A 57,671-nucleotide genomic window follows, 5' to 3' on the forward strand; every position below is an offset into this window, starting at 1 on the left:
AGCACCGTGGCCGCCGACAAGATCGACACCATCGTCAGCCTGAGCAAGCGCCGTGGCTTCGTATTCCCTTGCAGTGAGATCTACGGCGGCCAGAAGGCCGCCTGGGACTACGGGCCGCTGGGTGTCGAGCTCAAGGAGAACATCAAGCGCCAGTGGTGGCGCTACATGGTCACCTCCCGCGAGGACGTCGTCGGCATCGACTCGTCGGTGATCCTGGCCACCGAGGTCTGGGTCGCCTCCGGTCACGTCGCCACGTTCAGCGACCCGCTCACCGAGTGCACCTCCTGTCACAAGCGCTACCGCGCCGACCACCTGGAGGAGGCCTACGAGGCGAAGCACAACCGCCTCCCGGAGAACGGCCTCGCGGACATCAACTGCCCCAACTGCGGCAACAAGGGCCAGTTCACCGAGCCCAAGCAGTTCTCGGGCCTGCTCTCCACGCACCTCGGCCCCACGCAGGACAGCGGCTCGGTCGCCTACCTGCGTCCCGAGACCGCGCAGGGCATCTTCACCAACTTCGCCCAGGTGCAGCAGACTTCGCGCCGCAAGCCGCCGTTCGGCATCGCGCAGATGGGCAAGTCCTTCCGCAACGAGATCACGCCCGGCAACTTCATCTTCCGCACCCGCGAGTTCGAGCAGATGGAGATGGAGTTCTTCGTCAAGCCGGGCGAGGACGAGAAGTGGCAGGAGTTCTGGATGCAGGAGCGCTGGAACTGGTACACCGGCCTCGGTATGCGCGAGGAGAACATGCGCTGGTACGAGCACCCGGCCGAGAAGCTCTCGCACTACTCCAAGCGCACCGCCGACATCGAGTACCGCTTCCAGTTCGGCGGCAACGAGTGGGGTGAGCTGGAGGGCGTCGCCAACCGCACGGACTACGACCTGTCCGCGCACTCCAAGGCCTCCGGCCAGGACCTGTCGTACTTCGACCAGGAGGCCGGCGAGCGCTGGACCCCCTACGTCATCGAGCCCGCCGCCGGTGTCGGCCGCGCGATGCTGGCCTTCCTCCTCGACGCCTACGTCGAGGACGAGGCCCCCAACGCCAAGGGCAAGATGGAGAAGCGCACGGTGCTGCGGCTCGACCCGCGCCTGTCGCCGGTCAAGGTCGCCGTCCTGCCGCTGTCCCGCAACCCGGAGCTGTCCCCGAAGGCCAAGGGGCTCGCCACCGCGCTGCGCCAGCACTGGAACATCGACTTCGACGACGCCGGTGCCATCGGCCGCCGCTACCGCCGCCAGGACGAGATCGGTACGCCGTTCTGCGTCACCGTCGACTTCGACACCCTCGACGACAACGCCGTCACGGTGCGCGAGCGCGACTCCATGAAGCAGGAGCGGGTCTCCCTCGACCAGATCGAGGGCTACCTGGCCGCCCGCCTCATCGGCTGCTGACGCCCCGGCCTCCGGCCCCCGGCTCCGCGACGCGGAGCCGGGGGCTTCGTCGTGCCCGGGACCGTCCGGCGTCCGGCGCAACGCGCGGTCGGTGGCCGGCGGCGAGGCGGCCGGCGACGGCCCGCCACTCCACCGGTTGCCGCAGCCGCGGGCGGATTGGTCCTCCTGCCGCGGTGCCGATCGGACCTGTCCGCTGGCCCGGCGGCGCCCCAGGGTGTGAGCCGTGAGCCGACGCTCTTCTTCTTCGCGTTCCTGCCGCAGTTCGTGGCCCCCGGCGAGCCCGGCGCCCTGCCGCGGATGCCGGCCCCCGGCGGGGTCTTCATGCGCGCGACGTTCACCGCCTTCGCGGGGCACGGCATCCTGGCGGCCTCCGTCCGCGACCGGATCGCGGCGCGCCCGCGTGTGACGGCCCGGCTGCGCCGGGGCTTCGCGGGCTCCTCCTGGCACTGGGTGCGAAGCCGGCGTTCACCGCCCGCCAGGCGGTGTCCGTCGCCGCGCGCCCCGGACGGACGCGGGGCGCGCGGCGGCTCAACGGCCCTGCAGCGCCTTCACGTTGTCGCCGAAGGTCCAGTTCTTCGAGCCGTCCCAGTTGACCGACCAGGTCATCAGCCCCTTGAGGGCGGTGCCGTAGTGCCGCCACGCCTGGGCGACGAGGCTCGGGGACAGGTGGCCGCCGCCCGCGCCCGGCTGGGCCGGCAGCCCCGGGACCTGCTTGTCGTAGGGGACCCTGACGGTGGTGCCCTGGACGACGAGCCCCTGGTTCAGGCAGTCGGTCTGGGCGATGAAGCCCTGGACGGTGCCGGCCGAGTAGGAGTCGCCGGAGCAGCCGTACATGCTGCCGTTGTAGTACTGCATGTTCAGCCACCACAGCCGGCCGTTGTCCGCGTACTTCTTCACGATCGGCAGGTACGCGCCCCAGATGGAGCCGTACGCCACGCTGCCACCGGTGACGTAGGCGGTCTCCGGGGCCATGGTCAGGCCGAAGCCGGCCGGCATCCGGGACAGCACGCCGTCGATGATGCGGACCAGGTTCGCCTGCGAGGTGGACAGCTGCCCGATGCTGCCGCTGCCCACCAGGCCCGTCTCGATGTCGATGTCGATGCCGTCGAAGTTGTACTTCTGCAGGATCGGCACGACGGTCGCGACGAACCGGTCGGCGACCGCGCTCGAACTCAGGTCGATGCCGGCCGCGGCGCCGCCGATGGACAGCAGGATCGTCTGCCCGGCCGCTTTGGCCTGGCACATCTCGGCCGGCGTGGCGACCTTCACGCCGGAGTCCATCCCGTCCTCCCACAGCACGGTGCCGTCGGAGCGGATGACGGGGAAGGCGGCGTTGATCACGTTGTAGCCGTGGGCGGGGATGCGTGAGTCGGTGATCGGGGTCCATCCGAAGGGCGGGTGTACGCCGTTGGAGGAGCCGTCCCAGTTCTCCCAGTAGCCCTGGAGCACTTTGCCGGAGGGCCGCGGTTTCAGGGCGCAGGTGTCGGCGGCGGCCGCGCCGGGAGCGGCGGCGAGCGACAGGGGGACGAGGCAGGCCGTGGCGAGGGCGGCGGCCATCAGGCGCAGGGTACGGCGGATCATGCGGGGCCTCCTGGGTGGGGGACGCGGAGGTGGCACGGATGTCGCAGGCATGACAGTGCTGCGGTCCAGACCTTTCGTCAAGAGGTCTGGACCAAACTGCCGCGGTGTGAGCGGCGGCGAACATCGCGGACACATGACAGCTGACAGATGTTGAAATCTGTCAGCTGTCATGCCAAGGTGGAGGCACCTCACCCTCCGGGCACCCCGCCCGGGAACCCAAGGAGTCCTTCATGCACACGCGCCCTCTCGGTTCCACCGGCCCCCGGGTCTCCGTCCTCGGCCTCGGCTGCATGGGCATGTCCGCCCTGTACGGCGACGCGGACCGCGCCGAGTCCGTCGCCACGATCCACGCCGCCCTCGAAGCGGGCGTCACCCTGCTGGACACCGGTGACTTCTACGGCATGGGCCACAACGAGATGCTGATCGGCGAGGCCCTGCGCACGGCTCCGCAGGCGCGCCGCGAACAGGCGCTCACCAGCGTCAAGTTCGGTGCGCTGCGCGACCCGGACGGCGCCTGGTCCGGCTACGACGGCCGCCCGGCCGCGGTGAAGAACTTCGCCGCGTACTCGCTCCAGCGGCTCGGCGTGGACCACATCGACGTCTACCGGATCGCCCGGGTCGACCCCGAGGTGCCGATCGAGGAGACCGTCGGGGCGATCGCGGAGCTGGTGGAGGCCGGGCACGTCCGCCACATCGGGCTCAGCGAGGTCGGCGCGGACACCGTCCGCCGGGCCGCCGCCACGGCGCCGATCTCGGACCTGCAGATCGAGTACTCGCTCATCTCGCGCGGCATCGAGGCCGAGATCCTGCCGACCCTGCGCGAGCTGGGCATCGGCGTCACCGCCTACGGCGTCCTGTCCCGCGGTCTCATCTCCGGCCACTTCACCCCGGACCGGGAGCTGGCCCCGAACGACTTCCGGTCGTTCAGCCCCCGCTTCCAGGGCGACAACCTCCGCCACAACCTGTCCCTGGTCGAGGCCCTGCGGAAGATCGCCGAGCAGAAGGGCGTCAGCGTCGCGCAGATCGCGATCGCCTGGGTCCTCGCCCAGGCCTCGCGGCAGGGTGCGGACATCGTCCCGCTGGTGGGCGCGCGCCGCCGGGACCGGCTGAGCGAGGCGCTCGGCGCCCTGGACGTCACGCTGGACGCCGCCGACCTGGCCGCCGTCGAGGAGGCCGTCCCGGCGGACGCGGCGGCGGGCGAGCGCTACCCCGCGGCGCAGATGGCACACCTCGACAGCGAGCGCTGACCGGGCCGCCGGTACGGTTTCGTCATGTCGCCGACCGAGACCCTGACCGCCGAACGCATCCTCGAAGCCACCGAGGAGGTGCTGCGCCGGCACGGCCCGGCCAAGGCCACCGTGGTGGACGTGGCGCGGGCGCTCGGCGTCAGCCACGGCAGCGTGTACCGCCACTTCCGCACCAAGGCGGCGCTGCGCGAGGCGGTGACGGAGCGCTGGCTGGAGCGGACGTCCGGGGCGCTGGCGGACATCACCGCCGAGGACCGGGACCCCGAGAGCCGCCTGCGGGACTGGCTGTCGGCCCTGTTCGCGGCCAAGCGGCACAAGGCGGGCGACGATCCTGAGCTGTTCGCCACGTACATGGTGCTGATCGGCGAGACCAGCGAGGTCGTCGGCCGTCACGTCGTGGAGCTGACCGGTCAGCTCGCCCGCATCGTCGGCGACGGCGTGGCCCGCGGCACCTTCACGGCCGCCGACCCCGCGTCCGCGGCCCGTGCCGTCTTCGACGCCACGAACCGCTTCCACGACCCCTGCTACGCCCGCGACTGGCAGCAGCCCGGCATCGACGGCGAGTTCGAGGCGGTCGTGGACCTGGTGGCGCGCGGGCTGCGGGCCTGACGGCCGCCTGCCGGCGGCCCCGCCGGGCGGCCGCCCGCCCCGGGAGACGGCCGCCCGAACGCGCCTACGTCGCGCAGAACTCGTTGCCCTCCGGGTCCCGCATGATCCACCAGTGGCCCGCCGGGCCCTTGTCCAGTTCGCGGACGCGGGTGGCGCCCAGGCTCTCCAGGCGGACCACGAGCGCGTCGAGGCCGCCCGGTTCGCTGTGGATGTCGATGTGCAGACGGTTCTTCACCGACTTGGGTTCCGGGACGTCCTGGAACAGGAGGCGGCGGCCGCGGCCGATCCCGCTCACCTCGTCGTAGGGGTCCTCGGGGTGCCGGATCGCCGCGAAGCCGCGGAAGACGCGGCGGCCGCCGTGCTCGGTGACCGCGTCCTCGGTGAGCTGTCCCGCGTCCAGCAGGCGGCCGATGAGGACACCGGGATCCTCCACCTCGTACTCCAGCGCCGCCGCCCAGAAGTCCGCGAGGGCGGGGGCGTCCTGTGTGTCGATGACGAGCTTCCAGTTCAGTGCTGTCATGTAACCAGTTATATTGGTTACATGGCGGCCGAGTCCATCACCCGGGGCATGGTGCTCACCTCTCCCGCGGGGGCGACCTACCGGTTCGACCCGGGCGCGCTCTGTCTGGAGCTGCTGACGACGGGCGGCCCGGGAGCCTTCGCCCGGTACGAGACGCTGCACGCCCCCGCCGACCTGCTCGCCTGGGCCGCCCGCTCACGGCTCACCCCGACGCCCGCCCTGGACGTCACCGCGGAGGCTCTCGCCGAGGTCCGCCGGACGCGCGACGCGCTGTGGCGCACGGTGATCGAGCGCAGCCACGGCCGGCCGGCCGCCCCCGGCGACCTGGCCGTCCTGAACGGAGCCGCCGCGCCGCCCCCGCTCATACCCGCCGTCGGGCCGGACGGTGCCCGCCGCTGGGCGGGCCCGGCGGACGGCCGCCGGCTGCTCTCCACGGTGGCCCGCGACGCCGTCGACCTGCTCACCGGGCCCTGGGCCCACCGCATCCGGACGTGCGCCGCCGACGACTGCCACCTCGTCTATGTCGACACCTCACGGCCGGGCCGGCGCCGCTGGTGCTCGATGGAGCACTGCGGCAACCGCCACAAGGTGCGGTCCCTGCGCGCGCGCCGCGGCGACGGGCCCGCGCCCGAGGACTGAGCCCCGGCCCCGGCGGCCCGTCCCCTCCCGCCACCCTCGGCGCGGCCACGCCTAGGCCGTCGTGGGGTCCACCGTCGCCTGGTGCGCCTCCGTGAGGTGCTCCTCCGCCTTCAGCCAGGGCAGGAACTGTGCCGCCTTCCGCCAGCCGCACGTGTCGCATCTGATCGAGCGCTGCACGCCCGTGCGCTGGACTCTGACGACGTGTTCGCGCCCGTGCTGGTCCCAGCGGCTCACCTTGCTCGTGTTGATCTCAAGCATGGACACACCTCCACCTCGACCGCTCCGCTCGCGCAGCTAGGAGTGTGCAGCATGACCAACATCAACGGGGCTTCCCGCACGGCGAGTTGGCCACGAGGCCGGTCACGGTCACGGTCCGTCGCGATGGTTCGGGCCGATCTGACGCTCCGTGTCCGCCGGGCCGCCCGGGACGCCCTCTAGCCGACCGTGCGCGGCAGGCGCAGGCTCAGTGCCGTCGTCAGCGCCACCCCCGCCAACTGGACCAGGAGCGTGACGATCAGGGCGTCCCGCATCCCCGCACCCGGCACCAGGGTGAGGAAGAGCGAGCCGAGGGTCGCGATGCCCAGGGCCAGCGCCGCCTGCTGAGTGGTGATCATGACGCCGCCGCCGACACCCGCCCGCCGGGCCGGGACCTCGGAGAGGATGACCCGGAACAGGACGGGGAGCTGCAGCGCCTGCCCCGCACCGGCCACCGCCGCACCCGGCAGCAGCTCCAGCGGCCCGAGGCCGGGCCACGACCGCCAGGCCGCGAGGACGATCAACGCCACCCCGGCCGCCTGGACCAGACCGCCGGCCGTCACCACCCGCGTGCCGTACCGGGCGACCAGCCGCGGCCCGCACAGCGAGACGGCGAAGAACGCGGCCGCCATCGGGGCGAGCGTCAGCCCCGCGGCCACCGGGCCGAGGCCGGCGCCCTGCTGGAGCGCCACCGCGATCACGAACATGAAGCCGCTGAAGCCGATGGAGAACGGCACCACCATGACCAGGCCGCGCCGCAGCGACCGCAGCGCGAGCAGGCCCGGCGGCACGAGCGGTGTGCGGCCCAGCCGGTCCGCCCGGCGCTCCACCAGGCAGAAGGCCAGCGCCGCGAACGGGAACAGGATCAGCGACACCCAGGTCCACAGCGGCCACCCCGCGGCCCGGCCCTCGGTCAGCGGTGCCAGCAGGGCGAGCAGCGCGACCGCGAGCAGGACGGTGCCGGGGCCGTCCACCGGCTCCGGGTGCTGCGAGCGGGTCTCGGGGACGGCACGCGCGGCCAGTACCAGGCCCACGACCACCACCGGCACGTTCACAAGGAACACCGACCGCCAGCCGGTGCCCGCGACGTCCGCAGCGACCAGGACGCCGCCGAGGATCTGCCCCGCCACCATGGAGAGCCCGGCCGTCGCGCCGTACAGGCTCATCGCCCGGGCGCGCCGGGGCCCGGCGGTCGCCGACTGGATGGTGGCGAGCACCTGCGGCAGCATCGCCGCCGACGCGGCGCCCTGCGCGACGCGCGCCGCCACCAGCGTCCAGGCGGTGGGCGCCAGTCCGCAGGCGAGGGAGGTCACGCCGAAGGCGGCCATGCCGCCGAGGAACAGCCGGCGCCGCCCGAACAGGTCGCCGAGCCGCCCGCCGAGCACCAGCAGAACGGCGTACGAGACGCCGTACCCGGCGACCACGAGTTCCAGAAGGGCCTCGTCCGCGCCCAGGTCCCGGCCCATCGAGGGCAGGGCCACGTTGACGATGAAGAAGTCCACGAGGGGGAGTGCCGCGCCCAGCAGCACGGTGAACAGCCCGAGGCCGCCGAGCACGGGCGGAACGGCGGAGGAGCGGGCGGCGGCGCGGTCGAGAGTTCCGGTTTCGGTCACGCCCCCGAGCCTGGTCCGGTCGCGAGGCTGGTACCAGAGTCTGCTCATCCTGGTAGCGGCAGTACCTGGAAACAGGCTGGGAAGTGCGTCAGGCTGGGCCCATGACGACCTCGGCGCAGGAGCGGACCACGACAGGGACCCGGGCCCGGGGCCGCGTGTCCGACATCCGGCGGCACGAGCTGGCCGCCTTCCTCCGCCACCGCCGCGAGCACGTCGCCCCCGAACAGGTCGGTCTGCCCCGCGGCCCCCGGCGGCGGACCCCGGGACTGCGCCGCGAGGAGGTCGCGCAGCTCGCCGCCGTCGGCGTCACCTGGTACACGTGGCTCGAACAGGCGCGGGACATCCAGGTCTCCGTGCAGGTCCTCGACGCGCTCGCCCGGACGCTGCTGCTGGACCCCAGTGAGCGCGTGCACCTGTTCCAGCTGGCCGGCGCCGTCGATCCGGCGCCCACCTCGGCCTGCCCCTCGGTCACGCCCGCCCTGCGCGGCGTCCTGGAACAGCTGGAGCCGGTCCCCGCCTGCATCCAGAACAGCAGGTACGACATCCTCGCCCACAACCGCACGTACGGCCTGCTGCTCTGCGACCTGGACGCGGTGCCGCCCGAGGACCGCAACTGCCTGATCCTCGCCTACACGCACGAGGAGTGGCGCGCGTCGATCGTGCACCTGGAGGAGGCGACCCGGCTGATGGCCGCCAGGTTCCGCGCGGCGATGGCCGGTCATCTCGCCGAGCCCGCCTGGAAGGCCCTGCTGCAGCGGCTGCGGACGGAGTCACCGGACTTCCGCGAGGTGTGGGACCGGCACGAGGTGGTCGGTGCGCGCACGAAGCGCAAGGAGTTCCGCAACAAGTACGTCGGCCGCCTCACCGTGGACCACACCGACCTGTGGCTGGGCCCGGAGACCGGCCCGCGGATGGTGACGTACGTGCCCGCCGACGCGGAGTCCCGCGAGCGGCTGGAGAAGCTGCAGGCGATCGCCGAGGAGCGCGCCGCGCCGGGGAACTGAGCGGAGGAGTCCCTCTGCGGCCGTCCCCGGCAGCCCGCGCGGCCCGGACGCGGGGCGCCCGCCGGTGCGATCCGCTTGCCGGGCGATGTCCGACCCGGCGGCAGCGACGCCCTCGCCGGAGCGCCGCGGCTACGCCCGGACGCCCGGCGTCTGCCCGGTCTGCGCCGTGCGGAGCTGCTCAGCGGTCCGTTCCGCGGTGCGGCGGGCCCACTGCCCGCTGGTGAGGGCGCCGAGCACCAGCACCAGGAAGCCGCAGCCCGCGATGATCCACCAGCCCGGCCGGGCGGCCGCCACGAAGGTGTCCCGGTACGACGACGCGCTGACGCCCGACGCCAGGACCGCCCCGATCACGGCGACTCCGAGGGTCTGGCCGACCTGCCGGCTGGTGGAGGCCACGGCGGCGGCGACGCCGGCCTGGGCGCGGGGCATGCCGGAGACGGCGGTGTTGGTGATGGGGGCGTTGACGAAGCCGAACCCCAGCCCGAACAGGACGTAGCCGATGACGAGCGTGACGTTCGACGTCTCCGCCTCGAAGGCGGCGAAAAGCACCCCGCTCGCGGTCATCGCGACCCCGGCGACGAGCAGCGACAGGCGCGGGCCCCGGCTGCCCACCAGCCGCCCCGAGACCGGCGCGGTCAGGAAGCACACGGCGGCCATGGGCAGCATCCACAGGCCCGCGTGCAGGGCGTCCAGACCGCGTACGTTCTGGAGGTAGAGCGTGGAGAGGAAGAGGAAGCCGCTGAGCGCGGAGAAGGCGCTGACCGCGACCACCGTGGCCCCGCTGAACGGCGCCGAGCGGAAGAAGCGCAGGTCGATGAGCGGCTCGGCCCGGCGCGGCTCGTACCGCAGCAGCCCGACCAGCGCGGCGAGGGCGAGGGCGCCGAAGGCGCAGGTCCTGGCGGCGCCGGTGTGGGGCGCCTCGATGATCGCGTAGGTCAGCGAGCCGAGCAGCACGATCACCAGGAGCTGGCCCACCGGGTCCGGGCGTCGCGCCCTGGGCGCCCGCGACTCGGGCACGAAACGCAGGGTCAGCAGCAGTGCGGCCAGCCCGACCGGGAGGTTGACCCAGAAGATCGACCGCCAGCCGACCGAGTCCACGAGCAGCCCGCCGACCACCGGCCCCGCGGCCAGCGCGATGCCGACGACGCCGCTCCACACGCCGATCGCGCGGGCGCGTTCCCGGGGATCCGTGAAGGTGTTGGTGATGATCGACATCGCCACCGGGTTCAGCATCGAGCCGCCGACCGCCTGGACCATCCGGAAGACGACCAGGGAGGCGAGGTTCGGGGCGAGGGAGCACAGCAGCGAGCCGAGCGTGAAGACGACCAGACCGGCGACGAAGACCCGGCGGCGGCCGACGCGGTCGGCGGTCGACCCCGCGAGCATCAGCAGCGAGGCGAGGACGAGCGTGTACGCGTCGATCGCCCACTGCAGCCCCGCGACGTCGGCGTGCAGTTCCCGTTGCATGGAGGGGAGCGCGACGTTCAGCGCGGTGTTGTCGAGGCTCACGATCAGCAGGCTCATGCAGCAGATTGCGAGCACCAGCATGCGGCGGCGATGGCTCGGCTCGGGCATCCCCACAGCCTACGCCGTCTTCAGTAGTGCGCCTAACTAATGACCGCTACATGATCTGTCCTCCGCCGGGCCGCTCCCTCCGTACGAGCACGCGCCGCCGTGCGCGACAATGGGGGAATGTCCGCGCCCACCCTCGCCTCCGCCGCCCCGCTGTCGATCGGCCCCCACACGGTGCAGCCGCCCGTCGTCCTCGCCCCCATGGCCGGGATCACGAACGCGCCCTTCCGCACGCTCTGCCGGGAGTTCTCCGGCGGCAAGGGCCTGTTCGTCAGCGAGATGATCACCACGCGAGCGCTGGTCGAGCGCAACGAGAAGACCATGCAGCTGATCCACTTCGACGCGAGCGAGCAGCCGCGCTCGATCCAGCTGTACGGCGTGGACCCGGCGACCGTCGGCAAGGCCGTCCGCATGATCGCGGAGGAGGACCTCGCCGACCACATCGACCTGAACTTCGGCTGCCCGGTGCCCAAGGTGACCCGCAAGGGCGGCGGCTCGGCGCTCCCGTTCAAGCGGAACCTGCTGCGCGCGATCCTGCGCGAGGCCGTCGCCGGCGCCGGGGACCTGCCGGTGACGATGAAGATGCGCAAGGGCATCGACGACGACCACATCACCTATCTCGACGCCGGACGGATCGCCGTCGAGGAGGGCGTGACGGCCATCGCCCTGCACGGCAGGACCGCCGCGCAGCACTACGGCGGCACCGCGGACTGGGACGCGATCGCCCGCCTCAAGGAGCACGTGCCGGAGATCCCGGTCCTCGGCAACGGTGACATCTGGTCGGCCCCGGACGCGGTCCGCATGGTGCGGGAGACCGGGTGCGACGGGGTCGTCGTCGGCCGCGGCTGCCTGGGCCGGCCCTGGCTCTTCGGCGACCTGGTCGCCGCCTTCGAGGGACGCCCGGAGTACGCGGCCCCGACGCTGCGCGAGGTCGCGGCCGTCATGGTCCGGCACGCCACCCTGCTCGGCGAGTGGATCGGCGACGAGGCACGCGGCGTCATCGACTTCCGCAAGCACGTGGCCTGGTACCTGAAGGGTTTCGCGGTCGGCTCGGAGATGCGCAAGCGTCTCGCGATCACCTCGTCCCTGGCCGAACTGCGCGCCGGACTGGACGAGTTGGACCTCGACCAGTCCTGGCCCAGCGGAGCCGACGGCCCTCGCGGGCGCACCTCGGGCAACAACCGGGTGGTCCTGCCGGACGGCTGGCTCAAGGACCCGTACGACTGCGCGGGCCTCACCGAGGACGCGGAACTGGACACCTCCGGCGGCTGACCCCGCCGCACCGACCCCACCCGGATCACCTCCCGGGGACGAGCCCGCCCAGACCGGCGCCCCGCCGCCCCTCCCACGGCGGATCCGGCCCGCGAGACCGCGCGCCGGCACGCGCCGGCGCCCCACGACGGCCAGGCCCGCGATGCCCGGCCGGCGCGCCCACTCGCGGTGCCTGGCCGTGCGGCCCCGGTGAAGCGGCGCCGACCCGCGGCCCGGACGGCGGCGCGACCCGGGGGCCCGCTCGCCGTGCCGCCGCAGGTGGCCGGCGCGGTGGTGCACGCGGCGTCCGGCCGGCGGCGCTCCGGGGCCGCCGCCTCGCCGTGTTCTCCGTACGCGCCGGGCGGCTTCGCCGTGTCGCCCCCGGTCGGGCGCGGGTACGCCGCCCCCGGCGCCACGCCTCGGCCGGACGGCGGTGCCCGGTCCCCACCGGGGGCTCCCGTCGGCCGGGCGGCCGACGCACCGCGGCCCCGTCGGGCGGCCCGCTCACCGCGGGCGCGGCCTACGCGCCGCCCACCGCCGTGAGGAGGGCCAGCGGCGCTGCCGCCGAGCGGGATTCGCGGATGCAGGCATGCGGGTAGGGGACCGGCTCCGCGTGGGTGTCGCGGCCGTAGCCCGCGATGACCTCCGGGAGCCGGTGGCCGGCCACCGTGGCCGCGTCGACCAGGGCGTGGGCGACGGTACGGGCCTCGTCGTGCAGGCCGTACCGGGCCAGGCCCAGGCAGATCAGGGCGTTGTCGTGCGGCCAGACCGACCCGCGGTGGTACGAGAGCGGGTGGTACGCCGACTGGCCCGCGGCGAGGGTGCGCACGCCCCAGCCGGAGAAGAAGTCCGGCGCGAGCAGGCGGCGGCCCACCAGCTCGCCGTACTCCTTGTCCAGCAGCCCCGACCAGAGCAGATGGCCCGCGTCGGAGGCGAGCGCGTCGACCTGGCGGCCGTCGCCGTCCAGCGCCAGCGCGGGGAAGGAGTGCTCCGGCATCCAGAAGTCCCGCTGGAATCGGTCCCGCAGATCGCCCGCCGCCTGCTCCAGCAGCGCCGCGTACACCGCGTCGTCCCACACCGTCCGCGCCAGGTGCGCGGTCCGGCGCAGCGCGTCGTAGGCGTACCCCTGCGCGCCCGCCGCCATCACCGGACCCGTGGCCCGGTTGCCCTCGGCCGAGCAGATGGCGCCGGGGGAGTCCTTCCAGTTCTGGTTGGCGAGACCGCCCTCGTCCGCCCGGTAGACGAGGTAGCCGCGCGAGGTGAGCCCGCCGTGGTCCAGCATCCAGCCGATCGCCGCCCGCGCATGGGACTCCAGCCGCCGGGCCGGCTCGACGTCCCCGGTCTGTTCCACATAGGAGCCGAGCAGGACGAGGAAGAGCGGTGTCGCGTCCACCGAGCCGTAGTAGCGGCCGTACGGCACCTGCCCGAAGTGCGCCAGCTCCCCGTGCCGCACCTCGTGCACGATCTTGCCGGGCTGGGCGACCGGGCCCGTCCCGGTCTCGGTCGCCTGCGTGGCGGCCAGCGCCGGCAGCGTGGCGGCGGCCAGCCGAGGCCGGTACGGGAGCGCGAAGAGCGAGGTGAGGAGGGCGTCGCGGCCCAGCAGGGTGAGGAACCAGGGGACCCCGCCCGCCGGGACCCGCAGCTCCTCGCCGTCCGGGCCCCGCGCCGGCACCTGGAGCGCCGCGAGGTCGGACAGCCCCCGCGCGCAGGCCGCCGCCAGCTCGGGCCAGCCGGTCGGGAAGGGCACACCTTGGGCGAACTCGCCCTCCAGGGCGAGGAGTTGCTCGTTGGCCGCCGCGGGGGTGGGCGGGACGTCCGGCATCCGGGGGACCCCGTGCGGGCGGGCCGCGACCCGCAGCGCCAGCTCGGCCGAGCCGTGCGGTGCGAGGTCCAGCGACCACACGAGGCGCCGCGCGCCCGTGCCGGTCTCCTCCACGCCGTCCGGCGCGGGCTCCGAGGTGACGGTCGTACAGGACCGCCACTCGCCGCGCCGGTAGCCGAACTCCACGCCGTCGTCCAGGATCTCGCGGGAGCGGACGGCGCCCCGCTTGGCGTAGGTGCGGTAGTCGGAGCGCAGCTCGAACTGGTCCGCGAAGTCGGCGTCCGCGGTGACCGCGATGCGGACCGTCGTCGGCGTCGGCCGATTGCTGGTGACCCGCAGCGACTCCACGAACGCACCGTCGGCGACCGCCTGTTCACGGAAGAGCGTGTACGCGGGCGGCTCCTGGCGGCCACCGCGCGGTACGAGCACGCAGCGCGCCGTGTCCCCGTCCGCGACCGGCGTGAGCGCCTCGGGCACCGCGCCGTCGACGGTCAGCTGCCAGCGGCTCAGATGCCGTGCGTCGCGCACGAACAGACCGTCGGGCGAACTGCCGCCCCGCACCCCGCTGATGTCCCCGCCGTCGCCCACGGCGGCGAACGTGCCGCCCCGCACGAGCAGATGATGCCGCTCCGTCATCCCCGGTCCCCTCCCTGGTCGCTCATGTCGGACGTGCCGCCCCCCGCGCGGATGCCGCCCCGCGCGCCGTGCCCCGGGGGCTCGTGCAGCAGATCGAGGGTGAGCGCGGCCGTCCAGCTGAAGCCGCGCGCCCCGCAGCCGTCGCCGGTGCGGGGGTCCACGTACTCGGCGAACCCCGACTCCCCGGCCGTGTCGAGCAGCGCGGCCCGCAGACCGTCCGCCCGTCCGTGCTCCCCGTGCAGCCGGAGCCCGCGCTCCAGCAGCCAGTTGGTGTTGAACCAGGCGGGTCCCCGCCAGTACCGGTGCGGGTCGAATGCCTCGCCGGTCAGGTCGTAACTCGGCACGAGCCGGGCGGCGGTGCCGAGCCCGAAGTGGGGACCGGCCAGAGTGGAGACGAGCCCCGCGACGACCTCGCGGGGGAGACCGGGCAGCACCAGCGGCAGCAGCCCGGCGACTCCGCGCTCCGGGATCGCCTCCCCGTGCACGTCCCGGCAGAAGAACATCCCCTCGGCCGGGTCCCACAGCCGCTCCACCAGGGCCGCCGTGAGGCGCTCCGCGCGTCCGCGCCGGGCCGTCCCCGGCGCGCCCAGTTCGCGTGCGATCGAGGCCAGCGCGTACTCGGAGGCGATCAGCAGGGCATTGAAGGCGGGGTCCTCGACGGCGAACTCGCCCCTCCCGTCCGCGTATCCGCGGTCGCGGTAGTCCGCGGCGAGGCGCACGTACCGTCCGTAGTCGAGATCCGTGGGCCGGTCCTCCGCGGCGCCGTGGTCGAGGTCCGCGCGGCGGAACGACCGGGACGGCGCGGGAGTGACCCGGCTCAGCGGGGCGTCCCAGCAGGGGCTGTTGTCCATGCCCTGCTCCCAGGGGTGGACCACCGAGGCCAGGCCGCCGCCGCCGAGGTCGCGGCGGTGCAGGAGGTAGCGGTGCCAGGCGGCGAGGCGCGGGTAGACCCGGGAGAGGAAGCCGCGGGCCCCGGACAGCACCGGGTCGGCGCAGTGCACCAGCCAGGCGGCGAGGGCGTGCACCGGTGGCTGCACGATGCCCGACGTCTGTACGGTGCGCGGGGCGCCCGCAGCGCGCCCCGCGGTCGAGGAGCGCCAGAAGTCGGGGCTCGGGAAGTACGCGTCGAGCGGGACGGAGGGGTTGAAGACGATGTGGGGCACCCGCCCGTCGGCCCACTGGGCGCCGAGCAGCGTCTCCAGCTCGGTCTGCGCCCGTAACGGGGAGAGATGGCGCAGGCCGATCGCGACGAACGCGGAGTCCCAGGACCACTGGTGCGGATACAGACCGCGCGAGGGCACCGTCGACGTCCCCGTCCAGTTGCCCGCCAGCACACGCTCGGCGGCGCGGTGCAGCGCGCCCGCCGGACCCCCCGGGTCGTATACGGCCGGTCCGGAGACGGCGGTCCCGCCCGGGCCGGCCGGGGGAGGCGGCTCCGCGACGCGCACGGGAGAGGCGATCTCCGTGCGGTGGGCGGCGAGTTGCGCAGTGCGGTCCACTCAGGTCTCCCCGAAGACGTCCGGCCGACCAGTTCGGCAGTACCTACCGTAGGGTTACGTCTATTTAACACGCAAAACTCAATATGTAATGCAGAGTTGGTGAACGCAAGAGGGTGGGCATGACGGGAAGGGCGGCGAAGGCCATGAGAGCCGGGAGCCAGGCGAGCGCCGGACAACTGCTCCAGCTGGTGCGCAGCGGCCGGGCGACGACCCGCGGAGCGCTGCAACAGGCCACCGGTCTGTCCCGGGCCACGGTCGGGCAGCGCCTGGACCGGCTGTTCCGGGCGGGCTGGCTGCGCGAGGGCTCGGGCGGTCCGGTCGACTCGCCGCTGGGCGGCCGGCCGTCCATCACGCTGGAGTTCGACGACGCCCACGCGGTCGTCCTCGCGGCGGACCTCGACACCCGGCACGCCCGGGTGGCCGTCCTCACCCTGGGCGGCGAGATCCTCTCCGAGCACGCCGGCGTCCTGGTCGTCGAGGACGGACCGGACGTGGTCCTCGACGAACTCGGGCGCCGGTTCGCCGAGTTGCTGGACAAGGCAGGACAGCGCGCCGACGCGGTGTGCGGGATCGGGCTGGCCGTCCCGGGCCCCGTCGACAGCGAGACCGGCCGGGTGGTGCAGCCGCCGATCATGCCGGGCTGGGACGGCTACGACATACGCGGCAGGCTCGGCCGCGCCTTCGCCGAGCACGCGGGCACCGACGGCGGTGCCCGCGTGCCGGTCCTGGTCGACAACGACGCCAACCTGATGGCGTACGGCGAACAGCGCACCGGCTACCCGGACTGCTCCGCCTTCGCCCTGGTCAAGGTCTCCACGGGCATCGGCGCCGCGGTGGTGGTGGGCGGCGCGATCTACCGGGGCATCGACGGGGGTGCCGGAGACATCGGGCACATCCGCGTCCCGCAGGGTGCCGACGCGCTGTGCACATGCGGTTCGTACGGCTGCCTGGCCGCCCTGGCGAGCGGGGGCGCGGTGGCGCGGCGGCTGACCGAGACGGGGGTGCCGGCCGCGTCGGGCTCGGACGTACGGGATCTGCTCGCGGCGGGTCATCCCGAGGCGGTCACCCTCGCCCGGGAGGCGGGGCGGCACGTCGGCGACGTTCTGGCCACCGTGGTGACGCTGCTCAATCCGGGCGTCCTGATGATCGCCGGCGATTTGGCCGGAACCCACTTCCTGACCGGGGTCCGCGAGCTGCTGTACCAGCGTGCGCTGGTCCGCTCCACCGCTCATCTGGACGTGGTGACCTCCCGGCTCGGTGACCGGGCCGGGCTGGTCGGGGCGGGGGCACTGGTCGTGGAGCACCTGTACGCACCCGAGCGGGCCGAGGAGCGGCTGGCCGCGATGGGCCTGTGAGGGCTCGGCGGCCCGGCGTGTGTCGTCCGTGTGACGCGTCCGCGACGTCGTCCGCATGATGAAATTCCGGCCCGGTCGGCGGCGTGATTCTCGCCACCCCTGATAGGGGTAGCGCTCAGATGAGCGATTTACGGCCGGATGCATTTTCCAAAGGGGTGGCACTGAGTGCCACCTCTTGATTGTTCACGGCATGAACTCAGGCGTGCCAGATGGTGCTCACTTGAGCGCCCTGGGCCGCCTATGGCGTTTGCTCCGTTCAAGAGATGAAAGCAACCTGGTCCGCTCCTTACCCACCGGCGACTTTCGATCTGCTGGCGGACGAGTGGTTACGGGCGCATGACGCGCAAGTGGACGTACCCAGGTGCCTTCGATCTGGGTATGTTCCTCGCCGTCAGGGCAGCCACCGTCACGTCGAGGAGTCGAGACCCGTGTCGGAAAACAAAGATCCCCACGTAGCTCAGAGCGGTGCCGAGGACGTGAAGTTCGTTTACGACTTCACGGAAGGCAACAAGGACCTCAAGGACCTGCTGGGCGGCAAGGGCGCGAACCTCGCCGAGATGACCAACCTGGGTCTTCCGGTCCCGCCGGGCTTCACCATCACGACCGAGGCCTGCAAGACCTACCTCGACAGCGGCGAGGAGCCGGCGGCACTGCGTGACGAGGTGAGTGCACACCTCGACGCCCTCGAGCAGAAGATGGGCAAGAAGCTCGGGCAGGCCGACAACCCCCTCCTCGTCTCCGTCCGTTCCGGCGCGAAGTTCTCCATGCCCGGCATGATGGACACCGTCCTGAACATCGGGCTCTCCGACAAGTCGGTGCAGGGCCTGGCCAAGCAGGCCGGCGACGACCGCTTCGCGTGGGACTCCTACCGCCGCCTCATCCAGATGTTCGGCAAGACGGTCCTCGGTGTCGACGGCGACCTCTTCGAGGACGCGCTGGAGGCCGCCAAGGAGGCGAAGAAGGTCGCGGTCGACACGGACCTCGAGGCCGCCGACCTGAAGAAGCTCGTCACCAAGTTCAAGAAGATCGTCAAGACCGAGGCCGGCCGGGACTTCCCGCAGGACCCGCGCGAGCAGATGGACCTCGCCATCCACGCGGTCTTCGACTCCTGGAACACCGACCGCGCCAAGCTGTACCGCCGTCAGGAGCGCATCCCGCACGACCTCGGCACGGCCGTCAACGTCTGTTCCATGGTCTTCGGCAACCTCGGCCCCGACTCCGGCACCGGCGTCGCCTTCACCCGCGACCCCGCCTCCGGCCACCAGGGCGTCTACGGCGACTACCTGCAGAACGCCCAGGGCGAGGACGTCGTCGCGGGCATCCGCAACACGGTCCCGCTCGCGGAGCTGGAGCAGATCGACAAGAAGTCGTACGACCAGCTCATGCAGATCATGGAGACCCTGGAGAACCACTACAAGGATCTCTGCGACATCGAGTTCACCATCGAGCGCGGCCAGCTCTGGATGCTCCAGACCCGCGTCGGCAAGCGGACCGCCGGTGCGGCCTTCCGCATCGCCACGCAGCTGGTCGACCAGGGCCTGATCGACGAGGCCGAGGCGCTCCAGCGCGTCACCGGCGCGCAGCTCGCCCAGCTGATGTTCCCGCGCTTCGACGACGGCGCGAAGGTCCAGCAGGTCGGCCGCGGCATCGCGGCCTCGCCGGGCGCGGCGGTCGGCAAGGCCGTCTTCGACTCGTACACCGCGGTGAAGTGGTCCCGCTCGGGCGAGAAGGTCATCCTGGTCCGCCGCGAGACCAACCCCGACGACCTGGACGGCATGATCGCGGCGGAGGGCATCCTCACCTCGCGCGGCGGCAAGACCTCGCACGCGGCCGTGGTCGCGCGCGGCATGGGCAAGACCTGTGTGTGCGGCGCCGAGGAGCTGGAGGTCGACACCAAGCGGCGCCGGATGACGGTGCCGGGCGGACACGTCGTCGAGGAGGGCGACGTCATCTCCATCGACGGCTCGACCGGCAAGGTCTACCTGGGCGAGGTCCCGGTCGTCCCGTCCCCGGTCGTGGAGTACTTCGAGGGCCGGATGCACGCCGGCGCCAACGACGCCGACGAGCTGGTCGAGGCCGTGCACCGGATCATGGCGTTCGCCGACCGCAAGCGGCGCCTGCGGGTGCGCGCGAACGCGGACAACGCCGAGGACGCGATGCGCGCGCGGCGCTTCGGCGCGCAGGGCATCGGCCTGTGCCGCACCGAGCACATGTTCCTGGGCGACCGCCGCGAACTGGTCGAGCGGCTGATCCTGGCCGACACGGAGGCCGAGCGCGAGGAGTCCCTCAAGGAGCTCCTCCCGCTCCAGAAGCAGGACTTCGTGGAGCTGTTCTCGGCGATGGACGGCCTGCCGGTGACGATCCGGCTGCTGGACCCGCCGCTGCACGAGTTCCTGCCCGACATCACCGAGCTGTCGGTCCGGGTGGCCCTCGCGGAGTCCCGCAAGGACTCGAACGAGAACGACCTGCGCCTGCTCCAGGCCGTCCACCGCCTGCACGAGCAGAACCCGATGCTGGGCCTGCGCGGCGTCCGCCTCGGCCTGGTCATCCCCGGCCTGTTCACGATGCAGGTGCGGGCGATCGCGGAGGCCGCGGCCGAACGCCGCAACGCCAAGGGCGACCCGCGCGCCGAGATCATGATCCCCCTGGTGGGCACGGTCCAGGAGCTGGAGATCGTCCGCGACGAGGCCGACCAGGTCATCGCCGAGGTCCAAGAGGCCACCGGGGTCCAGCTGAACCTGGCCATCGGCACGATGATCGAGCTGCCCCGGGCCGCGCTGACCGCCGGTCAGATCGCCGAGGCCGCCGAGTTCTTCTCCTTCGGCACGAACGACCTCACCCAGACGGTGTGGGGCTTCTCCCGCGACGACGTGGAGGCGAGCTTCTTCACCGCGTACCTGGAGAAGGGCATCTTCGGGGTCTCCCCCTTCGAGACCATCGACCGGGACGGCGTCGGCTCGCTCGTGCGCAGCGCGGTCGAGGCCGGCCGGGCCACCCGCCCCGACCTCAAGCTCGGCGTCTGCGGCGAGCACGGCGGCGACCCCGAGTCGGTGCACTTCTTCCACGAGGTCGGACTCGACTACGTCTCCTGCTCGCCGTTCCGGATCCCGGTGGCGCGGCTTGAGGCGGGACGCGCGGCGTCCTCGTCGGCGGGAAGCGACCACCGCTAGGGGGCCGAACGACACCCCGAGACCCCCGGGCCCGCCACCGGTCACTTCCTGACCCTCACCGACGCGGCGGCGGTCCCGGTGCACCAGGAGAGGGCGGTACCCCTGTGCGGGGGGTGCCGCCCTCTCGGGCGTCCGGGCCCCGGCGCGTCCGGCGGACGCGTCCCCCGCCCCCCGCCCGAAAGCCCGGTCCCGTCGAGGAGCGGGCGTACGGTGAGGGTCCACTTCGGGCGAGAGGGAACATCCGTCATGACGGGCTGGAACGCGAGCGACATCCCCGACCAGAGCGGCCGCACCGCCGTCGTCACCGGCGCCAACAGCGGCCTCGGATACGTCACCGCACGGGAGCTGGCCCGCCGTGGCGCCCGCGTGCTGCTCGCCTGCCGCAGCGAGGAGCGCGGCCACGAGGCGGGGGACCGGCTCGTCGCCGAAGTGCCGGGCGCCGACGTGCGGTTCGTCCGGCTCGACCTCGGCGACCTCTCCTCCGTGCGGAAGTTCGCCGCGGCGTATCCCGACGAGAGGCTGGACCTGCTCGTCAACAACGCCGGCGTGATGGCGCTGCCGCAGGGCCGCACCGCCGACGGATTCGAGACCCAGTTCGGGGTCAACCACCTCGGGCACTTCGCGCTCACCGGGCTGCTGCTGCCCGCACTGCTGCGGACCCCCGGCGCCCGGGTCGTCACCCTGTCCAGCATGGTGCACGCCCTGGCCAACATCGACATCGACGACCTCAACAGCGAGCGCGGGTACCGGCGCTGGATCGCCTACGCGCGGTCCAAGACCGCCAACCTGCTCTTCACCCACGAGCTGGCCCGGCGCCTCGCGGCCACCGGCTCCGGGCTGGTGCCCGCGGCGGCGCACCCGGGCTACGCCTCCACGAACCTGCAGGCCGCCGGGCCGCGGATGGAGGGCCGCAGGGGAGCCGAGCGGTTCGTGGAGATCGGCAACCGGGTCTTCGCGCAGAGCGCCGAGGCCGGTGCCCTGCCCACGCTGTACGCGGCCACCGCCGACGGGGTCCTGCCGGACTCCTTCACCGGGCCCTCGTTCGCGATGTGGCGCGGTGCGCCCGCGAGGTCGTGGCGGGCGTCCTGGACCCGCGACGACCGGGTGAGCGAGCGCCTGTGGGCCGCCTCCGAGGAGCTGACCGGCGTCACGTACGACGCGCTGACGTCCTGAGCGCCGGCGCCGCCCGGCGGCCGCCTCGTCGCAGGGCGCCCACCGGACGGCGGAGGCCGCTTCCTCAGAAGGCGCGTACCTCGTAGGCGGGCACGCTGACCGACTCGTCGTCCAGGCACTGCCCGGAGGCCAGGTCGAAGCGCTGCTTGAGCAGCGGCGAGGCGACGAACGCCCGCCCCCGGTGGCTGCCGGTCAGCCCGCGGGAGAGGACCGCCGCCCCGCTGAACGGGTCCCGGTTGCCGATGGCGTACGTCCGGCCCGCCCGGTCGCGGAAGAGGGCGACCTGGCGGCCGTCGGGCAGCAGGGCCGCGACCCCCCGGCCCGGCGTCAGCAGGGACAGGTCGCAGACGGTGAACCAGTCGTCCTCCAGGCGGAGCTGAACCTTCAGGTCGGTGGTCTCGGGGGCGATCGTCATCGCTGGGCGCTTCCTTCCAGGGCTTCGGCGGGCCGCGTGCCGATCGTGAGCAGCGGCAGGTCGGGCTTGATCTGGTCGCGCTCCGGCACGAAGCCGACGACCGGGTCGGGAGTGTCGGGCGCGTTCACGAAGGACACGAACCGGGCCAGCTTCTCGGGGTCGTTGATGGTCTCCGCCCACTCGTCGCGGTAGCCCGCGACGTGGGCCTGCATCAGGCCCTCCAGCTCCTCGCAGATGCCGAGCGAGTCGTGCACGACCACGTCGCGTACGTGGTCGAGGCCGCCCTCGATCCGCTCCAGCCAGGTGGACGTGCGCTCCAGGCGGTCGGCCGTACGGATGTAGAACATCAGGAACCGGTCGATCAGGCGCACCAGTTCGGCGTCCGACAGGTCCTGCGCGAGCAGGTCGGCGTGGCGCGGGGTGGCGCCGCCGTTGCCGCCGACGTACAGGTTCCAGCCGTTGGAGGTGGCGATGATGCCGAAGTCCTTGGACTGGGCCTCGGCGCACTCGCGGGCGCAGCCGGAGACGGCCGACTTCAGCTTGTGCGGGGAGCGCAGGCCCCGGTAGCGCAGCTCCAGGTCGATCGCCATGCGGACCGAGTCCTGCACGCCGTAGCGGCACCAGGTCTGCCCCACGCAGGACTTGACCGTCCGCAGCGACTTCCCGTACGCGTGTCCCGACTCGAAGCCGGCGTCCACCAGCCGGGCCCAGATCAGCGGGAGCTGCTCCACCCGGGCGCCGAACATGTCGATCCGCTGACCGCCGGTGATCTTCGTGTAGAGGCCGAAGTCCCGGGCCACCTCGCCGATCACGATGAGCCGCTCCGGGGTGATCTCACCGCCGGGGATGCGCGGCACGATCGAGTACGAGCCGTTCTTCTGCAGGTTGGCGAGGAAGTGGTCGTTGGTGTCCTGGAGCGCGGCCTGCTCGCCGTCCAGGACGTAGCCGTCGGCGCCGATGGCGGGGGCCAGCGAGGCGATGATCGAGCCGATGGCGGGCTTGCAGGTCTCGCAGCCCTCGCCGCCCCGGGCGTCCTCGCGGCCGTAGCGGTCCAGCAGTGCCTGGTAGGAGTGGATGCGCAGGGCGAGGACGATCTCGTACAGCTCCTCGCGGGTCTGCGCGAAGCAGCCGCACAGGCCCTTGTCGACCTCGACGCCGCTCGCCTCCAGCTCGGCGGTGACCAGCTGTCCCAGTACCTTGACGCAACTGCCGCAGCCCGTACCCGCCTTGGTGCACTTCTTGACCTCGGGCACGGTCGTGCAGGAGTGCTCGGTGACCGCGCCGCGGATCGTGCCCTTGGTGACGTTGTGGCAGGAGCAGATGACGGCCTCGTCCGGCAGGGCCGAGGGGCCGAGGGCGACCGGGCCGCCGGAACCGGCCGGCAGGACGAGCTGCTCGGGCGCGATCGGCGGCACGGACCCGGTGAGGGCGCGCAGCGTGCCGTAGGCGTCCGCGTCGCCGACCAGAATCCCGCCGAGCAGCCGCCCGTCGCGGCCGATGACCAGCTTCTTGTAGGTGCCCGACCGCGAGTCCGCGTAGACGACGTCGAGGCAGTCGGCGGCGGTGCCGTGCGCGTCCCCGAAGGAGGCGACGTCCACGCCGAGGAGCTTGAGCTTGGTGGAGAGGTCGGCGCCCGTGAAGCTCGCCTCGTCCGCGGCGATGGTGGCGGCGGCCGTCTCGGCCATCTCGTAGCCGGGCGCGACCAGGCCGTAGACCCGGCCGTCCGCCGCGAGGGCGCACTCGCCGATGGCGAACACGTACGGGTCCGAGGTGCGGCACTGCTCGTCGACCGTGATGCCGCCGCGCTCGCCGACGGTGAGGCCGGTGTCGCGGGCGAGCTGGTCGCGGGGCCGGACGCCCGCGGAGAACACCACCAGATCCGTGGCGAGTTCGGAGCCGTCGGAGAGCTTCATGCCGGTCACCGCGCCGTCGTCGCCGACGACGATCTCCTGCGTGCCCGTGCCGGTGTGCACGGTCAGGCCCATCTCCTCGATGGTCCGCAGGAGCGCGGCGCCACCGCCCTCGTCGACCTGCACGGGCATGAGGCGCGGCGCGAACTCCACGATGTGCGAGGTCAGTCCGAGCCCCTTGAGGGCGCCGGCGGCCTCGAGCCCGAGCAGCCCGCCACCCACCACGGCCCCGGTCGTCGCCCGCGACTTCGCGTACTCCTCGATGGCGAGGAGGTCCTCGATCGTGCGGTAGACGAAGCAGCCCTCGGCGTCCTTGCCGGGCACCGGCGGCACGAAGGGGTACGAACCGGTGGCGAGGACGAGGGTGTCGTAGGCGAAGACCCGGCCGGAGCGGGCGGTGACCTTCCGGGCCTCGCGGTCGATCGTCTCGGCCGGGTCGCCGAGGTGCAGTTCGATGCCGTGCTCCTTGACGAACTCCTCGTCGGTGAGCGAGAGGTCCTCGGGGCTGCGACCCGAGAAGTACGAGGTGAGCTGCACCCGGTCGTAGGCGGGCCGGGGCTCCTCGCACAGCACGACCACGCGGTGCGTGGCGGTCAGGCCGCGCTCGGCCAGCGCTTCGAGGAAGCGCTGGCCGACCATGCCGTGGCCGACGAGCACGATCGTGGGGGTGCCCCCCAGGGTGGCGGTCATCAGGAGCCTCCGTCGTTGGTGAGCAGGTGGAGCAGTGGTGCGCCGTCCGTGGGGAGCGGCTCTGCTCCCTCCCAGGCGCGCGCGAGCGCGCCCACGGTGCCGAGTTCGCCGACGAGTACGCCGCCGACCAGGCGGTCGTCGCGGACGACGACCTTGCGGTAGGTGCCGCGGGTGGCGTCGGTCAGCTGGATGACGTCGTCGCCGGGGCGCGGGTCGGTCTCGCCGAAGGCGGCGAGGTCGAAGGGCGCGAGCCCGGTCAGGGTGAGCCGGGTCAGGGAGCGGGTGCCGCGATAGCGCGCGGTGCCGTCCCCCGGGTCGCCGGCGAGCAGTTCGGCCAGCACGTCGGCCTGTTCGAGGGCGGGCGTCGCCAGGCCGTAGACCGTGCCCTCGTGCTGGGTGCAGTCGCCGATCGCCCGGATGTCCGGGTCGGAGGTACGCAGCTGGTCGTCGACGAGGATGCCCTTGTGGACGGCCAGGCCCGCGTCCTGGGCGAGCCCCACCCGGGGGTGGACCCCGCAGGCCAGGACGACGAGTTCGGCGTCCAGGGCGTATCCGTCGGCCATCTCGACCGAGCGGACCGCGCCGCCGACGCAGCGCACGTCGCGCACCCGGGTCTCCGTGTGCACCTCGACACCCAGGTCCGTGAGGTGCCGGTGCACCAGCCGGGACGCGGACGGGTCGAGCTGGCGCTCCATGAGCCGCTCGGCCTGCTGGGCGAGGACCACCTGGGCGCCGCGCACGGCGAGCGCTCGGGCGGCCGAGACGCCCAGCAGACCGCCGCCGATGACGACGGCCCGGGTGCCCTGCCGTACGGCCTTGGACAGGCCGAGGCAGTCGTCCATCGTCCGGAACGCGTGGACCCCCTCGGGCAGTTCGTGCCGCTCGTGCGCGAACAGGCCGCGCAGCGGCGGCAGCACCGGGTTGGAGCCGGTCGCGAGGACCAGGGTGTCGTACGCGATCACCGAACCGTCCGCGCAGCGCAGCGTGCGCGCGGCCCGGTCGATGCCGGTCACCCGGGTCCGGATCAGGCCGGCCGGTGCCGGGAGGGCGATCACCTCGGGGGCGTACCGCCCGGCCAGGACCTCGGCGAGCAGCACCCGGTTGTAGGGCCGGTGCTCCTCCTCGCCGATGAGCACGACGGACATGCCGAGCTCGTCGAGCCGCCGGGCGAGCCGGGCGCCCGCGATCCCGGCGCCGATCACCACCACACGCGTTTTCGAGGTCATGCGAGCAGCCTGCGGGGCCGGTGTTACCCGGTCGCATCACTCCCGTTTCCCGCGGGGAACGCTGCGCTCAGCGTCGGCGGAAGGGGAGTGTGAGGGTTGTGGAGGCGGGCCCGCGGGGCACTGTGAGCCCTCTCCCGCGGGCGCGCCGCTCGCCGCGGCCCACCGGGCCGACTCCTTCCGGTGGGCGCGCCGGCCGCGCGCGGACCACCGTGCGCCCAGCGGGCCGAGTGGTCTCCGGCGGGCGGGCCGACCCGGCGGCGGACGATCGGACGCCCAGCGGGCCGAGTCCTCTCCGGGGATGCGCCGGCCCGGTGCCTTCTCCGGGGATGCGCCGGCCCGACGCCCGCTCCGGGGCCCCGGCCCCCGGCGGACCGTCGCGCGCGGTCCGGCCAACCTCAGAAGACGCTCAGGTCCGTGGACGGCACATCCATCTCCTCCATAGGGTCCCGATCATGCCCGACATATCGCTGACCATGGTCGTCGTCCTCTGCCTCGCCTCCCTCGCGGCCGGCTGGGTCGACGCCGTGGTGGGCGGCGGCGGGCTGCTCCTCCTGCCCGCCCTGCTGCTCGGCCTGCCGAACTCCGTGTCCGCCGCCCAGTACGCGCTGGGCACCAACAAGGCGGTGGCGATCGTGGGCACCACCGGCGCCGCGGTGACGTACGCGCGCAAGGCGCCCGTGGACGTCGGCACGGCCGTGCGCATCGGCCTGGCGGCGCTGGCCGGGTCCACGGCGGGCGCGTTCGTCGCCGCCGGGCTGAGCACCGAGCTGCTGAAGCCGGTCGTCATGGTCGTCCTGCTCGGCGTCGGGGCCTTCGTGATCCTGCGGCCCGCCTTCGGCACGGCGCCGGCGACGGGACCCGTCCCGCCCCGCCGGATCCTCGCGGCGATCGGCCTGGCCGGCCTGGGCATCGGCTTCTACGACGGGCTGATCGGCCCCGGCACCGGTACGTTCCTCGTCCTCGCCCTCACCGCACTGCTCCACCTCGACCTGGTGACCGCCTCCGCCACCGCGAAGATCGTCAACTGCTGCACCAACGCGGGCGCGCTGGCGATGTTCGCCTGGAAGGGCACCGTCTTCTGGCAGCTGGCCGCGCTGATGGCCCTCTTCAACCTGGTCGGCGGCATGGTGGGGGCGCAGACCGCGCTCAAGAGGGGCAGCGGATTCGTGCGGGTGGTCCTGCTGACGGTGGTCTTCGCCCTGGTCGCGAACCTGGCCTACCAGCAGTGGGTGGCCTGACCCGGTCACGCCCCGCGCACGCGCTCACCGGCTCCCGGTCAGATGGGCGAAGACGACGACGTTGCCCTGGTAGCCGGTCGCCTCCGAGTAACCGCCGCCGCACGTGATGACGCGCAGCTCGGGCCGCCGCGCGGCGCCGTACACCTTCTCGTCGGGGAAGTCGCGGGCGTCGTAGACCTCGACCGCGTCCACGGTGAAGAGGGCGACCGACCCGTCCCGGCGCGCCACCTCGACCGAGCTGCCCTTCGCCAGGCCGCCGAGGTCGTAGAAGACCGCGGGACCCTCGGTGTTGTCGACGTGACCGGCGACGATGGCGGTGCCCGTCTCGCCCGGCGTGGTGCCGGCCTCGTACCAGCCGGCGAGGTTCTTCTTGGCGGCCGGCGGGACGTCCAGGCTGCCCTGCGGGGTGAGGCCGAGCCCCATCAGGGGGGCGTCCACGTCGATGGCGGGGATGCGGATGCGGTCGGGCGGGGAGGGTGGCAGCGCCGGTGCCGCGGACTGCCGCTCACCGGTGCCGGGCGTGGAGGCCTGCGCGGCCGAGGGCTGCGGCGGCGCGTGCCGTTCGGCCCCGCTGCGCAGCAGCCACGCGCCGGAGCAGAGCGCGGCCACGGTGACGGCGGATATGGCGAGGTTGCTCAGTCTGCGCACGTGAGCCTCCAGTCTCGGTGCCACGGGTCCCGCGCCTTCACCTCGGGGCCGCGGGGCCGCGTCTCTTCCCGGTGACGCGGGAGCCCGCGCCCGTGGAGCCGGCCGGGTCCGCCGCCCCCTCCGGGCCGCGAGGGGCGTCGGACCCGGAGGGGGAGGACGGCGGTACCTGTGGACGGACAGCGGAGGGTGTCCGTCAGAACCCGTCGCCTCTCGCCCGGCGATGCAGGAGCCAGGTACCGCCCGCGGCGGCGACGGCCAGCGCCGCCACTCCCGCCGCGGTCTGCACGGGGTCGGGGCCGAGTGCGCCGCCGACCCCCGTCTTGACGCTTCCTCGCGGGTGCACCCGCTCCTCGGTGGAGGTCACCGTGACCACCAGGTCACCCGCCACCCGCCGGCCGCCGGAGCACTTCGCGACGATCTCGTACGTGCCGGGCTGCGCGCTCGCCGGCACGTGGAAGCGGCCGATCGCGTCCCGCCCGTGCGTGCCGGGGGCCAGTGCGAACGTGCCCGCGCCCACCGCGCTGGCGTCGCCCGTCGCCGTGCCGTCCGCGCCGCAGGCCGCCGTGTTCACCGAGACGTCGGCGCCGGGGGCGACGGTGGCCGGGTACACCTCCAGGGTGCCGGTGTCCCCGCCGTACGCGGGCGCGGCGGCGAGGCCCGCGGCGGCGACGGCGAGCGCGGTACCGGTCAGCAGACGGGTTGGGCGCATCGTGTTGCTCCTCCGAGGGGGCGCGGCCCGCGGCACCCCCATGTGCCGCTGCGTCGGTCGCACCCCTGCCCTACCGAGGTAAGTGGCACCGGGCGCGGTCCGCTCCCTGATGGAACGTCAGAATTGAGGTGAACGGGTGTCAGACGGCGTGCCGGGCACGCCGGTCCGGTGGCGTTCCAGCAGGTCACCGGCGTGGCGCCGAGCCGCCGCCGAAAAGAACCCGAAGGGCGCGGAGCGCGGGTGTGAACGGGTGACCGGGTCGCGGCGGCGAACGCTTGACCTCAAGGAAGCTTGAGGTATCAGGCTGTGCCCATGAAGACCGACACAGCCACACCCGCGGACGCCCGGACCGCCGACCCCGCCGTCGCCACCCCGGCCGAACCGACCCTCGCCGCCCCCGCCGGACCCGTGGGCGAACCGGCGCTCGCCGGACCGCCGGCCGCCGCCCCCGCCGCCCCGGCCCCTTTGCCGAACCGGCCCTCGCCGCCCCCGCGGAGCCCGCCGTCGCCCCGGCGCCCGCCGAGGGGCCGGCCGGCGACCGCCTGCCCGACACACCGGTGCGCGTCGCCGTGGTCGTCGGCAGCAATCGTGAGGGCCGGTTCGGGCCCGTCGTCGCCGAGTGGCTGCTCGGCCGCGTCCGTGAACGCGACGACCTGCTCCCGGAGGTCGTCGACGTCGCCGAGGTCGCCCTGCCCACCACGCTGACCCACGCGCCGTCCGCCGAGGTGGCCGCGGAACTCGCCCGGGTCTCCGCGGCGCTCGACGCCGCCGACGCCTACGTCGTCCTGACCCCCGAGTACAACCACAGCTTCCCCGCGGGCCTGAAGAACCTCGTCGACTGGCACTACACGCAGTGGCGCGCCAAGCCCGTCGCCCTCGTCTCCTACGGAGGGCTGTCCGGCGGCCTGCGCGCGAGCGAGCACCTGCGCCAGGTCTTCGCCGAACTGCACGCCGTGACGGTCCGCGACACGGTGTCCTTCCACCAGGCGAGTGCGGCGTTCGACGCCGACGGCCGTCTCCACGACCCCGGCCCCCCGGCCGCCGCGGCGCAGCTGATGCTCGACCGGCTGGTGTGGTGGGCGCGGGCGCTGCGCGAGGCCAAGGAGCGTCGTCCGTACGGGGGTTGACCGCACGAGCGGTGTGCACGGGGGGCGCGGTCACCGGCCGGTGCCGTAGGGCGGGCGGCCGTCCCGGCGCGGGACGGCCGCCCATCGCTCACCGCGGGCTCAGCCCACGGCCACGGCGCTCCAGGCGGCCGCCACCGCGTTGTACTCCGCGCTGCCCGCGCCGTACAGGTCCTTCGCCGCGTTCAGCGTCGCCGTCCGCGCCCCGGCGTAGTTCGTCGAGGACGTCATGTGGACGGTGAGGGCGCGGTACCAGATGGCGCCGAGCTTCTCCCGGCCGATGCCCTCCAGGGACGCGCCGTTGCACGTGGTGCCGTTGTGCTGGACCCCGCCGATCACCTTGGCCCCGCTGCCCTCGGCGAGCAGGTAGGCGAAGTGGTTGGCGATCCCGGACGAGTAGTGGACGTCGAGGTCGCCCACCGAGGAGCTCCAGCAGTCCGCGGACTTGCCGTCCTTGGAGGGCTGGTCCATGTAGCGCAGGGCCGGCTTGCCGAAGCCGGGGCGGACGACCTCCTCGCCGATCAGCCAGTCACCGGGGTCGGAGGTGTTGCCGGCGTGGAACTCCACCAGTGTGCCGAAGATGTCGGAAGTCGCCTCGTTGAGGCCGCCGGACTCACCGGAGTACGCCAGTTTCGCGGTCTTCGACGTCACGCCGTGCGACATCTCGTGCCCCGCGACGTCGAGGGACACGAGCGGGCCGAAGGTCGTCCCGTCGCCGTCGCCGTACGTCATGCAGAAGCAACTGTCGTCCCAGAAGGCGTTGTTGTACTTGTTGCCGTAGTGCACCCGGTTGTACGAGCCCTTGCCGTCCCCCGCGATGCCGCTGCGGCCGTGGACGCCCTTGTAGTAGTCCCAGGTCTCGTCCGTGCCGTACTGCGCGTCGACGGCGACCGTCGCGCGGTCCGCCGTGGTGCCGGTGCCCCAGTGGTTGTCGGCGTCGGTGAAGAGCGTCGCGGGCGCCCGGCTGAAACAGATCCCGAGGATGCACAGGTCCGTCTTGTTGGCGGCGTCACCGGTGTACGTGTTCCCGCGCGTCGGGTCCTTCAGCTGGTACGCGGACCCGGACGCCGTGGTCTCCAGCGGGACCGTCCCGCCGTAGAGCGACTGTCCGTCGCCGGTCGCCGTCTCGATGCTGTCCCACGCGTCGATCCGGCCCCCGGTGCGGGCGTCGGTCAGTACCGTGCGGGCGACCGGGTTGCCGAGCGAGTCCTGGCCCACCACGTCGGTGCGCCAGGCCAGCCGGGGAGTCCCGTGCAGGGCGTCGACGACCAGCCGCGGCTTGGCCGTCACCTTCCTGAGGGTCTCGCCCACGTGTGCGGCGCGCAGTGCGGCGGTGGCGAGGTCGGCGGCCCGGGGCGCGGAGAGCTTCGGCGTGACGCCGGGCAGGGAGATGGCGCGCGTGGTGGCGCGGTCGGCGCCCCGGTAGGCGCCGTCCGGGGCCAGGTGGACCACGAAGTCGCCGCCCAGGACCGGGAGTTCGCGGTATGTGCGGTCGTAGCGCACATGCTGGTCGCCGTCCGCGTCGACGACGACGTCCCGGACCGTGGTGCCCTGGGCGGAGGTCAGCCCGAGCCGTGCCGCCTCGTCCAGCAGGGCCGAGGCCGCGTTGCCGATCGCGGTGGCCCGGTCCGGCCGGTCGCCCGCGTCGGCGGCGTCGGCGGCCGGGGTCACCGCGGTGGCCAGCAGGCCGGTGGTGGCCGCGGCGATGCCGAGGCCGGCGAGACGGGAACCTCGGGCGTGCCGTATCCGACTCATCTGTCTCCTTGAGGCGCGTGGGGGCGCGCGAAGGCGCGTGGGGGGTGGCGCTGAGTGCCCTCAGATTTAAGGGGCCATGACATGTCATGTCCATAGCGTCGACAGGGGGATGTGTGTGGGTGTGTGTGGAGCGAGAATCGTTTCTGCGAAGGCTTGCGCGAGGGCTCGAACGAGGAGAGCGATCATGGCCACGGCCGACTGGCTGACCGTCCTGACCACGACCGACGCCGCGGAGAAGGCGCAGTCGCTCGCTGCGGGGGCGGTGCGGGCCCGGCTCGCGGCCTGTGCGCAGATCTCCGGCCCGGTGACCTCCGTCTACCGCTGGGAAGGCGCCGTGGAGACGGCCACCGAGTGGCAGCTGCTCCTGAAGACGACGGGCGCCCGGTACGACGCGCTGGAGGCGTATCTGCGCGAGGCGCACGACTACGACACCCCCGAGATCATCGCCACGCCCGTCGTGCGGGGGAGCGCGGACTACCTGCGCTGGGTCGAGCAGGAGACGGGGACGGACGCGTGACCGGGACGCGGCTGCCCTTCTTCGTCTACGGCACCCTGCGCCCCGGCGGCCGTAACCACGACCGCTTCCTGCGCGGCCGCACCCGCTCCGAGGAACCCGCCCGGATGCGGGGGGCGGCGCTGTACGACGGGCCCGGCTATCCGTACGCGGTCCCGGCACCGGGCGGCTCGGTGAGCGGCGAACTGGTCACCGCGCGGCCCGAGGCGTACGGGGCGCTGCTCCTGGAACTCGACCGGCTCGAGGAGTACGCCTACACCCCCGGCGACCCCCGCAACCTGTACGAGCGCGTCGCACGGGACGTGGCGAGGGCGGACGGGACGCCGGTGCGGGCCTGGGTGTACGTGGCCGCGCCCGCGGTCGCCGCCCGGCTGCGGGCCCGCGGCAGCCTGGTCGAGGGCGGCGACTGGCACACCCGCCACCCGCCGCCTGGCCGCACCCGGGCCGCCGGGCCCGGTCGTCTCCCGGCCCCGGAGGGCCCGTAGGCGTGGGCGATATGAGGCCGGCTCAGGCCTGGTCGAGGGCCTCCAGCCGTACCGCGCACGCCTTGAACTCCGGCATGCGCGAGGTCGGGTCCAGAGCCGGGTTGGTGAGGGTGTTGGCGCGGCCCTCGCCGGCCCAGTGGAAGGGCATGAAGACGGTGTCGGGGCGGATGGAGGTGGTCACGCGGGCCGGCGCGACGGCCCGTCCCCGCCGGGACACGACCGCCACCGGGTCCCCGTCCGCCGCCCCGAGCCGCTCGGCGAGCCGCGGATGCATCTCCACGAACGGCCCGGGCGCGGCGGCGTTGAGCTCGTCGACCCGCCGGGTCTGGGCGCCCGACTGGTACTGCGCGACCACCCGCCCGGTGGTGAGCAGCACCGGGTACTCGGCGTCCGGTTCCTCGGCGATCGCCCGGTGCGACACCGGGACGAACCGCGCCCGCCCGTCCTCGGTCGCGAACCGGTCGAGGAAGAGGCGCGGCGTGCCGGGGTGGACCCCGCCCGCGGACTCCCCGGCCGGGTCGTCCGGCGGGGTGTCGAACCCCGCGTCCTCACCGTCCCCGACGGTCTCCGGCGCCGGACAGGGCCAGAACACCCCGTTCTCCTCGGCCAGCCGGCGGTAGGTGATCCCCGAGTAGTCCGCGGGACCGCCCGCGCTCGCCCGGCGCAGCTCCTCGAAGACCTCCTCCGGGTCCGTCGGGAAGCCCTTCTCGACGCCCAGCCGGTCGGCCAGTCCGTTCAGGACGTCGAGGTCGCTGCGCACCCCGTCGGGAGGCGGGAGGGCCCGGCGGCGCAGCAGGACCCGGCCCTCCAGGTTCGTCGTCGTGCCCGACTCCTCCGCCCACTGGGTGACCGGCAGCACCACGTCGGCCAGCGCGGCCGTCTCGGACAGGACGACGTCCGCGACCGCCAGGAACCGCAGCGACCTCAGCCGTCCCTCGATGTGCGCGGCGCGCGGCGCGGACACCACCGGGTTGGAGCCCATCAGCAGCAGCGCGTGGATGTCGGTCCCCAGCGCGTCGAGCAGCTCGTACGCGCTGCGCCCGGGCCCGGGCAGCGAGTCCGGGTCCACGCCCCACACCTCCGCCACGTGCCGCCGGGCCGCCGGATCCGTCAGCTTCCGGTAGCCGGGCAACTGGTCCGCCTTCTGGCCGTGTTCACGCCCGCCCTGCCCGTTGCCCTGCCCGGTGAGGCAGCCGTAGCCGGACAGCGGGCGCCCCGCACGGCCGGTCGCCAGGCAGAGGTTGATCCAGGCGCTCACGGTGTCGGTGCCCTTGGACTGCTGCTCGGGCCCGCGGGCGGTGAGCACCATCGCCGACGCGGGCTCGCAGAACAGCCGCACCGTCTCGCGGAGTTGAGGAACGGACACCCCCGTGATCCGTTCCACGTACTCCGGCCAGTGCGCCATCGCCGCGGCCCGCGTCTCCTCCCAGCCGCTCGTGCGGTCCTGGATGTACGCCTCGTCCGTGCGCCCCTCGGCCACCACCAGGTGCAGCAGACCGAGGGCCAGCGCCAGATCGGTGCCCGGGCGCGGCGCGAGGTGCAGATCCGCCTGCTCCGCCGTGCGCGTCCGGCGCGGGTCGATCACGATCAGCGTGCCGCCGTTCTCCTTCAGCTCCGTGAGGTAGCGCAGCGCGGGCGGCATCGTCTCGGCGAGGTTCGAACCGACGAGGATCACACAGCCGGTCCGCGGGATGTCCTCCAGCGGGAACGGCAGTCCCCGGTCCAGGCCGAACGCCTGGAGTCCGCCCGCCGCCGCGGACGACATGCAGAAGCGCCCGTTGTAGTCGATCTGCGAGGTGCCGAGGACGACGCGGGCGAACTTGCCGAGCGCGTAGGCCTTCTCGTTCGTCAGACCGCCCCCGCCGAAGACCCCGCACGCGTCCGGGCCATGCTCCGTCCGCGTGCGGGACAGCTCCCCGGCGATCCGGTCGAGGGCCTCGTCCCAGCCGGCGGGTTCCAGGACGCCGTCCCTGCGGACCAGCGGGGAGGTCAGCCGCACCCGCGAGGACAGCAGGGCCGGTGCCGTACGGCCCTTGCCGCACAGGGCGCCCCGGTTCACCGGGAAGTCCGCGCGCTCCGTCAGATCGACGCCACCGTCGGACGTGGGCGTCAGATTCATCCCGCACTGCAGGGCGCAGTACGGGCAGTGGGTGGGCGTCGCGGAGATCTGCATGCCACCCAGCGTGCGTCGGCCGTGTTACACACCGGGGCGCACCCCGTTACGCCCCCGGCACGGGGACCTCCCGGTGGGGTGGACGTCGCCGTGAGGGGCGCCGTCCCGACCCGGGGGCGAGCCCCCGGCCCCCCGGCAGCGCTGCGCGCTCGCCCTCAATCGCCGGGCGGGCTGGAATTCGTCGCGCCGAGCGTTCGTCCGTGCGCGCCGGACGGGCAGGAATTCTTCGCGCCGAGGGTGGGGCTGGTGGCGTTGGTCGCCTGAAGTGGCGGCGCCGGGGAAGGTCCAGCCTCTCCGGCGTTCGAGGAGCGGGGTCCGGGGCGGAGCCCCGTGGGAGTCGGGGAGGAGCATCGGCCGGGGAGCCCCGGGGGGAGAGAGTCGCGCGGAGTCACCGGGACGGTGTTCGCAGCGCCCGGTCCACTCCCGGTTCGCGGGGGCCCAGGAACCGGGGATCGGGTTCGAACGCCGCGTCCAGCGCGGCCTTGCCCGCCGCGAGGACCTCGCGCGCACCCCCGTAGTACCAGGTGACGTCGTGCTTGGCGTCGACCCCGACGCCGTACGACCGGACCCCCGCCGCCTCGCACAGCGCGACCGCCCGCCGGATGTGGAAGCCCTGACTGATGAGCACGGCCCGGTCGACCCCGAAGATCTTCCTCGCCCGCACGCACGAGTCCCAGGTGTCGAATCCGGCGTAGTCGCTGACGATGCGCCCGTCGGGCACCCCCCGCTCGGTGAGGTAGGCCCGCATCGCGTCGGGCTCGTCGTAGTCCTCGCGGCTGTTGTCGCCGGTGACGAGCACGACCTCCACCCGGCCCGCCCGGTACAGCTTCGCCGCCGCGTCCAGGCGGTGTGCGAGGTACGGCGACGGCTCGCCGTCCCACAGCCCCGCCCCGAACACCACCGCCACCCCGGTCCGCGGCACGTCGGCGGTCGTCCGCAGCCGGTCGTCCGTCGTCACGTACATCCAGGTCGCGGGCAGCAGCGCCAGCACGCACAGCAGCATCACGGCCTGCACGGCCCGCCGCTGCCCCGTGCGGGTGCGCGGCAGGGACGGCCGGCGCAGCCGCGGCCTCGGCAGCCGCAGCGACGGTCTGTGCAGGCTCGGGCGCGGCAGGCGCATGATCGGTGTCCCCCAGGTGACGTCGGCACTCGACAGACAGACGCCGGGCAGGGGAGTACGGTTCATCGAGGGACCGTGACCGGACTCACTCCGCCGGCCGGACCGCGGGCGGGAGCGGCGCACCCACCCCTCACACGCCCCCGGATCCCACGGTGAACCGCCGGAAAACACCCGTGACGCCGGCGCAACGGCACGGCAATCTCCTGCCGCCAGGATCGGTCCATGACGGCGTCGAAACCTCCTCGCGACGAGTCCCAGACCCGCCCCGGCGGCCGACCGCTCCGCGGCGTCCACCTCGACAGTACGGCGCAGCTCATGAACCGGATCACCAGCCAGCTCGGCAGCCAGCTCAGCCTCGTCTCCCGCAACGGCGTCCGCCGCCCGGCGCCCCCCGCGCTCGTCATGGTGGCCCACGGCAGCCGCGACCCGCGGGCCCTCGCGACCGTCCAGGCGCTGGCCGAGCGGATCCGCGAGCTGCGCCCCCACCTGGCGGTGCGCCTCGGCCACATCGAGCTGAACGAGCCGCTGCTGCCCGACACCCTCGCGTCCGTGGACACGGGCGAGGCCGTCCTCGTACCGCTGCTCCTGAGCCGCGGCTACCACGTCAAGCAGGACATCCCCGAGGCCGCGGCCGCCGTCCCCGAGCTGGCCACCCGCGTCGCCGCGCCGCTCGGCCCGCACCCGCTGCTCGTCGAGACGCTGTACGCACGGCTCGTCGAGGCGGGGTGGCGGACGAGCGAGGCCACCCGCCGCACCGGCGGTGTCGTGCTCGCCGCGGCCGGCTCCCGCGACCCCGACGCGGCCGTCGACACCCGCCGCACCGCCCGGCTGCTGGCCGAGCGGCTCGGCGTCCCGGTGCTCCCCGCGTACGCCTCCGCCGCCACCCCCACCGTGCCCGCCGCGGTACGCGCCCTCGCCGCCCGGGGCCGCCACCGGGTCGCCGTCGCCTCCTACTTCACCGCGCCCGGCCGCTTCGCCACCGAGTGCGCCGCGGCCGCACCCTGGATCGCCGCCGCCCCGCTCGGCGCCCACCCGGCGATGGCCCGCCTCGTCCTGCACCGCTACGACCAGGCCGTCGCCACCCCCGGTTCGGCGTCCGAGCGCACCCTGGCCTCGGCCTGATCCGACGGCCGCACCTCCCGCGCGGCCGCCCGCCGCGTCCCGATCGTCAGCGCCTGCGTCTACTGTCGGGGCATGGAAGGCACCGCATCGAAGACCTCGCCCGGGACGACCTCGTCCGAGACCGGCGGCATCCCCCGCCGGGCCCCCGAAGCCCACACCGGCCGCGGGGAGTACGACGAGCGGGCCGTCGAGCGGTTCGCGGTCGAGCCCGACAAGCGTCCCGGCCGCACCGCCTTCCAGCGCGACCGCGCCCGCGTGCTGCACTCCGCGGCGCTGCGCCGGCTCGCGGGCAAGACCCAGGTCGTCACGCCCGGCACCCGTACCCATGCCTGGGACGCCAGCCCCCGCACCCGGCTGACGCACTCCCTGGAATGCGCCCAGGTCGGCCGCGAGCTGGGCGCCGCCCTGGGCTGCGACCCCGACCTGGTCGAGGCGGCCTGCCTCTCGCACGACCTGGGCCACCCGCCCTTCGGGCACAACGGCGAACAGGCGCTGAACGAGTTCGCGGAGGACTGCGGCGGTTTCGAGGGCAACGCGCAGTCGCTGCGGCTGCTCACCCGGATCGAGCCGAAGCGCTTCGTCCGCAGCGAGCACAGCGGCGAGCTGGTCAGCGTCGGTCTCAACCTCACCCGCGCCGCCCTGGACGCCGCCACCAAGTACCCCTGGTCCCGCGGCGGCCACCCGACCGACCCCGAGTCCGCCAAGTTCGGGGTCTACGAGGACGACCGGCCGGTCTTCGACTGGGTCCGCAAGGGCGCCCCCGGCACCCGGACCTGCTTCGAGGCCCAGGTCATGGACTGGTCGGACGACGTGGCGTACTCGGTGCACGACGTCGAGGACGGGCTGCACGCCGGCCACCTCGACCCCAACTGCCTGCACGCCGAACCGGAACGGGAGGCGGTGTTCGCCGTCGCCGTCGGGCGGTACGTGCCCGCCGGCACCGACCCCGCCGAGCTCGCCGCGGCCCTCGACCGCCTCCTGGACCAGGAGTGGTGGCCGCACGGGTACGACGGCTCGGCCGTCGCCCAGGCCAGGCTGAAGGACGCCACCAGCCAGCTCATCGGCCGGTTCTGCCTCGCCGCCGAGGCCGCCACGCGCGCGGCGTACGGCTCCGGCCGGCTCACCCGGTACGCGGCCGAGCTCGTGGTCCCCCGCGAGACGCGCCTGGAGTGCGCCGTCCTCAAGGCCGTCGCCGACCGGTACGTCATGCAGCGCGCCGAGCAGGAGCTGCTCCGCGCCGACCAGCGGGTGGTCGTCGCCGAACTGGCGGAGGCGCTCACCGCCCGCGCCCCCGACGGCCTGGAACCGCAGTTCCGCGCCCAGTTCGACGAGGCCCCGGACGACCGGGCCCGCAAGCGGGTGATCGTCGACCAGATCGCTTCGCTCACGGACGCCTCGGCACGCTCCCTGCACCACAGGCTCACCACCCGCCCCGGCGGCAGCGGCATGGGGTGACCCTGCGTGGCCTGATCGGGCCACTCCCTCTTCCCGCACCACGCCGCGTGCGGGACGCTCGCATGTGGCGACATCCTTACGAGGAGGCATCAAGTGGTCGACGCGGATCAGACATTCGTCATCGTCGGAGGAGGTCTGGCCGGCGCGAAGGCGGCCGAGACGCTCCGCGCGGAGGGGTTCACCGGCCGGGTGATACTGATCTGTGACGAGCGCGACCACCCCTACGAGCGGCCGCCCCTGTCCAAGGGCTACCTGCTCGGCAAGGAGGAGCGCGACAGCGTCTTCGTCCACGAGCCCGGCTGGTACGCGCAGAACGACATCGAGCTGCACCTCGGCCAGACCGTCGACGCCATCGACCGGATCGCGAAAACGGTCCGCTTCGGCGACGACGGCACGCTCGTGCACTACGACAAGCTGCTGATCGCCACCGGCGCGGAGCCGCGCCGGCTGGACATCCCGGGGACCGATCTGGCGGGCGTCCACCACCTGCGCCGCCTCGCCCACGCCGAGCGCCTCAGGGGCGTCCTGGCCGCTCTCGGCCGCGACAACGGGCACATCGTCATCGCGGGCGCCGGCTGGATCGGTCTGGAGGTCGCGGCGGCAGCCCGCGAGTACGGCGCCGAGGTCACCGTCGTCGAACCCGAGCCGACCCCGCTGCACGGCGTCCTCGGCCCCGAGCTGGGCCAGCTCTTCGCCGAGCTGCACCGCGAGCACGGCGTCCGCTTCCACTTCGGCGCCCGGCTCACCGAGATCGTCGGACAGGACGGCATGGTGCTCGCCGCCCGCACCGACGACGGCGAGGAGCACCCCGCGCACGACGTGCTCGCCGCGATCGGGGCCGCCCCCCGCACCGGCCTCGCCGAGCTGGCCGGCCTCACCCTGGCCGACCGCGCGCACGGCGGCGGCATCGCGGTCGACGAGCGGTTGCGCACCTCCGACCCCGACATCTACGCGGCCGGCGACGTGGCCTCCTTCCACCACACGCTCTTCGACGCCCGGCTGCGCGTCGAGCACTGGGCCAACGCCCTCAACGGCGGACCCGCCGCCGCCCACGCGATGCTGGGCCGCGACACGGCGTACGACCGGGTGCCCTACTTCTTCTCCGACCAGTACGACGTCGGGCTGGAGTACTCCGGCTGGGCGCCGCCGGGGACGTACGACCAGGTGGTGATCCGCGGCGACGCGGGCAAGCGGCAGTTCGTGGCCTTCTGGGTGAAGGACGAGCGGGTACTGGCCGGGATGAACGTGAACGTGTGGGATGTCACGGATCCGATCCAGTCACTGATCCGATCCCGGGCCCGGGTGGACACCGAGGCGCTCGCCGACCCGCACGTCCCCCTGGAGAGCCTCGTACCGTGACCTGCCGCGGCTCCCGGCTGTCACACCGTCCCCGTAGAATTCACGCGTGGCAGGACGGATCAACGACGAGGACGTGAAGGCTGTTCGGGACGCGGTCTCGATCGACGCCGTGGTGTCCGAGTACCTCCAGCTGCGCAACGCGGGCGGCGGCAACCTGAAGGGCCTCTGCCCGTTCCACGACGAGAAGTCACCGTCCTTCCAGGTCAGCCCCAGCAAGGGGCTCTTCCACTGCTTCGGCTGCCAGGAAGGCGGCGACACCATCACGTTCGTGATGAAGGTCGACCACCTCACCTTCTCGGAGGCCGTCGAGCGCCTGGCCGGCCAGGCGGGCATCACCCTGCGGTACGAGGAGGGCGGGTACAACCCCTCCCACCAGCGGGGCGAGCGCATCCGCCTGGTCGAGGCGCACAAGGCGGCCGCCCAGTTCTACGTCGAGCAGCTCGACACCGCCCCCGAGGCGGACGCCGGCCGGAAGTTCCTCGCCGAGCGCGGCTTCGACCAGGCCGCCGCCGAGCACTTCGGCGTCGGCTACAGCCCCCAGGGCTGGGACCACCTCACCCGCCATCTGCGCGGCAAGGGGTTCAGCGACAAGGAGCTCGTCCTCTCCGGTCTCTCCCAGGACGGCCGCCGCGGCCCCATCGACCGCTTCCGCGGCCGGCTGATGTGGCCCATCCGCGACATCGGCGGCGACGTCGTCGGCTTCGGCGCCCGCAAGCTCTACGAGTCCGACAACGGCCCGAAGTACCTGAACACGCCCGACACCGCCATCTACCGCAAGTCGCAGGTCCTCTACGGCATCGACCTCGCCAAGAAGGAGATCGCCAAGACCAGCCGCGCGGTCGTGGTCGAGGGCTACACGGACGTCATGGCCTGCCACCTGGCCGGCATCACCACCGCCATCGCCACCTGCGGCACCGCCTTCGGCACCGACCACATCAAGATCCTCCGCCGCCTCCTGATGGACAACGGCTCCGCCCGCGTGATCTTCACCTTCGACGGCGACGCCGCGGGCCAGAAGGCGGCCCTGCGCGCCTTCGAGGACGACCAGAAGTTCGCCGCAGAGACGTACATCGCGGTCGCCCCCGACGGCATGGACCCCTGCGACCTGCGGCTCGCCAAGGGGGACGAGGCGGTCGCCGACCTCGTCGAACCCCGCACGCCGCTGTTCGAGTTCGCCCTCCGCCAGATCGTCCTGCGCTACGACCTGGAGACCCCCGCCGGCCGCGCCGCCGCCCTGGACGAGGCGGCACCCGTCGTCGCCCGGATCAAGAACAGCGGCGCCCAGCACGAGGTCGCAGTCCAGCTCGCGGGCATGCTCGGCATCCTGGACACCCAGTTCGTCGTCAAGCGGGTCGCCCAGCTGGCCCGTTGGGCCCGGGACCGCGGCGGCAAGGGCCCGGCCCCCCAGCAGCAGCGCCCCCAGCAGACCTACGCCCCGCAGGCGGCGGCCGGCGGACCCGCCCTCACCCTCCGCAACCCGGTGTTCGCCACCGAACGGGAGCTCCTGAAACTCGCCCTCCAGCGGCCCGAGTTGGTCTCCCCGGCCTTCGACGCCTACGGCGTCGACGAGTTCACCGCCCCGCCCTACGCGGCGGTCCGCCAGGCGATCATGGACGCGGGCGGCGCGGAGTACGGCGTCCAGGACCCGCAGGAGTACCTGGTCCGGGTCCGCGACGCCGCCCCGGACGACACGGTGCGCGCCATGGTCACGGAGCTGGCCGTGGAGGCCATCATGCGCAGGACCGTGGACGAGGCCTACGCGGGCGACCAGCTCGTCATGGTCCGCAGGCGGGCCGTGGACCGGCGCATCCAGCAGGTCCAGGGCTCGCTGGCGCGGGCGAGCGCCCAGGGCGACCCGGCCCGGCTGGCCGCGGTGCAGAACGAGTTGTGGGTGCTCCAGCAGTACGGGCAGGCGCTGCGCGAACGGGGCGCCGCGGCGCTCTGACCTCCTGGGCCGCGCGCCCGACGGCCCGGCGCTCCGGCGCACTCCGGCACCACCATCCGGCACGTACGACTTTCAACCTGTTTCGGACCCGCCGGGCTGCGCACTCGTGCAGCAGGGTAACCATGCGGTCACGGACCGGACGCAAAAAGTCACCGCACGCCCCTCGTGGCGGTGATGTGTCGTACTCCACACTGGGTTCCGGTGCCTGAGTCCTCGGAGCGCGGCAGACCCGTACGCGACGGGTCCCCCATCCCCGCGGTTCCGCCAAACGACTACGGGATGGACAGCGGCGAGGCCGTCGACCCCATCCCCGACGTACCGCTGCCGCATGCCTCAGCAGCGACATTCCTGGAGGTCGCCCCCGTGCAGACCCAGACCCTCACACAGACCGACGACACCTCGGTCACGGACGCGGAGAGCGGCGGCACCGCGGCGGTCCCCCCGCAGAGCCGTGCCGCGCACCACCCCGAGACGCAGCCGGCCGGCCCGCCCGAAGCGGACGACCCGGCCGCCGACGCCGTCGAGGTGCCCGAGGCCGGGGCACCCGGGATCGAGACCGTCGACTCCGAGTCCGAGCCCGTCCCGCCACCCCGCAGCAGCCGCGCCGACACCAGCGGCCCGTCCTCGGACCTGTTCCGCCAGTACCTGCGCGAGATCGGCCGCATCCCCCTGCTCACCGCGGCCGAGGAGGTCGAGCTGGCCCGCCGGGTCGAGGCCGGCCTCTTCGCCGAGGAGAAGCTGCGGCTCGCCTGCGATCTGGACAGCCAGCTCGCCCTCGACCTGGACAGGCTGGTCGTCATGGGCCGGATGGCCAAGCGCCGCCTCATCGAGGCGAACCTGCGGCTCGTCGTCTCCGTCGCCAAGAGGTACGTGGGCCGCGGGCTCACCATGCTCGACCTGGTCCAGGAGGGGAACCTCGGCCTGATCCGGGCCGTCGAGAAGTTCGACTACGCCCGCGGCTACAAGTTCTCGACGTACGCGACCTGGTGGATCCGGCAGGCCATGTCGCGGGCGCTGGCCGATCAGGCCCGCACGATCCGGGTGCCCGTGCACGTGGTCGAGCTGATCAACCGGGTCGTCCGGGTCCAGCGGCGCATGCTCCAGGAGCGGGGCTACGAGCCGACTCCCGAGGAGGTGGCCGCCCACCTCGACCTCCCCGGCGAGCGGGTCAGCGAAGTCCTGCGGCTCGCCCAGGAACCGGTCTCCCTGCACGCCCCGGTGGGCGAGGAGGACGACGTCGCCCTCGGCGACCTCATCGAGGACGGCGACGCGGCGTCCCCGGTGGAGTCCGCCGCGTTCCTGCTGCTGCGCGAGCACCTGGAGGCGGTGCTGTCCACGCTCGGTGAGCGGGAACGCAAGGTCGTGCAGCTGCGGTACGGGCTGGCCGACGGGCGACCGCGCACGCTCGAGGAGATAGGCCGCATCTTCGGCGTCACGCGGGAGCGCATCCGCCAGATCGAGTCCAAGACGCTCAACAAGCTGCGGGACCACGCCTTCGCGGACCAGCTGCGCGGTTATCTGGACTGACGCGGAACCGGTCCCGCGGCGCGGTCGGGGGCCGGGAATCAGGCCCCCGACCGCGCCGCGGGAGGTGTGCGGGTCAGTCGACCTCGGCGACCGCCTGGGCGAACTGCGCCTGGTAGAGCCGCGCGTAGGCGCCGCCCGCGGAGAGCAGCTCCGTGTGCGCCCCCTGCTCGACGATGGACCCGTTCTCCATCACCAGGATGGTGTCCGCGTCCCGGATCGTGGAGAGCCGGTGCGCGATCACGAACGACGTCCGCCCGTGCGCGAGCTTCGCCATCGCCTTCTGGATGAGGACCTCGGTCCGGGTGTCCACGGAGCTCGTCGCCTCGTCCAGGACGAGGATCACGGGATCGGAGAGGAACGCCCGGGCGATCGTGATGAGCTGCTTCTCGCCCGCGCTCACCCCGGAGCCCTCGTCGTCGATGACGGTGTCGTACCCGTCGGGCAGCGTACGGACGAAGCGGTCGGCGTGGGCCGCCCGTGCCGCCTCCTCGATCTCCCCGCGCGTGACGTCCCGCGCGGCGCCGTACGCGATGTTCTCCGCGATCGTCCCGCCGAACAGCCAGGTGTCCTGGAGCACCATGCCGATCCCGGCCCGGAGCTCGTCCCGGGACATCCTCGCGATGTCGACCCCGTCGAGCGTGATCCGCCCGCCGGTGACCTCGTAGAACCGCATCAGGAGGTTCACGAGCGTGGTCTTGCCCGCTCCCGTCGGCCCGACGATCGCGACCGTGTGACCGGGCTCGACCTTCAGCGACAGGTCCTCGATGAGCGGCTTGTCCGGGTCGTAGCGGAAGGACACGTTCTCCAGCGCCACGCGACCGCGCACCTCCGCGGGCCGCTCGGCGGGCAGCGGGTCGGCGCCCTGCTCCTCCGCGTCGAGGAGCTCGAAGATCCGCTCGGCGGACGCCACCCCGGACTGCACCAGGTTCGCCATCGACGCGACCTGCGTCAGCGGCATCGAGAACTGCCGCGAGTACTGGATGAACGCCTGCACGTCGCCGATGGACAGCGACCCCGACGCGACCCGCAGGCCGCCGACGACCGCCACCAGGACGTAGTTCAGGTTCGACACGAACATCATCAGCGGCTGCATGATCCCGCTGTTGAACTGTGCCTTGAACCCGGCCTCGTACAGCTTCTCGTTCTCCTCGGCGAACTGCGCCGCCGACTCCTCCTGCCGCCCGAACACCTTCACCAGGGTGTGCCCGGTGTACATCTCCTCGATGTGTGCGTTGAGCTTGCCGGTCGTGCGCCACTGCTGCACGAAGTGCGGCTGCGAGCGCTTGCCGACGCGGGTGGCCACGAAGAACGACAGCGGAACGGTGACCAGCGCGACCAGCGCCAGCAGCGGAGACACCCAGAACATCATCGCCAGCACGCCGACGATGGTCAGCAGCGAGTTGATGAGCTGGCCCATCGACTGCTGCAGCGTCTGCCCGATGTTGTCGATGTCGTTGGTGGCCCGGCTGAGCACCTCACCGCGCTGCCGCTGGTCGAAGTACGACAGCGGCAGCCGCGACAGCTTCGCCTGCACGTCCTCGCGCAGCCGGTACACGGTCTTGTTGACGGCCCGGTTCACCAGCCGCGTGGCCACCGCCATCAGCAGTCCGGCCAGCACGAACACCACGAGCGCGAGCCCCAGCACCCGGGCGACCGCGTCGAAGTCGATGCCCTGGCCCGGCGTGAAATCCGTCCCCGAGAGCATGTCGGCCATGCCGCCGTCGCCGCGCTCGCGCATGGACGCCAGCACCTCGGCCTTGGTGGCGCCCGCGGGCAGCTCCCGTCCGACGATGCCGGCGAAGACCAGGTCGGTGGCCCGGCCGAGGATCTTCGGCCCGACCACCGAGAGGCCCACGCTCAGCACGACCGCGACGAGCATCGCGTACATCGTGCCGCGTTCCGGCCTGAAATGACCGAGGAGCCGTTTCCCGGACCCCTTGAAATCCATCGAGCGCTGATCGGGGCCGCCCCCGGCCATCATCCGCCCCATCGGCCCGGCCATCAGGCAGCCTCCGCTTCCGTGAGCTGGGAGAGCACGATCTCCCGGTAGGTGTCGTTGGACGCCATGAGCTCGTGGTGCCGGCCCGTGCCCACGACCCGGCCCTCGTCGAGGACGACGATCCGGTCGGCGTCCCGGATGGTCGACACCCGCTGGGCGACGATCACCACCGTCGCCTCCGCCGTCTCCTCGGCCAGGGCCGCCCGCAGTGCGGCGTCCGTCGCGTAGTCGAGCGCCGAGAAGGAGTCGTCGAAGAGGTAGATCTCCGGGCGCTGGACCAGCGTCCGCGCGATGGCGAGGCGCTGCCGCTGGCCACCGGAGACGTTCGTGCCGCCCTGCGCGACAGGGGAGTCCAGCCCGTTCTCCAGTCCCTCCACGAAGCCCTTGGCCTGCGCCACCTCCAGCGCGTGCCACAGCTCCGCGTCCGTCGCGTCCGGATTGCCGTACCGCAGGTTCGAGGCGACGGTGCCCGCGAACAGGTAAGGCTTCTGCGGTACGAGCCCGACGGTCCGCGCGAGCAGCCTCGGGTCGAGGGTCCGCACGTCCGCGCCGTCGACGAGGACGTGCCCCTCGGTGGCGTCGAACAGCCGGGGCACGAGCCCGAGCAGCGTGGACTTGCCGCTGCCGGTGGACCCGATCACGGCGGTCACCTCGCCCGGCCTGGCCACCACGTCGATCGACCGGAGGACCGGCTCCTCGGCGCCCGGGTAGCGGAACCCGGCGCCGCGGATCTCCAGGTGCCCGTGCCGCCGCAGCTCCAGGACCGGAGCCTTCGGCGGTACGACGCTGCTGTCCGTCTCCAGGACGTCCTGGATGCGCTCGGCGCAGACCTCGGCGCGCGGCACCATCATGAACATGAAGGTGGCCATCATCACGGACATCACGATCTGCATCAGGTACGCGAGGAACGCCGTGAGGTCGCCGATCTGCATGCCGCCGCTGTCGATGCGGTGCGCCCCGAACCAGACCACGGCGATCGAGGACAGGTTCACCACGGTCATCACGATCGGGAACATCAGGGCCAGCAGCCGTCCGGTGCCCAGCGACACCTCGGTCAGATCGGCGTTGGCCTGGCGGAAGCGGTCCTTCTCGTAGCCGTCCCGGACGAAGGCGCGGATCACGCGGTTGCCGGTGATCTGCTCCCGCAGCACCCGGTTCACCGTGTCCAGACGCACCTGCATGGCACGGAACAGCGGACGCAGCCGCCGCACGATGAGCGTCACGCAGACGCCGAGCACCGGCACCACCGCCACCAGCACGCCGGACAGCGGCACGTCGAGGGTGAGGGCGAGGACGATGCCGCCCACGCACATGATCGGCGCCGAGGCCATCAGGGTGAACGTCATCAGGGTGAGCATCTGCACCTGCTGGACGTCATTGGTGGTGCGGGTGATCAGCGACGGCGCACCGAAGTGGCCGACCTCGCGCGCGGAGAACGACTGCACCCGGTCGAAGACGGCGGCCCGGATGTCCCGGCCGACCGCCGAGGAGGTCCGGGCGCCGAAGTACACGGCGCCGATGTTGCAGACGACCTGGGCCAGCGAGATCCCGATCATCAGCGCGCCGAAGGAGAGGATGTAGCCCGTGTCGCCCTTCACGACACCGTTGTCGATGATGTCCGCGTTGAGGGTGGGGAGGTAGAGCGTGGCGCAGGTCTGCAGGAACTGCAGCAGCACCAGCAGAGCGATGGGCTTGCGGTACGGACCGAGGTGGGTCCGTAGGAGTCGTATGAGCACGCGGGGTCTCTCGGAGTCGTCGTCGACAGGGATGGGGTGATGCACCACCCCCTATCGTCGGGCACTCCACCCGCGTTACCTCAACCGATTGACCCAAGAGCGGTCCAAGGTCGGACGAAATCTCCGTCCGGACCCCGCCGGCCCCGGTCTTGGGCCCTACGCCCGGCCGGCTCGCGCTACACCCGGAACGCCCCCGGATGCGTCTGTTCCCGTACCGACACGTACTGCTGGCGTACGGCCTGTCCCACGGCCAGCTCCTCGCCGGGCTCCAGCACCTGCGCCACGGCACCCTGCCAGACAGGGGGCAGCCGGGGGTCGAGGGTGCCCTGCGAGGCTCCGAGGGCCCAGGCCGCCTGCCGGGCCGCGCCGAGCGCCGCGTAGTCGGCCGGCTGCGGCACCACGACCTGTGCGCCGAACAGCGAGGGGGCCGCGGCCTGCACGGCCGGCAGCTCGGCGGCCGCGCCCAGCAGGAACACCCGCTGCACGTCGACCCCCCGTCCGCGCAGCACGTCCAGCGCGTCCGCGAGTCCGCACAGCATGCCCTCGAAGGCGGCCCGCGCCAGGTGCTCGGGCTTCATCGACTCCCGCCGCAGGCCGGCCAGCGTCCCCGCCGTGTACGGCAGACTCGGCGTCCGCTCGCCCTCCAGGTACGGCAGCAGGACCAGGCCGTGCGCGCCGGGCGTCGACTTCATCGCGAGGTCGGACAGGCTCTCCAGGTCCGGCAGGCCGAGGAGTTCGGCCGCGCCGCGCAGCGCCCGTACGGCATTGAGCGTGGTGACGACCGGCAGATGCATGCCGGTGGCGTCCGCGAGCGAGGTGATCATCCCGGAGGAGTCGACCAGCGCCTCGGGGTGCACGGCCATCACGGAACCGGAGGCGCCCAGCGACACCACCGCGTCCCCGAGCCCGATCCCCAGCCCGAAGGCCGCGGCCATGGTCTCGCCGGTCCCCGCGGAGATCAGCAGTCCCTCCGGCGTGGTGCCCGCGGCGTCCGAAGGCCCGAGCACCTCGGGCAGCAGGGCCTGGTGCCCGAGCGCCAGCTCGACGAGGTCGGGCCGGTAGGAGCCGGTCGCCGCGGACCAGTAGCCGGTTCCCGAGGCGCCGCCCCGGTCCGTGGTCCGTCGTGCCGGCCGACCGAGGAGCTGCCAGACGAGCCAGTCGTGGGCCTGCAGCAGGGCACCGGTGCGCAGTGCGGCCTCCGGCTCCGACCTGGTCAGCCAGCGCAGCTTGGTCACCGGCTGCGCCGCCTGGGGCACGCACCCGACGGCCTGCGCCCACGCCTCGCGCCCGCCGAGCGCGTCGATCAGGTCCGCCGCCGCGACCTGGGCCCGCTTGTCGCCGCCGACGAGTGCCGGGCGCACCGTGTTGCCCTGCGCGTCCAGGGGGACGAGCCCGTTCTGCTGCGCGGAGACGCCGATGGCCTGGACGCCTTCGAGCAGTCCGCCGCCCGCGGCCTCGCCCAGGGACAGCAGCCAGGCCTGCGGGTCGACGTCGGAGGGCCGGCCGCCGCCTTCCGCGCTCTCGACCGGGTGCGGGGCATACCCCTGCCTGAGTACGGCACCCGTGTCCGTGTCGCAGACGACGATACGAGTGAAATCGGGCGAACTGTCCAACCCGGCGACTATCCCCATGACGGAAATTCTGCCGTACGCAGGGGGGTGGCCGCGCCGGGCCCGCACCGGCGGGATGTCCGCCCGCACGACCGACCGCCGGCGGACAGGTGTCCGCCGGCGGTCGCTCGGTCTGTGACCTCAGGTGTTCGTGGTGCCCCAGTCGTCCTCACCGGGGCCGGCGTTCCGCTCCCGCAGGGACCGCACGCGGTCCGCCACGGAGTCGGGCATGCGGTCGCCCACCTTCTCGCTGACCGCGTGGTACGCCTTGCCCGCGAAGTGCCGCCCCTGCTGGGCGGCGCTCTCGGCGGTGTTGCGCACCGCCGGGTTCTGCGCCACCTGACGGGCGCTCTTCCTCAACTGCTCGTAGCGCTCACGACCGGCCCTCGTGCCCAGCACGTAACCCAGAGCCAGTCCGGTGATGAACATGAGCCGGTAGCGCATGGCAGCCACCCTTTCCTTGCGTCGGCATCGGTCGCGGAGGAGTACCGATTGGCGGAGCACCCCCCTGCTTGCGCTAATGTATGTGTCGCAGCGAACGCGCGCCCCCTGGCGAATACCCAGGTAGGTGCGTTCGATGCAACGAGACATTCCCCTGTAGCTCAATTGGCAGAGCAGCCGGCTGTTAACCGGCAGGTTACTGGTTCGAGTCCAGTCGGGGGAGCTCGGTCTCCTGTAGCTCAATTGGCAGAGCAGCCGGCTGTTAACCGGCAGGTTACTGGTTCGAGTCCAGTCGGGAGAGCAGTGGAAGAGGACCCCTCAGGGGTCCTTTTTCATGTCCGGGGGAACCGCGCGCACCGCGCCGCAGTCCTCAAGGTCATGCGAAGCCGACCATCCGAAGCAGGAGATCGTATGAGCGGCTATGCTGCGGCAGACGGCGCGCACACATGTGCGCGACGCGCCGTAATGGGGCGGTAGCTCAGCCGGTTAGAGCAGCGGACTCATAATCCGTCGGCCGTGGGTTCGAGTCCCACCCGCCCCACCAAGGCGTCTTCCCGCAGGAACGTTTCGTCTCGCGAAGGTCCGTCAGCCCCTCGTCGTCCGAGGGGCTTTCGTCGTTCCCGGGCCCGGTGGCCCGTCCTCAGCGGCCCAGGACCGCGCCGCCGTTGACGTGGAGCAACTGCCCCGTCATGTTGGCCGCCTCCGGTGAGCTGACGTACTTGATCGCCGCGGCGATCTCCGCCGGCCGCCCCGGGCGGCCGGTCAGGGACTGGGCGACGCGGGCCGCGACGAACTCGGGGGTCGCGCGGTCGCCGAAGAACTCCGTGTCGCCGACGAAGCCCGGCGCGACCGCGTTCGCGGTGATGCCCTCGGGGCCGAGACGCTGGGCGAGGTCGTACGTGTAGGTGTTGACCCAGCCCTTGGAGCCGCCGTAGGACCCCGGGCCGCGCAGGGAGGCGACGGAGGAGAGCTGCACGATGCGGCCGCCGGGACGCCGGATGTGGGGCAGGAGCGCCTCGGTGAGCAGGACGGCGGTCAGCACGTTGGCGTCGAAGTTGCGGCGGTAGCTGTCGGCGATGGAGGCGAGCGTGCCGTCGTGCGACGGGGCCGCGTTGCCGCCCGCGTTCGCGACGATCACGTCGAGGGGCGTCTCGTCCTCGGCGATGAAGGCGGTCGCGGCGGCCACCTGCGCAGGGTCGGAGAGGTCGGCCGCGTACCAGGTCGCCGTGGCGGCGCCGTGGCAGTCGTTGAGCCGCTCGGCGGCCTTGCGCAGCACGTCCTCCCGGCGCCCGAGCAGCACCACCCGGTCCCCGTCCGCGGCGAACGCCTCCGCCGTCGCCAGGCCGATCCCGGTACCTCCGCCGGATACCACCACACGTCGCTGGATCATGGCCATCGGTCCTCGCCCTCGCTCTCGCGCGCTTCGTCCCTGGATGTGAATGGGAATCACATGCACGTACGGTGCGTGACGCTACGGAGTGGGTGATGCCCCGTCAAGGGTCGCGCCGGGCGGGCCGCGGGACGGTCGCCCCACACGGTCCGCGGTTCCGGACCGCGAGAGGGGCGGCGCTCCCGTTCGGCGGGAGGTGTCACGGGGAGGCGCAGAGGCCGAGAGAGTACTGGTACCCCCGCGCATTCGGCGCGACGATACGGGTCACACCTTTTCTCACCGGGGGGCGGGCGATGGGGGACGGGACTCCCGTACCGAGCACCACCTTGAGCGCGAGTGATCTGCCCCAGTTGTTCCACGCGAGTGATCAACAGGCGCTGAGCCGGCAGAGTGAATCGTTTCTCGCCGTGCGCGCCCAGCTGGTCGTCCTGCTGCTCGCCACGCTTGCCGCCACCCTGGCGGAACACGTCGACGACCACGCCGTCGCCGCCGTCGCCGCGGTCCTCTACGCGCTCACCATCGTCATCGGCGTCCACGCCGCCCGGCGGCGGGCGCGGGCCCACTGGCAGGCGCACCGGGCGGTCGCCGAGACCGTGAAGTCGCTCGCCTGGCAGTACATGGTGCACGGCGGCCCCTTCCACTCCCGGCTCGTGGACGCCGACGGGATGTTCACCGAGCGGCTGGACGACCGGCTGCGGGAGCTGCGCAAGGTGGGCTGGGAGGACGACCGTTCCGGACTCGGTCCCGGCCAGATCACCCCCGCCATGCGGGCGGTGCGGGCCAAACCCTTCGAGGTGCGCCGCGACTTCTATCTGCGCGAGCGGGTCCTGGAGCAGCTCGTCTGGTACGGCAACCGGGCCGCCCAGGCCCGCCGGGCGGCGGCGCGCTGGTCCACGGTCACCGCCGTACTGACCCTGCTGGCGCTGCTGGCGGCCGTGCTGAGGGCGATGGGCGCGCTGGGCGACTGGGACCTGACCGGTGTGCTGAGCGCCGCGGCGGCGGGCGGCGTGGCCTGGCAGGAGGTCCGGCGGCACCGGCCGCTGACCTACGCGCACTCGCTCGTGGAGCAGGACCTGGAGACCGCGCGGATCGGCATGGCGACCACCGTCACCGAGGACGGCTGGGCCGAGGCGGTGGCGGAGGCCGAGCGGCTGGTGAGCCCGCAGCACACCGACTGGCTGGTGCGCTTCGGGAGTTGACCGGGCCGGGGCACCGGCCCGACGGCGCTCAGGTGCGGGGAGTCGACCCGCATGGACACGGGCCCGGCGGCGCTCACGCGCGTCAGTGGCGCACGACCCCCGGCCGCCACAGCACCCGCACGGGCACGCCCATGCGGCGCGCGTACTCCACCACGTCGGCCGTGCCGCCGAGGCCCCTCGCCGGGCGGCCGTCCCAGACGGCGACCAGGCGGTCCGCGTGGTCGACGATCCAGCGGCCCGCCGCGTAGTAGGCCTCCTCGTGGGTCGGCTCCAGCGGCAGCCGGACCCGGGAGGCACAGCACTTCAGCAGGCGCCGGTAGGCGGCCCGTACCTCGTCGCCGCCGAGATGGGCCTCGTAGTCCATGCCGGGGATCACGGCGGTGACCGGGATGCCGTGCTCCAGGGCGATCTCCGCGAAGAGCTGGTCGGCGCCGTCCGCGAGACTGCTGAGCGCCTCCGACCCGCCGCAGCCCCGGAGTTCGGCTCCGATGCCGGAGCGGACGGACGGCAGTGCGGCGGCGGGAATCCCTCGGTGCCCGGTGACGCCGATCCTGGTCACGAGAACCACCTTCGCAGTCGAGGCCGTCCCGTCCACACTAGCGGCGGAGAACCGGCCGGGCGACGGGCGTTCGAGGCGCACGGGCAGCTCACAGGGGCCATTGCCACGTCACCGTCGTGCCCGGGGTCTCCCCCTCCGTCGCCCCGTCGTCGTACACGGTCAGGCGCACGCCGGGCCGGCCGTCCGCCAGTACCGCGGTCGCGTCGACCGCCACCTCCACCCGGGAGACGCCGGCGCGCCGGGCCGCGGCGGCCAGCGCCTTGCGCAGCGCGGTGAGCAGGTGAGCGGCGACGGACTCGGAAACATGGCTCTCCACCGCCCCGGTGAAACGGGCGGACGGCTGGAAACCGAGGATCGCGGCGGCCCCGCCGGTCTCCCGCAGCACCTTGCCGCGGAAAGTGGTGGGAGCGTCGGCGGGAGGCTGCTGCAGCGCGAAGATCGCCGTACGGACCTCCTGGATGGTGGACTGCAGCTCGTCCACGGCCCTGCCGAGGGTGTCGTGCACGTCGTCGCCCGCGGTGCGCCGCTGGGTCGACTCCAGCATCATGCCCGTCGCGAACAGCCGCTGCACGACCAGGTCGTGGAGGTCGCGCGCGATCCGGTCGCGGTCCTCCAGGACCGCGAGCCGCTCCCGGCGCTGCTGGGCGTCGGCGAGGACGAGGGCCACCGCGGCCTGGGAGGCGAACTGGGTGGCGAGCAGCCGCTCCACCGACGTGTACGGGCGGCCGCCGCGGTGCCGGGGCAGGGCGAGGGTGCCGATGAGCCGGCCGGCGGTCTGCAGGGGGAGCAGCATGCTGGGGCCGAACCGGTGCCGCACGTGGGTCGTCATCCGGGCGTCGGTCGCCGAGTCCTCGACGAACACCGGCTGTCCGCCCAGGAGGTGTTCCAGGACCGGGCTGCCCGGCTCGATGACGGTGCCGACGATGTCCCCGGGGTCGTCGAGCGTGGAGGCGGTGACGATCTCCATGCCGCCCTCCTCGGTGGGCTGCAGGATGACCCCGGCGGAGGCGTCGGCGAGGATCCGGGCCCGTTCGGCGACCGTCATCAGGGCGTCGGCCGCGGGCTCGCCGGTCAGCAGGGCGTTGGTGACGGCCGCCGCGCCCTCGATCCAGCGTTCGCGCTGCCGGGCCGTCTCGTACAGCCGGGCGTTGCCGATCGCGATGCCGGCCTGGGTGGCCAGGACGCGCAGCAGCTGTTCGTCCTCGTCCGAGAAGGGGCCCCCGGGCTTGTCGACCAGGTAGAGGTTGCCGAACACCTCGTCGTCGACGCGGATGGAGACCCCCAGGAAGTCGTCCGTGCGCCCGACCGGGCTGCGGTCGCTCGCGGACGGGCCCCCGGTACGGATCTCCATCAGCCCGTCGTGCTTCGGGTCGACCGTGGCGAGAGCCGCGCACCGGGCTCCGGTCAGCTCGGCGGCGCCCTCGACGAGGTGCTGGAGCGTGGCCCGCAGCTCCAGGTCGGTCCCCACGCTCAGGACCGCCCCCAGGAGGGAGGGGAGGCGGTGGACGGGGTCGGTCATGGCCGGCGGGTCAGCCGGCCAGCGGGTCCAGCACGAGTGGCTCGATCTTGCCCTCCAGCATGGAGCCGAGGCCCTGGACGGCGCACACGTCCGGCCGCTCCGCGATGTGCACCGGCATGCCCGTCGCCTGCCGCAGCATCTGGTCGAGACCGGGGAGCAGGGCGCTGCCGCCGACCATCATGATGCCGCGGTCGGCGAGGTCGGCCACGAGGTCCGGCGGGCAGTCCCGCAGCACCTTGCCGATGCCGTCGAGCACGGCGGTGAGCGGGGTCTGGATCGCGTCGCGCACGGCGGCGGTGTCGACCTGCACGGACCGGGCGAGCCCGGTGGCGACGTCCCGGCCGTGGATCTCGGTGACGGCGGGCCCGTGCGGGGTGAGCCCGTTCCCGGAGAGCGCGAGCTGCAGCGGCCGTACGGACTGGCTGGGCAGCATCAGTTCGTGCTGGTGGCGCAGGTGCTGCACGATCGCGTGGTCGACGGCCTCGCCGCCCACCGGAATGCGTTCGGCGGTGACGATCGAGCCGAGGGAGAGTACGGCGACCTGGGTGGCGGCGGCCCCGCAGACCATGACCATGGTGGCCTCGGGCTGCTCCACGGGGAGCCCGCAGCCGACGGCGGCGGCGATGAGGGTGTCGACCAGCTCGACGCGCCGCGCCCCCAGCCCGACCAGGGTCTCGATGGTCGCGCGCTGGGCCAGCGGATCGGCGTCGTGCGGGGTGCAGGCGGCGGCCCGCAGCCGCGGCTTGCGGCGCAGGGCGCGGCGGACCTTGTCGCCGAGCAGCTGGCGCAGCATGCGCTGGGCCATCTCGATGTCGACGACCGTGCCGCCGGACACCGGCCGGACGACCCGGATGTAGTGAGGAGTACGGCCCGTCATCTTCTCCGCGAACTCGCCGACCGCGATCAGGGCGCCGGTCTTCGTGTTGATGGCGGCGGCGCTCGGCTGGTCGACGACGAGACCGGCCCCCTTCACGTACACACGGGTCCGGGCAGCCCCCAGGTCGACGGCGAAATGACAGCGGCGCAACTGATCCAGACTGCCGGTCATGGCGGTTCCTCCCGAGAGCACAGACCGTGGGGCCCCGCCGGGCGGCGGTCCTCACTGGCATCGTGCGGGACCTGACGGGTCGTCGCCTGCTGGGGTGGGCCGGGCGGGGTGCGGCTGGACGGGTGGTTTCGGGGGGTGCGGGGAGATGGTCCCGCCGTGTCCCGCCGGACCCGCTGGCGGGAAGCCGCCAGGGCACCTTCCCGCCAGCGCGCGTCAACTTCCGCGCAACACAAGGGCCCCGACACTCGTCGCAGCACACGCGGGCGCCACCCCGCCCGGACCCCGTGCCGTCGGCCGCCCGCCGGCGGTCCAGAGGCAGAGAGGCTTCGATGACCAGAGGAAGAGCCAGACGCGGTGCGACGCTGCTGTCGGCCGGACTCGTGCTCGCCCTGCTGCCGGCGGCACCCGCGGCGGCCGGCGCCGGAGCCCCGGCGTCCCCGGCGGGCACCGCCGCTCCCGCCGCGCCCCGGGCCGCCGGCGCCGCCCACACCGTCACCCTCGTCACCGGCGACAAGGTCACCGTCACCGACCTGGGCGGGGGCCGGAAGACGGTCGGGGTCGAGCGGCCCCCGGGGGCCACCGGGGCCGTGCGGACGCAGGTCGCGGACGGTGCCGTCACGGTGGTGCCGGACGAGGCGCTGCCGTATCTGCGGGCGGGCACCCTCGACCGGCGGCTGTTCGACGTGAGCGGGCTGATACGGCAGGGGCTCGGCGACCGGAAGACAGACGAGCTGCCGCTGATCGTGACCTACGACAAGGGCGTCCGGGCGGTGGCCCCGCGCGGTGCCGAGAAGACCCGCGCGCTCGCCAGCATCGGGGCGGTCGCCGTCGACGCCGACAAGGGGCGGACCTTCTGGCGGTCCCTGACCCGGCAGGCCGGCGTGGGCAAGGTGTGGCTGGACGGGCGCGTCCGCGCCGACATGGCCGAGAGCAACGCGCAGATCGGCACGCCGAAGGCCTGGGAGGCCGGGCTCACGGGCAAGGGCGTCACCGTCGCCGTCCTCGACACCGGTGTCGACACCGCCCACCCCGATCTGACCGGTCGGGTCGCCCGGACCAAAAGCTTCATCGAGGGGGAGGAGGTCGCCGACCGCAACGGGCACGGCACCCACGTCACCTCCACGGTCGGCGGCAGCGGCGCCGCCTCGGACGGCGGGGAGCGGGGCGTCGCGCCGGACGCCACCCTCGCCGTCGGCAAGGTGCTCGGCGACCAGGGCTCCGGCAGCGAGTCGCAGATCATCGCGGGCATGGAGTGGGCGGCGCGGGACGTGGGCGCCGACGTGGTGTCCATGAGCCTCGGGTCGACCGAGGCGAGCGACGGCACCGACCCGATGGCCGCGGCCGTCGACGCCCTCTCCGCGGAGACCGGCGCGCTCTTCGTCGTCGCGGCGGGCAACACCGGCGCCCCCTCCTCGATCGGCTCGCCCGGCGCCGCCGACGCGGCCCTGACCGTCGGCGCCGTCGACTCCGCCGACCAGGCCGCGTACTTCACCAGCGCCGGGCCCCGCTTCGGCGACAACGCCCTCAAGCCGGACCTCTCCGCACCGGGCGTCGACATCCTCGCCGCCCGCTCCTCCCTCGCCGAGGGCAGCGGCCCCTACACCGCCATGAGCGGTACGTCGATGGCGACGCCGCATGTCGCCGGAGTCGCCGCGCTCCTCGCCGAGGCCCACCCCGACTGGTCCGGCGCCCGGCTCAAGGACGCGCTGATGTCCACGTCCGAGCGGCTCGACGCGTCCGCGTACGTGCTGGGGGCGGGCCGGGTGGACGTGCCGGACGCGGTGACGGCGAAGGTCACCGCCACCGGCAGCGCCGACCTCGGCTTCTACGGCTGGCCGTACGAGGCGAACCGGCCGGTGACGAAGACGGTCACCTACACCAACTCCTCCGACGAACCGGTCGAGTTGCACCTCGCCGCGCAGGGCGCTGCGGACGGTGTCGTCACGCTCGCCGACTCCGCGCTCACCGTGCCCGCGCACGGGAGCGCCGCCACCACCGTCACCGGCGACGGGGCGAAGGCGCCGGTCGGCAACACCTCCGGACAGATCGTGGCCAGTGCCGCCGGCGAACCGGTCGCCCACACGGTGTTCGGGCTGGTCAAGGAGGAGGAGCGGTACACGCTCACCATGCACGTCAAGGACCGGGACGGCGGCGCGACGGCGGCCGATCTGGCCGTGCAGCAACTGGCCCGCGACACCGAGCCGTTCCCCGCGGCCGTCGGTGACTCCGGGACCCTGGAACTGCGCCTGAAGCCGGGCACGTACAGCGTGACGTCCTTCCTCGACGTGCGCGGCAGCCACGGCGGTGACTCCCTCGGACTCGGCTTCCTCGCGGCCCCCGAGATCACCCTCGACCGCGACCGCGACGTCACCCTGGACGGGCGGACCCTGCAGGAGCTCGACGCGAAGGTCGACCGGCGCACCGAGACGCGGCAGCTCCTCATGGAGTACGACCGGGAGGCGGGCGGCTCCGACCTGTTCGGCGCCGTCCAGGTGCCCGTCACGTACGACAGCGTCTTCGCGGCGCCCACCGCGAAGGTGACCGAGGGCGGCTTCGAGTACCGGACCGTGTGGCGGCTCGGCAAGCCCCGGCTGACGGTCGAGGGGATCCGTGAGGCCGTCGTCCAGCCGGGCGGAACGCCGGCCGACGGGCGCAGCAGGCTCCCGCTCGTCGACGTCGGCACCTTCACCGGCGGCGCCCTCACCGGCGTCCGCGGCAAGGCGGTTCTGGCACGGCTGCCGGAGGGCACCGCGCCCGCGGCGCTGGCACAGGCCGCCCAGGACGCCGGCGCCGAGGCCCTCTTCGTGACGGACGACGCGGCGGGACGCCTCAACGCCTGGTTCGGGACGGACGACAATGCGGACCGGCCGCTGCCGATCGCGACCGTGAACGCCGCCGACGCGGCACGGCTGCGGACGGTCCGGCGCGTCGACATGACCGGGACGCCCCATACGCCGTACGTGTACGACCTGTCCGAGGGGCACCGCGGCGCCGTCCCCCGCGGAGACCTCACGTACGCACCGGATCGGCGCGAACTCGCCGTCCTGGACACCCGGTTCCACGCGGCGAAGCCGGTGGACGGCGGCGAGTTCCGGTACTCGCTCACCGACACCTTCCCGATCGGCATCGGCTTCCTGGAGCGGATCGACCACCCGGCCGAGCGGACCGACTACGTGTCCACCGCCCCCGGCCAGCGGTGGCACGAGTCGGTGACCATGGCGGAGGGCGCGCTGGAGGAGCGCAGCGGGGTCGTCCGGTACCGCGGCGGGACGCACACCGGCCTCGACTGGTTCAAGCCCGTCTGGCATCCGTGGCTCGGGTCCGGTCTGGGCTGGGGGCAGCAGCGGTCCGGCAACCAGATCCAGTTCAACACGCCCGGCTGGGGCGACTCCGGGCCCGACCACACCGGCTTCGGCGACG

At 73.3% G+C, this 57,671-nt stretch carries 43 protein-coding genes and 3 tRNA genes (1 of these 46 only partly in view); 23 read left to right on the forward strand and 23 right to left on the reverse strand.

Annotated elements, in window-relative coordinates; all coding sequences use genetic code 11:
- Positions 1-6 precede the first annotated feature (6 nt).
- Positions 7-1,389 (forward strand): glycine--tRNA ligase, encoded by a 1,383-nt coding sequence (locus ACZ4NT_RS01330; protein WP_121403159.1) that lies wholly within the window; start codon positions 7-9, stop codon positions 1,387-1,389.
- Positions 1,390-1,917: 528 nt separating this feature from the next.
- Here the strand turns inward: ACZ4NT_RS01330 and ACZ4NT_RS01335 are convergent.
- Positions 1,918-2,970, reverse strand: a complete 1,053-nt coding sequence (locus ACZ4NT_RS01335; protein ID WP_121403160.1) for a chitinase — start codon at positions 2,968-2,970, stop codon at positions 1,918-1,920.
- Between the two features lie 230 nt (positions 2,971-3,200).
- Here ACZ4NT_RS01335 and ACZ4NT_RS01340 point away from each other — a divergent pair, with 230 nt between their 5' ends.
- Positions 3,201-4,217, forward strand: coding sequence for an aldo/keto reductase (locus ACZ4NT_RS01340; RefSeq protein WP_121403161.1), 1,017 nt, complete (start codon positions 3,201-3,203; stop codon positions 4,215-4,217).
- Between the two features lie 24 nt (positions 4,218-4,241).
- Positions 4,242-4,826, forward strand: a complete 585-nt coding sequence (locus ACZ4NT_RS01345; protein ID WP_121403162.1) for a TetR family transcriptional regulator — start codon at positions 4,242-4,244, stop codon at positions 4,824-4,826.
- Between the two features lie 64 nt (positions 4,827-4,890).
- Here the strand turns inward: ACZ4NT_RS01345 and ACZ4NT_RS01350 are convergent, their stop codons facing one another.
- Complete coding sequence (locus ACZ4NT_RS01350; RefSeq protein ID WP_467722601.1) at positions 4,891-5,346, reverse strand: VOC family protein; 456 nt, start codon at positions 5,344-5,346, stop codon at positions 4,891-4,893.
- A gap of 21 nt (positions 5,347-5,367) precedes the next feature.
- On the opposite strand from ACZ4NT_RS01350, the gene ACZ4NT_RS01355 reads away from it, so the two are divergent.
- On the forward strand, positions 5,368-5,985 hold the full coding sequence (locus ACZ4NT_RS01355) for a CGNR zinc finger domain-containing protein (protein WP_220784160.1): 618 nt from the start codon (positions 5,368-5,370) through the stop codon (positions 5,983-5,985).
- 51 nt (positions 5,986-6,036) lie between these two features.
- Here ACZ4NT_RS01355 and ACZ4NT_RS01360 read toward each other — a convergent pair whose 3' ends face one another.
- Positions 6,037-6,243: a hypothetical protein gene (locus ACZ4NT_RS01360; RefSeq protein WP_121403164.1), complete on the reverse strand. Its 207-nt coding sequence runs from the start codon at positions 6,241-6,243 to the stop codon at positions 6,037-6,039.
- 176 nt (positions 6,244-6,419) lie between these two features.
- A complete protein-coding gene (locus ACZ4NT_RS01365) occupies positions 6,420-7,853 on the reverse strand; it encodes an MFS transporter (RefSeq protein ID WP_467722603.1) in 1,434 nt (477 codons plus the stop codon).
- A gap of 101 nt (positions 7,854-7,954) precedes the next feature.
- On the opposite strand from ACZ4NT_RS01365, the gene ACZ4NT_RS01370 reads away from it, so the two are divergent.
- The gene (locus ACZ4NT_RS01370; protein ID WP_467722605.1) at positions 7,955-8,857 is read left to right on the forward strand and encodes a helix-turn-helix transcriptional regulator; all 903 of its coding nucleotides are present in this window, start codon (positions 7,955-7,957) and stop codon (positions 8,855-8,857) included.
- Positions 8,858-8,986: 129 nt separating this feature from the next.
- Here ACZ4NT_RS01370 and ACZ4NT_RS01375 read toward each other — a convergent pair whose 3' ends face one another.
- Complete coding sequence (locus ACZ4NT_RS01375) at positions 8,987-10,432, reverse strand: MFS transporter (RefSeq protein ID WP_121403167.1); 1,446 nt, start codon at positions 10,430-10,432, stop codon at positions 8,987-8,989.
- A 117-nt stretch (positions 10,433-10,549) separates the two neighbouring features.
- On the opposite strand from ACZ4NT_RS01375, the gene dusB reads away from it, so the two are divergent.
- Positions 10,550-11,701, forward strand: coding sequence for a tRNA dihydrouridine synthase DusB (dusB, locus tag ACZ4NT_RS01380; protein ID WP_467722607.1), 1,152 nt, complete (start codon positions 10,550-10,552; stop codon positions 11,699-11,701).
- 499 nt (positions 11,702-12,200) lie between these two features.
- On the opposite strand, the gene ACZ4NT_RS01385 is transcribed toward dusB, so the two are convergent.
- Together ACZ4NT_RS01385 and ACZ4NT_RS01390 are read right to left on the reverse strand one after the other, a co-directional pair.
- The gene (locus tag ACZ4NT_RS01385) at positions 12,201-14,138 is read right to left on the reverse strand and encodes an amylo-alpha-1,6-glucosidase (RefSeq protein WP_467722609.1); all 1,938 of its coding nucleotides are present in this window, start codon (positions 14,136-14,138) and stop codon (positions 12,201-12,203) included.
- Positions 14,135-15,637, reverse strand: a complete 1,503-nt coding sequence (locus ACZ4NT_RS01390; protein WP_467722611.1) for an MGH1-like glycoside hydrolase domain-containing protein — start codon at positions 15,635-15,637, stop codon at positions 14,135-14,137. Before ACZ4NT_RS01390 ends, ACZ4NT_RS01385 begins: the two co-directional genes overlap by 4 nt.
- Before the next feature lie 143 nt (positions 15,638-15,780).
- On the opposite strand from ACZ4NT_RS01390, the gene ACZ4NT_RS01395 reads away from it, so the two are divergent.
- The 3 genes from ACZ4NT_RS01395 (at position 15,781) to ACZ4NT_RS01405 (ending at position 21,335) form a co-directional block, all read left to right on the forward strand.
- The gene (locus tag ACZ4NT_RS01395) at positions 15,781-16,992 is read left to right on the forward strand and encodes an ROK family transcriptional regulator (RefSeq protein ID WP_467722613.1); all 1,212 of its coding nucleotides are present in this window, start codon (positions 15,781-15,783) and stop codon (positions 16,990-16,992) included.
- Positions 16,993-17,420: 428 nt separating this feature from the next.
- A complete protein-coding gene (ppdK, locus tag ACZ4NT_RS01400) occupies positions 17,421-20,162 on the forward strand; it encodes a pyruvate, phosphate dikinase (RefSeq protein WP_121403171.1) in 2,742 nt (913 codons plus the stop codon).
- Between the two features lie 246 nt (positions 20,163-20,408).
- Positions 20,409-21,335 carry an oxidoreductase gene (locus ACZ4NT_RS01405; RefSeq protein WP_467722615.1) on the forward strand — a complete coding sequence of 309 codons (927 nt, stop codon included), beginning with the start codon at positions 20,409-20,411 and terminating at the stop codon, positions 21,333-21,335.
- A gap of 64 nt (positions 21,336-21,399) precedes the next feature.
- On the opposite strand, the gene nirD is transcribed toward ACZ4NT_RS01405, so the two are convergent.
- The 3 genes from nirD to ACZ4NT_RS01420 are packed head-to-tail and all read right to left on the reverse strand — an operon-like array spanning position 21,400 to position 25,576.
- Complete coding sequence (gene nirD / locus ACZ4NT_RS01410; RefSeq protein WP_121403173.1) at positions 21,400-21,750, reverse strand: nitrite reductase small subunit NirD; 351 nt, start codon at positions 21,748-21,750, stop codon at positions 21,400-21,402.
- Complete coding sequence (nirB, locus tag ACZ4NT_RS01415) at positions 21,747-24,350, reverse strand: nitrite reductase large subunit NirB (RefSeq protein WP_467722617.1); 2,604 nt, start codon at positions 24,348-24,350, stop codon at positions 21,747-21,749. Before nirB ends, nirD begins: the two co-directional genes overlap by 4 nt.
- Positions 24,350-25,576, reverse strand: coding sequence for an FAD-dependent oxidoreductase (locus tag ACZ4NT_RS01420; protein ID WP_121403175.1), 1,227 nt, complete (start codon positions 25,574-25,576; stop codon positions 24,350-24,352). The genes nirB and ACZ4NT_RS01420 overlap by 1 nt, the downstream gene beginning before the upstream one ends.
- Positions 25,577-26,028: 452 nt before the next feature.
- Here ACZ4NT_RS01420 and ACZ4NT_RS01425 point away from each other — a divergent pair, with 452 nt between their 5' ends.
- Entirely contained in the window at positions 26,029-26,814 is a 786-nt protein-coding gene (locus ACZ4NT_RS01425) for a sulfite exporter TauE/SafE family protein (protein ID WP_467722619.1), read from the forward strand.
- A 24-nt stretch (positions 26,815-26,838) separates the two neighbouring features.
- Here the strand turns inward: ACZ4NT_RS01425 and ACZ4NT_RS01430 are convergent, their stop codons facing one another.
- Together ACZ4NT_RS01430 and ACZ4NT_RS01435 are read right to left on the reverse strand one after the other, a co-directional pair.
- Complete coding sequence (locus tag ACZ4NT_RS01430; protein WP_467722621.1) at positions 26,839-27,462, reverse strand: class F sortase; 624 nt, start codon at positions 27,460-27,462, stop codon at positions 26,839-26,841.
- A 193-nt stretch (positions 27,463-27,655) separates the two neighbouring features.
- Positions 27,656-28,171 (reverse strand): hypothetical protein, encoded by a 516-nt coding sequence (locus ACZ4NT_RS01435; protein WP_121403178.1) that lies wholly within the window; start codon positions 28,169-28,171, stop codon positions 27,656-27,658.
- Positions 28,172-28,713: 542 nt separating this feature from the next.
- Between ACZ4NT_RS01435 and ACZ4NT_RS01440 the strand changes: the two genes are divergently transcribed.
- Positions 28,714-29,298: an NADPH-dependent FMN reductase gene (locus tag ACZ4NT_RS01440; RefSeq protein ID WP_467722883.1), complete on the forward strand. Its 585-nt coding sequence runs from the start codon at positions 28,714-28,716 to the stop codon at positions 29,296-29,298.
- A 99-nt stretch (positions 29,299-29,397) separates the two neighbouring features.
- Here the strand turns inward: ACZ4NT_RS01440 and ACZ4NT_RS01445 are convergent, their stop codons facing one another.
- Positions 29,398-31,050 (reverse strand): M4 family metallopeptidase, encoded by a 1,653-nt coding sequence (locus ACZ4NT_RS01445; RefSeq protein ID WP_121403180.1) that lies wholly within the window; start codon positions 31,048-31,050, stop codon positions 29,398-29,400.
- A gap of 184 nt (positions 31,051-31,234) precedes the next feature.
- Here ACZ4NT_RS01445 and cutA point away from each other — a divergent pair, with 184 nt between their 5' ends.
- Positions 31,235-31,567: a divalent-cation tolerance protein CutA gene (gene cutA / locus ACZ4NT_RS01450; RefSeq protein WP_121403181.1), complete on the forward strand. Its 333-nt coding sequence runs from the start codon at positions 31,235-31,237 to the stop codon at positions 31,565-31,567.
- Positions 31,564-32,049 carry a gamma-glutamylcyclotransferase family protein gene (locus ACZ4NT_RS01455; protein WP_121403182.1) on the forward strand — a complete coding sequence of 162 codons (486 nt, stop codon included), beginning with the start codon at positions 31,564-31,566 and terminating at the stop codon, positions 32,047-32,049. Before cutA ends, ACZ4NT_RS01455 begins: the two co-directional genes overlap by 4 nt.
- 22 nt (positions 32,050-32,071) lie before the next feature.
- On the opposite strand, the gene ACZ4NT_RS01460 is transcribed toward ACZ4NT_RS01455, so the two are convergent.
- Entirely contained in the window at positions 32,072-34,222 is a 2,151-nt protein-coding gene (locus tag ACZ4NT_RS01460) for a molybdopterin oxidoreductase family protein (RefSeq protein ID WP_467722624.1), read from the reverse strand.
- A gap of 388 nt (positions 34,223-34,610) precedes the next feature.
- A complete protein-coding gene (locus ACZ4NT_RS01465; RefSeq protein WP_183116941.1) occupies positions 34,611-35,342 on the reverse strand; it encodes an ElyC/SanA/YdcF family protein in 732 nt (243 codons plus the stop codon).
- A gap of 222 nt (positions 35,343-35,564) precedes the next feature.
- Here ACZ4NT_RS01465 and ACZ4NT_RS01470 point away from each other — a divergent pair, with 222 nt between their 5' ends.
- The 5 genes from ACZ4NT_RS01470 to ACZ4NT_RS01490 all read left to right on the forward strand — a co-directional run bounded on the left by ACZ4NT_RS01470 (position 35,565) and on the right by ACZ4NT_RS01490 (position 42,750).
- Entirely contained in the window at positions 35,565-36,464 is a 900-nt protein-coding gene (locus tag ACZ4NT_RS01470; RefSeq protein ID WP_121403184.1) for a sirohydrochlorin chelatase, read from the forward strand.
- Positions 36,465-36,536: 72 nt separating this feature from the next.
- Complete coding sequence (locus ACZ4NT_RS01475; protein ID WP_121403185.1) at positions 36,537-37,919, forward strand: deoxyguanosinetriphosphate triphosphohydrolase; 1,383 nt, start codon at positions 36,537-36,539, stop codon at positions 37,917-37,919.
- A gap of 93 nt (positions 37,920-38,012) precedes the next feature.
- On the forward strand, positions 38,013-39,278 hold the full coding sequence (locus ACZ4NT_RS01480) for an FAD-dependent oxidoreductase (RefSeq protein ID WP_121403186.1): 1,266 nt from the start codon (positions 38,013-38,015) through the stop codon (positions 39,276-39,278).
- Between the two features lie 46 nt (positions 39,279-39,324).
- On the forward strand, positions 39,325-41,223 hold the full coding sequence (gene dnaG, locus ACZ4NT_RS01485) for a DNA primase (RefSeq protein ID WP_121403187.1): 1,899 nt from the start codon (positions 39,325-39,327) through the stop codon (positions 41,221-41,223).
- Positions 41,224-41,424: 201 nt separating this feature from the next.
- Positions 41,425-42,750, forward strand: coding sequence for a sigma-70 family RNA polymerase sigma factor (locus tag ACZ4NT_RS01490; protein ID WP_121403188.1), 1,326 nt, complete (start codon positions 41,425-41,427; stop codon positions 42,748-42,750).
- 73 nt (positions 42,751-42,823) lie between these two features.
- On the opposite strand, the gene ACZ4NT_RS01495 is transcribed toward ACZ4NT_RS01490, so the two are convergent.
- From ACZ4NT_RS01495 to ACZ4NT_RS01510, 4 genes are all read right to left on the reverse strand, one after another.
- Positions 42,824-44,752 (reverse strand): ABC transporter ATP-binding protein, encoded by a 1,929-nt coding sequence (locus ACZ4NT_RS01495; protein WP_121403189.1) that lies wholly within the window; start codon positions 44,750-44,752, stop codon positions 42,824-42,826.
- A complete protein-coding gene (locus ACZ4NT_RS01500) occupies positions 44,752-46,485 on the reverse strand; it encodes an ABC transporter ATP-binding protein (protein WP_467722629.1) in 1,734 nt (577 codons plus the stop codon). Before ACZ4NT_RS01500 ends, ACZ4NT_RS01495 begins: the two co-directional genes overlap by 1 nt.
- Before the next feature lie 176 nt (positions 46,486-46,661).
- The gene (locus ACZ4NT_RS01505; protein WP_467722631.1) at positions 46,662-48,116 is read right to left on the reverse strand and encodes an FGGY family carbohydrate kinase; all 1,455 of its coding nucleotides are present in this window, start codon (positions 48,114-48,116) and stop codon (positions 46,662-46,664) included.
- Between the two features lie 120 nt (positions 48,117-48,236).
- A complete protein-coding gene (locus ACZ4NT_RS01510) occupies positions 48,237-48,548 on the reverse strand; it encodes a YtxH domain-containing protein (protein ID WP_147464357.1) in 312 nt (103 codons plus the stop codon).
- A 138-nt stretch (positions 48,549-48,686) separates the two neighbouring features.
- On the opposite strand from ACZ4NT_RS01510, the gene ACZ4NT_RS01515 reads away from it, so the two are divergent.
- The 3 genes from ACZ4NT_RS01515 to ACZ4NT_RS01525 all read left to right on the forward strand — a co-directional run bounded on the left by ACZ4NT_RS01515 (position 48,687) and on the right by ACZ4NT_RS01525 (position 49,080).
- Positions 48,687-48,759, forward strand: a tRNA-Asn gene (locus tag ACZ4NT_RS01515).
- A 5-nt stretch (positions 48,760-48,764) separates the two neighbouring features.
- Positions 48,765-48,837 (forward strand) — tRNA-Asn (locus ACZ4NT_RS01520).
- Between the two features lie 166 nt (positions 48,838-49,003).
- Positions 49,004-49,080 (forward strand) — tRNA-Ile (locus ACZ4NT_RS01525).
- Between the two features lie 96 nt (positions 49,081-49,176).
- Here the strand turns inward: ACZ4NT_RS01525 and ACZ4NT_RS01530 are convergent.
- Positions 49,177-49,926: an SDR family oxidoreductase gene (locus tag ACZ4NT_RS01530; protein ID WP_121404750.1), complete on the reverse strand. Its 750-nt coding sequence runs from the start codon at positions 49,924-49,926 to the stop codon at positions 49,177-49,179.
- A 293-nt stretch (positions 49,927-50,219) separates the two neighbouring features.
- On the opposite strand from ACZ4NT_RS01530, the gene ACZ4NT_RS01535 reads away from it, so the two are divergent.
- Positions 50,220-51,125, forward strand: a complete 906-nt coding sequence (locus ACZ4NT_RS01535) for a DUF4231 domain-containing protein (protein WP_121403192.1) — start codon at positions 50,220-50,222, stop codon at positions 51,123-51,125.
- 82 nt (positions 51,126-51,207) lie between these two features.
- Here the strand turns inward: ACZ4NT_RS01535 and ACZ4NT_RS01540 are convergent, their stop codons facing one another.
- The 3 genes from ACZ4NT_RS01540 to ACZ4NT_RS01550 form a co-directional block, all read right to left on the reverse strand.
- Positions 51,208-51,684, reverse strand: a complete 477-nt coding sequence (locus ACZ4NT_RS01540) for a hypothetical protein (protein WP_121403193.1) — start codon at positions 51,682-51,684, stop codon at positions 51,208-51,210.
- Positions 51,685-51,772: 88 nt separating this feature from the next.
- Positions 51,773-53,203, reverse strand: a complete 1,431-nt coding sequence (locus ACZ4NT_RS01545) for a GAF domain-containing protein (protein ID WP_121403194.1) — start codon at positions 53,201-53,203, stop codon at positions 51,773-51,775.
- Between the two features lie 10 nt (positions 53,204-53,213).
- Positions 53,214-54,251, reverse strand: coding sequence for a rod shape-determining protein (locus ACZ4NT_RS01550; RefSeq protein ID WP_121403195.1), 1,038 nt, complete (start codon positions 54,249-54,251; stop codon positions 53,214-53,216).
- A 329-nt stretch (positions 54,252-54,580) separates the two neighbouring features.
- Here ACZ4NT_RS01550 and ACZ4NT_RS01555 point away from each other — a divergent pair, with 329 nt between their 5' ends.
- On the forward strand, positions 54,581-57,671 hold the 5' portion of the coding sequence (locus tag ACZ4NT_RS01555) for a S8 family serine peptidase (RefSeq protein ID WP_467722635.1). It continues 557 nt past the right edge of the window; only the first 3,091 of its 3,648 coding nucleotides appear in the window; the start codon lies at positions 54,581-54,583; its stop codon lies beyond the right edge, outside the window.

It is taken from the genome of Streptomyces sp. NPDC026417, from assembly GCF_055567695.1.

Excerpts from the sequence above, each read along its gene's own strand:
- ACZ4NT_RS01335 (WP_121403160.1), bottom strand. The coding sequence starts at position 2,970 with ATGATCCGCCGTACCCTGCGCCTGATGGCCGCCGCCCTCGCCACGGCC.
- ACZ4NT_RS01340 (WP_121403161.1), top strand. The coding sequence starts at position 3,201 with ATGCACACGCGCCCTCTCGGTTCCACCGGCCCCCGGGTCTCCGTCCTC.
- ACZ4NT_RS01345 (WP_121403162.1), top strand. The coding sequence starts at position 4,242 with ATGTCGCCGACCGAGACCCTGACCGCCGAACGCATCCTCGAAGCCACC.
- ACZ4NT_RS01350 (WP_467722601.1), bottom strand. The coding sequence starts at position 5,346 with ATGACAGCACTGAACTGGAAGCTCGTCATCGACACACAGGACGCCCCC.
- ACZ4NT_RS01355 (WP_220784160.1), top strand. The coding sequence starts at position 5,368 with ATGGCGGCCGAGTCCATCACCCGGGGCATGGTGCTCACCTCTCCCGCG.
- ACZ4NT_RS01360 (WP_121403164.1), bottom strand. The coding sequence starts at position 6,243 with ATGCTTGAGATCAACACGAGCAAGGTGAGCCGCTGGGACCAGCACGGG.
- ACZ4NT_RS01370 (WP_467722605.1), top strand. The coding sequence starts at position 7,955 with ATGACGACCTCGGCGCAGGAGCGGACCACGACAGGGACCCGGGCCCGG.
- ACZ4NT_RS01375 (WP_121403167.1), bottom strand. The coding sequence starts at position 10,432 with ATGCCCGAGCCGAGCCATCGCCGCCGCATGCTGGTGCTCGCAATCTGC.
- dusB (WP_467722607.1), top strand. The coding sequence starts at position 10,550 with ATGTCCGCGCCCACCCTCGCCTCCGCCGCCCCGCTGTCGATCGGCCCC.
- ACZ4NT_RS01385 (WP_467722609.1), bottom strand. The coding sequence starts at position 14,138 with ATGACGGAGCGGCATCATCTGCTCGTGCGGGGCGGCACGTTCGCCGCC.
- ACZ4NT_RS01395 (WP_467722613.1), top strand. The coding sequence starts at position 15,781 with ATGAGAGCCGGGAGCCAGGCGAGCGCCGGACAACTGCTCCAGCTGGTG.
- ACZ4NT_RS01405 (WP_467722615.1), top strand. The coding sequence starts at position 20,409 with ATGACGGGCTGGAACGCGAGCGACATCCCCGACCAGAGCGGCCGCACC.
- nirD (WP_121403173.1), bottom strand. The coding sequence starts at position 21,750 with ATGACGATCGCCCCCGAGACCACCGACCTGAAGGTTCAGCTCCGCCTG.
- nirB (WP_467722617.1), bottom strand. The coding sequence starts at position 24,350 with ATGACCGCCACCCTGGGGGGCACCCCCACGATCGTGCTCGTCGGCCAC.
- ACZ4NT_RS01420 (WP_121403175.1), bottom strand. The coding sequence starts at position 25,576 with ATGACCTCGAAAACGCGTGTGGTGGTGATCGGCGCCGGGATCGCGGGC.
- ACZ4NT_RS01425 (WP_467722619.1), top strand. The coding sequence starts at position 26,029 with ATGCCCGACATATCGCTGACCATGGTCGTCGTCCTCTGCCTCGCCTCC.
- ACZ4NT_RS01435 (WP_121403178.1), bottom strand. The coding sequence starts at position 28,171 with ATGCGCCCAACCCGTCTGCTGACCGGTACCGCGCTCGCCGTCGCCGCC.
- ACZ4NT_RS01445 (WP_121403180.1), bottom strand. The coding sequence starts at position 31,050 with ATGAGTCGGATACGGCACGCCCGAGGTTCCCGTCTCGCCGGCCTCGGC.
- cutA (WP_121403181.1), top strand. The coding sequence starts at position 31,235 with ATGGCCACGGCCGACTGGCTGACCGTCCTGACCACGACCGACGCCGCG.
- ACZ4NT_RS01460 (WP_467722624.1), bottom strand. The coding sequence starts at position 34,222 with ATGCAGATCTCCGCGACGCCCACCCACTGCCCGTACTGCGCCCTGCAG.
- ACZ4NT_RS01465 (WP_183116941.1), bottom strand. The coding sequence starts at position 35,342 with ATGCGCCTGCCGCGCCCGAGCCTGCACAGACCGTCGCTGCGGCTGCCG.
- ACZ4NT_RS01470 (WP_121403184.1), top strand. The coding sequence starts at position 35,565 with ATGACGGCGTCGAAACCTCCTCGCGACGAGTCCCAGACCCGCCCCGGC.
- ACZ4NT_RS01475 (WP_121403185.1), top strand. The coding sequence starts at position 36,537 with ATGGAAGGCACCGCATCGAAGACCTCGCCCGGGACGACCTCGTCCGAG.
- ACZ4NT_RS01495 (WP_121403189.1), bottom strand. The coding sequence starts at position 44,752 with ATGGCCGGGCCGATGGGGCGGATGATGGCCGGGGGCGGCCCCGATCAG.
- ACZ4NT_RS01505 (WP_467722631.1), bottom strand. The coding sequence starts at position 48,116 with ATGGGGATAGTCGCCGGGTTGGACAGTTCGCCCGATTTCACTCGTATC.
- ACZ4NT_RS01530 (WP_121404750.1), bottom strand. The coding sequence starts at position 49,926 with ATGATCCAGCGACGTGTGGTGGTATCCGGCGGAGGTACCGGGATCGGC.
- ACZ4NT_RS01535 (WP_121403192.1), top strand. The coding sequence starts at position 50,220 with ATGGGGGACGGGACTCCCGTACCGAGCACCACCTTGAGCGCGAGTGAT.
- ACZ4NT_RS01545 (WP_121403194.1), bottom strand. The coding sequence starts at position 53,203 with ATGACCGACCCCGTCCACCGCCTCCCCTCCCTCCTGGGGGCGGTCCTG.
- ACZ4NT_RS01550 (WP_121403195.1), bottom strand. The coding sequence starts at position 54,251 with ATGACCGGCAGTCTGGATCAGTTGCGCCGCTGTCATTTCGCCGTCGAC.